Below are 57,446 nucleotides of genomic sequence, written 5' to 3'. Positions count from 1 at the left end.
CCCGCCCGACGGGGTGCTGGCGGCGCGCAGCACCAGCGCCCGCATCTCGTTGACGCCGATGGAGAGCCCTTCCGGCACCACCAGCCGGACGTCGGCGTGGGTGCCGGTCATCGTGGTGTGGCAGCCGGGGCACTCGCCGCAGCCGGTGCCGTACGCGCACTGGAGGGCGGCGGCGAAGGCGCGGGCCGCCACCGACCGGCCCGACCCGGGCGGCCCGGTGAAGATCCAGGCGTGCGTCATGCCCGCCCCGGGATCGACGGCTCCCGCCCCCGCGCCCTCCTCGGCGGTCGCGTCGAACTCGTCCCCGGCGGCTTCGGTCGCGGGCGGGACGGCGGCGGCGCGCAGCACGGCGGCCGCCGAGGCGGCGGCGCGGCGCAGCGTCTCGACCGCCTCGTCCTGCCCGACCAGGTCGGCGAAGACGTCCGGCATCAGGTCCGATGCTCCATCGTCACCAGCTCCGATTCGGATAACTCCGGCTGCACCGAGGTGTCCGGCCCCTGCGCGGGGCGCGGGTGCACGATGCCGCCGGGGGCACCGAGCATGTCCTCGACCCGGCGGGCCACCCGCTCGGCGATCTCCTCGACCGGGCGGGACGCGTCGAGCACCAGGTAGCGCTTCGGGTCGGCGGCGGCGAGGTCGAGGAAGGCGTAGCGAACCCGCTCGTGGAAGGCGACCGACTCGGCCTCGACGTGGTCGGCCGCCTCGGTGCGGGCCGCGACCCGGGACAGGCCGGTGCCCGGCTCGACGTCCAGCAGCACCACCAGGTCGGGCTTGAGCCCACCGGTGGCCCAGGAGGAGAGCCAGGAGACCTCGTCCACGGGGAGCGTCCGCCCCGCCCCCTGGTACGCCAGGGACGAGTCGACGTAGCGGTCACTGATCACCACCGCGCCCCGGACGAGCGCCGGCCGGACGACGGTGGCCACGTGGTGGGCCCGGTCGGCGGCGTAGAGCAGCGCCTCGGCGCGCGGCGACGGCACGTCGGACCCGGGCGCGCCGAGCAGCAGCGACCGGATCCGCTCGCCGATGGCGGTGGCGCCCGGCTCACGGGTGACGATGACGTCGCGCCCCTGCCCGCGCAGCCGCTCGGCGAGCGCGGCGAGCTGGGTGGACTTGCCGGCGCCCTCGCCGCCCTCGAAGACCACGAAGAGGCCGGCGGAGACGAACGGCTCGGCCGGCATCAGCGGACGACCCCGGATCGAGCCCCAGAGGTCGGCCAGGACGGGGACGCCCTTCTTGTCGTCCATCTGCCCGAACGCGCTGATCCCGGCGAAGATGCCGGCGGCGCCGGCGGCGAGCAGCAGCAGCCGGGTGGACGAGATCGAGACGCCGAGGTCGGCGAGTTCCAGCCGGCGCGAGCCGCCGACGCCGGCGAGCAGGCTGCTCAGGCCGATCGCGAGGATCAGCACCAGCCGGGTGCCGATCTGCACCACCGCGAAGACCCGGCCCCGCACCTCGTCGGCGATCTCCCCGCCGAGCAGGGTGGTGCCGGAGAGGAACGCCATGCCGGCGCCCGCGCCGACCAGGATCGCGCCGACCATCGCCATCGACAGGTGGATGGCGAAGGCCAGAGCCATCACCGAGGCGCTGGCCAGCACGATGCTCATGCCGAACCAGCGCCGCCGGGACATGTCCTTGACGATCATCGGCCCGAGCCCGATGCCGAGGGCCAGGCCGATGAAGATGGCGCCGAAGAGCAGGTAGAAGGCCGCGTCGCCGGCGCCCAGCGAGGTGGCGAAGAACTTGGCGGTGCCGATCACGATGCCGCCGCCGGCGAAGGCGCCGAAGATGCCGAGCACCAGGCCGCGGACGAGCGGGGTCTGGCCGATGTAGCGCCAGCCCTCCTTGAACTGGCGCAGCATGCTCTGCTCGGCGCGGTCCCGCTCGGCGGCCTGCCCCTGGCTGATCTCCTTGATTCCGTACGCCACCACCAGCGCGGTGGCCAGCCGGGAGAACGCGTTGAACCAGAGCGCCAGCTGGGCGGGCTCGGCCCAGTCCGGCGTCGAGCCGCCGGTGGCCGCCCGCACGATGCCGTCGAGCGCGGCGAGGATCAGCGCGGCGAGGACCGGCGTGAGGCCGTACGTGGTGATGAGCGTGAGCTGGTTGGCGGCCTCCAGCCGGGCGCGCGGGATCAGGTTGGGGACCGCGGCCTCCTTGGCCGGGATCCACAGCAGCGTGAGCGACTCGATCAGGAAGGTGGCGATCGCCGCCCAGCCGACCACCACTCCGCCCGGGGCGCCGAGCAGCGCGACCAGCGGGATCGAGGCGAAGAGCAGGAACCGCAGCACGTCGCAGATGACCATCGTCCAGCGCCGGTCGAAGCGGTCGGCCAGCACGCCGGCGATCGGGCCGAGCACCAGCGCCGGCAGCAGCCGGATGGCGATGACGCCACCGAAGGCGGCGCCCTTGGCGGTGCTCCCCTCGACCTGGGCGGCGGCGAAGACGGAGGTGGCGAGCAGGCCGAACCAGTCGCCGAACGAGGCCGCGCCGAGCACGATCCAGAGCCGCCGGAACGGGGTGATCCGCAGCACCGAGCGGATGCCCGCGTAGCCGGACGGGTCGGCTCCGGGCTGGTCGGCGCCGCCGGACTTGTTCGAGGACGGCGACACGCCGGGCGACTCGCCGTTGAACTGGCTTTCGATGGCCGTACCTCCACGTGCCGGCCCATCGCTGGGCAGTCCCGGTGGAACACTCTAGACCCGGTGGGGACCAACCCCGCCGCGACATTCTCCTGCTCGCCGAGCCTAGGCCGCCGCGACCACCGCCCGCAGCCCGGACATACGCGAGGGTATTTCGCATTGACTCCCGGACAGTTAGCGTGCAGACGTGGCCACCGAAAGCGACGAACTTCGTGAACGCCTCGACCGGGCGACCGCGCACCTCGATCCGCCGTACGCCGTGGTCGACCTCGCGGCGTTCGACGGCAACGCCGCCGCGCTGGCCGACCGCGCCACCGGCAAGCCGCTCCGCGTCGCCAGCAAGTCGGTCCGCGCCCGGGAGCTGATCGGCCGGGCGCTCGGGCGGCCCGGCTGGCACGGCGTGATGGCGTTCACCCTGGCCGAGGCCGTCTGGCTGGTCCGCGCCGGTGTGACCGACGACGCGCTGGTGGCCTACCCGACCGCCGACCGGGGGGCGCTCGCCGAGCTCGCCGCCGACCCGGCGCTCGCCGCCGCCGTCACGCTGATGGTCGACGGCACCGACCAGCTCGACCTCGTCGACGCGGTGTGCGCGCCCGGGCGACGGCCCGAGCTGCGCATCTGCCTCGACCTGGACGCCTCCTGGCGACCGCTGGGCGGGCGGGTGCACGTCGGGGTGCGCCGCTCACCGGTGCACAGCGCCCGGGCCGCCGGCGCCCTGGCCGCCACCGTCGCCGGCCGCGCCGGCTTCCGGCTCGTCGGGCTGATGTCGTACGAGGCGCAGATCGCCGGCCTCGGCGACGCGCCGCCCGGGCGGGCGGTGCTGGGCTCCGCGATCCGGCTGGCCCAGCGCGGGTCGTACCGCGAGCTGCTGGCCCGCCGGGCCGCGGCGGTGGCCGCCGTGCGCGAGCACGCCGACCTGGAGTTCGTCAACGGCGGCGGCACCGGCAGCGTGGCCGCGACCAGCGCCGATCCCGCGGTCACCGAGGTCACTGCGGGATCGGGCCTGTACGGGCCGACGCTGTTCGACGCGTACCGCGCCTGGCGCCCCACCCCGGCGGCGTTCTTCGCCTGCGCGGTGGTGCGCCGCCCCGCGCCCGGCCTGGCCACCGTGCTCGGCGGCGGCTGGATCGCCTCCGGCCCGGCCGAGGACAGCCGGCTGCCCCGCCCGTGGCTGCCCGGCGGGCTGAAGCTGATCGGCACCGAGGGGGCAGGCGAGGTGCAGACCCCGCTGGCCGGCGCGGCGGCCGCCGGGCTGCGGGTCGGCGACCGGGTCTGGTTCCGGCACGCGAAGGCCGGCGAGCTGTGCGAGCACGTCAACGAGCTACACCTGATCGAGGGGGACGCGGTGGTGGCCACCGTGCCCACCTACCGGGGCGAGGGCTGCGCCTTCCTCTGAACCTGGGGCGCAGAGCTGCCATGGCGTCTCAGCGAAGCGGTCGCCACCATCCTGCCGGTGACCACGGACAGGAGAGCGCCCGCGACAGCGATCTTCAGGCGATGCAACCCGGCACGGGGAAGCCTGTGTGTAGTCGATGAAGGGCTTCCGCCGCCGATGGCAGGGGCCTTCGTTCGACAAGGAGAGCACTGTGCGTCTCAGAATTCTCGCGATCGTCGGGTTGGCAGCCGCCACGACGGCCGCCGTGGCAGCGCCCGCGCTGGCATCGACGCTCGCGCCGCCGGCCGCGCCGCCCGGCCCGATCCCCACCACCATCGCGCCGCCCGGCCCGATCCCCACCACCATCGCACCGCCCGGCCCGATCCCCACCACCATCGCACCGCCCGGCCCGATCCCCACCACCATCGCACCGCCCCGCCCGGTCACCACCACCGCGCCGCCTGCTTCTTCGGATAGCCGCGCTCACCGGTAGCCGCACCGGTGCGGCGGCCGGGCACGGCCGACTCCCTGGCCGCCGCACCGGTACCGCAGAGGTCGCCAAAGCCCTGAGACACCGCGGAGTTCGCCCTTGACGGATACGGCTGTCGACCGTGACGACGCGTTCCGCAACTACGTCGCGGCCCGCGCAGAAGCGGTACGCTTCACCGCCTATTTGATGTGCGGCGACTGGCATGAGGCGGAGGATCTGGCACAAAGTTCCTTCATCAAGCTCTACCTGGCATGGGACCGCATCGACCACAGCGAGTCGATCGACGGGTACGTCCAACGCATCGTCACCCGGACCTTCCTCAACGGACGTCGGCAACTGTGGCGGCGCCGCGAGCGGCTGACGAACGCGCCTCCGGAGACTCTGGCAGCTATGGCACCTGGCCCAGAGCAGCGGATGCTGCTCTGGGCAGCGCTGGCGAAGGTGCCACCGCGGCAGCGAGCCACCCTCGTGCTGCGCTACTGGGAGGACCTGAGCGTGGAGGAGACCGCCCGGATACTTGACTGCTCCGTCGGCAACGTCAAGAGCCAGTGCGCGCGCGGCCTGCGCACGCTGCGGGAGCTCTTGGAGGCGGAGGGTGTCGTGAGGACGACCAGCCCCACGGCAGGAGGTGTCAGACCGTGAACGAGGACGAGCTTCAGGTGGCGTTCGCCCGACTGCGCGACGAGCACGCGCCGCCGCTGCGGCTGACACCCGACGCCGTGCTGTCCGCCGGGCAGCAGGCCCGACGCCGCCGCCGCGCGATGACGGCCGGCATCGTGGTAGCTACCGCGGCCGCAGTCGCGACGCCGGTCCTGCTGAGCATCTCGCTCGGCGCCGGTGACCGGTCGACACCCGCCCCACCCGGCGCCCCACCCACCGTGGTGGATACGGTGCGGCCCCCGCAGCCGAAGATGCCCACCGGCGGGCCGATCCACACTCAGGCGCCGCCAGCGCCGCCGATGACGCAAGCCCCTCCATCACCAGACTCGACCGCCGGGTCTCCTCGGTCCTCTGAAGGATCCCAGCGGCGCTGACGCACCCCGGGTCGTCCCGCACACCTCGTCGCCCGGCGCACCCCGGGTCGTCCCGCGCCCCGCCGCCCGCGAACCGGGCCGGCGAGCCCGGGGGTCAGCCCGGCTGGGCGGCGTCGGCCGGGGCGTCGACCTGGCGGTGCAGGTAGTCCCGGATCAGCGCCTTCGCCTCGGCCAGCACCCGGTCGTCGCCCTCGGGCTGCCGACGGAACGCCAACTTGATCAGCGCGTCGGCCGTCTCCACGGCGATCTCCAGGTGGAACCGCAGGGCGGGGACGTCGGTGAGGCCGAAGCGCTCGGTGAGCACCCGGGCCAACTGGTCCGCGATCACCCCGTTGTTGTCCCGCTGCTCATCGAGCAGGTGCAGGTCGACCACGTCGCCGAAGTGCAGGGTACGAAATCCCGGAACGGTGCGGTGCATCGTAATGTATTCGTCGATGCCCGCGTCGACCCCGTCCCACCAGTGGGTCAGGTCGTCGGAGGCGAACCGCTCGTCGAGCCGCTGGAGGTAGGACTCCATCGTGCGCAGGGTGAGCGCCTGCACGATCGCCCGCTTGTCCGGGAAGAACTGGTAGACCGACCCGATCGCCACCTCGGCACGCTCGGCGAGCAGGGTCGTGGTCAGCCCCTCGTACCCCACCTCGTCGACGAGTTCGGCGCAGGCGTCCAGCATCCGCTGGACCCGCGCGACACTTCGACCCTGCACCGGTACGCGGCGCAGCGGCCCGGCTGTGGCGGCTGGTGTGGACACTCGGCGCCACCCCCCTTCGACGGATGAACATATCTGCACGTCACGTGTTCGTGACTACCGGTACAACGAGCAAACCTCGATTGCGGTATTTACCTGCTACAACGTTCCTGATATGAAGTCAGTTCATATTCATGTCGAGGAGTGTGCATGGTCGGCACCGCACCGTCCACCGCCGCCACCTGGTCCAACTGGGCCGGCAACCAACGCGCCACCGCCACGGCCATCCTGCGCCCCACCTCCCTCGCCGACGTCACCGAGGCCGTACGCACCGCCACTGCGGCCGGTGACCGGATCCGGGTGGTGGGCAGCGGCCACTCCTTCACCGGCGTCGCGGTCACCGACGGACGGCGGATGGAACTGACCGATCTGGACACCGGCGTACGCGTCGACGTCGATCATCGACTGGTCACCGTACCGGCCGGGATCACCCTGCGCGCGCTGAACGACCTGCTCGCCGCGCACGGGCTGGCGCTGCCCAACCTGGGCGACATCGACGCGCAGACCATCGCCGGCGCGATCTCCACCGGCACCCACGGCACCGGCGCCGCGTACGGCTGTCTCTCGACGTTCGTCGAGGCGCTCACCCTCGTCACCGGCACCGGCGAGGTGCTGCGCTGCTCCGCCGACGAGCACCCCGACGTGTTCGCCGCCGCCCGGGTCTCCCTGGGCGCCGTCGGCGTGCTGGTCGAGGTCACCCTGCGCTGCGTGGACGCCTTCGTGCTGCACGCCCACGAGCGGCCGGCGCCGCTGGGCGCGGTGCTGGCCGACGTGCCGGCGCTGGTCGAGGGGCACGACCACGCCGAGTTCTACTGGTTCCCCTACACCGACCGGGTGCAGGTCAAGACCAACGACCGGGTGCCCGCCGACGACCGGCCGCTGCCCCGGTGGCGCGGCTGGCTGGACGACGAATTCCTGTCGAACACCGTCTTCGAGGGCGCCTGCCGGCTCGGCCGCGCCGTGCCGGCGCTCGCGCCGGGGATCAGCGCGCTCTCCGCCCGGGCCCTCACCGAACGCCGCTACACCGGCCGCTCGGACCGGGTGTTCTGCACCCCGCGCCGGGTCCGCTTCGTGGAGATGGAGTACGGGCTGCCGCGCGAGGCGCTCGGCGAGGCGCTCGGCGCGCTCCGGCGGATCGTGGACGGCCTGCCCTTCAAGGTGCTCTTCCCGGTGGAGGTGCGGTTCACCGCCGCCGACGACATCTGGCTCTCGCACGGGTACGGGCGCGAGTCGGCGTACGTGGCGATCCACCAGTACGTCGGCATGCCCCACGAGCCGTACTTCCGGGCGTTCGAGCAGGTCGCCGAGGGCCTCGGGGGCCGCCCGCACTGGGGCAAGCTGCACTGGCGCGACGCCGCGTCGCTGGCCCCCGCGTACCCCCGCTTCCCCGACTTCCTGGCGGTCCGCGACCGCCTCGACCCCGACCGCCTCTTCGCCAACCCCCACCTCACCCGGCTCCTCGGCTGAGGCACCCACCCAGGCGGATCTTGGTGCGAACCGGCCCCTGCGAGGGCTCGTTCGAGTGACGACGCCGACGAGTTGACCTGGTTGCTGTTCCGGAAGGCGTGATCAGCCTCGACCAGGCCCGGCGCCACCTGTCACCGAAGGCGGTCCGGCACCGGGTCGCCACCCACCGCTGGCGCCAGGCGCACCGTGCCGTCTTCGTCGCCCACAACGGTCCGGTCGGTCCCGCCCAGCACCATTGGATCGCGGTGCTCGCCGCCGGACCGGGCCGCGCTGCTCGGCGGGCTCACGGCTATGCAGGCCTGGGGTTTGCGCGGTCACGACAGCCGGATCGTGGACGTGCTCCTGCCGGCCGCGCACCAGGCCCGCGCCCTGCCGCCCGGCGTACGCCGGCATCGGACCACTCTGCTCGGCGAGGAGGACGTGCTGCCCGTCGGGCAGCCGCCTCGCACCATGCCGGCCCGGTCGCTGGTGGACGCGGCGCAGTGGGCGGCGACCGACCAGGAGGCGCGGGCGATCATCGCCGCCGGCTTCCAGCAGCGCCTCGTCGGCGGCGACGACCTGCACCGGGTCCTGGACCGGATGCCCCGGGCACGGCGCCGGGACCTGATCCGGCAGACAGCCGCGGATGCCGCGGGCGGCGCGCACTCCCTGGCCGAACTCGACTTCCTCGGGCTGGTCCGGCGCGCGGGGCTGCCCGAGCCGACCCGGCAGGCCGTACGCCGCGACGCCGCCGGCCGCCGCCGGTACATCGACGTCTGGTTCGGACGGTGGCGGGTGCACGTGGAGGTCGACGGCGGGCAGCACCTCGACCCCAGCACCGCCTGGGCTGACATGCGTCGGCAAAACGACCTGTGGATCGACGGCGACCGGGTGCTCCGCTTCCCCGCCTGGGCGGTACGCCAGGATCCGCAAGCGGTCATCGACCAGCTCCGCACCGCCCTGCGAGCGGCCGGTTGGCCCGGCTGACGTGGCACCTGCCCGAGATCTTGGTACGTACCGGCCCCTCCAGCGGCACGTACGTACCAAGATCCTTCCGTCGCGCGAACAACGGTCGCGGGATCAGTCGGCGGTGGTGGTGGCCTTGCGGGGGGCCGCCTTCTTGGCCGGGGCCTTCTTCGCCGTGGTGGCCTTGGCCGTCGTGGTCTTCTTGGCGGCCGTGGACTTGGTCGCCGCGGCCGTCTTCTTCGTCGCCGTCGCCTTCGTCGCCGTGGCCTTCTTGGCGGGCGCCTTCTTCGCGGCGGCCTTCTTCTTCGGCGCCGGCCCCTTCGCCCGCTTCTCGGCGAGCATCTCGGAGGCCTCCTCGATGCTCAGCGCCTCCGGGGTCTGGCCGCGCCGCAGCGACGCGTTGGTCTCCCCGTCCGTGACGTACGGGCCGAACCGGCCGTCCTTGATGACCAGCGGCTTCTCGGTCAGCGGGTCGACGCCCATCTCCCGCAGCGGCGGCGCGGCGGCCTTGCGCTGGCGCGTCTTCGGGGCCGCCAGCAGGGCCAGCGCCTCGTCCAGCGTGACGGTGAACATCTTCTCTTCGGAGTCCAGCGAGCGGAACTCGTCGCCGCGCTTGACGTACGGACCGTAGCGGCCGTTGTTCGCGAACACCTCGACGCCGTCCGGCGCCACGCCGACCAGCCGGGGCAGGCTGAGCAGCTTCAGCGCCTCGTCGAAGGTGAGCGAGTCCGGCGACTGCGAGCGCAGCAGCGACGACTTGCGCTCGCCGCTGGCCACGTACGGGCCGAAGCGGCCCGACTTGAGCAGGATCGGCTCGCCGGTGGCGGGGTCGTCGCCGAGCTTGCGCTCGCCCCCGCCGCCGAGGAACAGCTCGTGCACCTTCTCCGGGGTCAGCTCGTCCGGCGCCAGCCCCTCGGGGATCGGCGCCCGGTCGCCCTGACCGCCGCCCTCCTCGCCCTCGGCGGTGGGCGCCTGCTGCTCACCCGGCACCGCCCGCTGGAGGTACGGCCCGTAGCGGCCCACCCGCACGACGACCTCGCGGCCCTCGTCGTCGGTGAACAGCGGGATCGAGTTCACGCTGCGCGCGTCGATGTCGCTGAGGTTCTCGGTGACCAGCTTCTTCAGCCCGCCGGAGCGGGCGATGTCCCGGTCGCCGGCGCCGTTGGCGCTGCCGAAGTAGAACGCGGTGAGGAAGTCGACGGCGGCGTGGTCACCGCCGGCGATCTCGTCCAGCTCGTTCTCCATGCTGGCGGTGAAGTCGTAGTCGATAAGGCGCGGGTAGTGCCGCTCCATCAGCCCGATCACGGCGAAGGCGAGGAAGGTCGGGATCATCGCCTGGCCACGCTTGGTCACGTAGCCGCGGTCCTGGATCGTCTGCATGATCGACGCGTACGTCGACGGACGGCCGATGCCCAGCTCTTCGAGGGCCTTGACCAGCGACGCCTCCGTGTAGCGCGACGGCGGCTGGGTGTGGTGGCCCTGCGCGGCCAGCTCGTCGGCGGTGAGGGGCTGGTCCTTGACCAGGGTGGGCAGCCGGCGCTCGGCGTCCTCGGCCTCGGCGTTCTCGTCGTCGCTCGACTCCACGTACGCCCGCAGGAAGCCCGGGTCGGTGATCGTCTTGCCGGTCGCGCCGAAGTCGGCCTCCTCCTGCGCGGCGGAGACCGCGCGGATGCGCACCGAGACGCTGGAACCGACCGCGTCGGTCATCTGCGAGGCGATGGTGCGCCGCCAGATCAGCTCGTAGAGCTTGAACTCCTCGGCCGACAGCTCCTTGGCCACGTCGCCCGGCGTGCGGAAGTTGTCCCCCGCGGGGCGGATCGCCTCGTGCGCCTCCTGCGCGTTCTTCACCTTGCCGGTGTAGCGGCGCGGCTCCGGCGGCACGCTGCGCTCGCCGTAGAGCTCGACGATCTGCCGGCGGGCCGCCGCGATGGCGGTCTCCGACAGGTTCACCGAGTCCGTACGCATGTAGGTGATGTAGCCGTTCTCGTAGAGTCGCTGCGCGGTGCGCATCGTCTGCTGCGACGAGAACCGCAGCTTGCGGGCCGCCTCCTGCTGGAGCGTGGAGGTGATGAACGGCGCGTACGGCCGGCGGCGGTAGGGCTTCTCCTCGACCCGGGTGACGGTGAACGGCCGCCCCTCCAGGCGGGCCGCGAGACCCCGGGCGCCCCCCTCGTCGAGGTGCACCACGCCGGCGCCGGGCTTCACCCGCCCGGTGGTCGGCTCGAAGTCCTTGCCGGTGGCGATCCGGTCGCCGTTCAGCGCGACCAGGGTGGCGTTGAAGCTCCGCGGCCCCTCGCCGGCGTTCGCCACGGCCAGGGTGGCCAGGATGTCCCAGTATTCCGCCGTGCGGAAGGCCATCCGCTGCCGCTCGCGCTCCACCACGATCCGGGTCGCCACGGACTGCACCCGGCCCGCCGAGAGCTTCGGCATGACCTTCTTCCACAGCACCGGGGAGACCTCGTAGCCGTAGAGCCGGTCGAGGATGCGGCGGGCCTCCTGGGCGTCGACCAGGTCCCGGTCGATCTCGCGCGGGTTGGCCACCGCGGCCTGGATCGCCGGCTTGGTGATCTCGTGGAAGACCATCCGCTTGACCGGCACCTTGGGCTTGAGCGTCTCCACCAGGTGCCAGGCGATCGCCTCGCCCTCGCGGTCCTCGTCCGTCGCCAGGAAGATCTCGTCGACCTCCTTGGCCAGCTTCACCAGCTTGCTGATCTGCTGCTTGCGGTCGGCGGAGACCACGTAGAGGGCGTGGAAGCCGTTGTCGACGTCCACCCCGAGCCGGGCCCACGGCTCGCCCTTGTACTTCGCCGGCACGTCGGCGGCGTTGCGCGGGAGGTCCCGGACGTGGCCGAAGCTGGCCTCCACGACGTACCCCGGGCCGAGGTAGCCCGAGATCGTCTTGGCCTTCGCCGGTGACTCGACGATGACCAGACGGGTGGTTCCAGCGTTGCTCGGCACGTCTCTCCCCGACCTCACTCCTGCTCGTAGCCGCCGCGGCGCCCGGTTCGGGCCCTTTTCGGCCCGCCGGCCCCCGGCGGTCCGGATGTCCAACGTAACGCGCCGCCCGCGTTTCGGGTTTCGCGGGCGGCAAACCGCCCCCGGCGGGGCAGCACCTTCTCTCCGGCAGCGCTGGCGGTGCCGGACGGCGCCACCGTACACCGTGCGTGTGCCGCCAGGCGTGGCACTGTGACGATGGCGGACCCTCGGTTGAGCCGACACCCGGCCGTTTTCCTGCGAATTTCCGCGTCCGGCTGTCCCGGATCGGACACCCTGCGCCGGCGGGGCGGGTCAGGCGCGACCGGGCCAGGCCGCCGGCGGGGCGGCGGGCGGCGGGTCACCGACCAGCTCGGCCAGGCGGGCGAGCCGGCGGCGGCCGGTGATCCGGTACGCCGGGCCGCCCTCCGCCGGCCCGAGGAGCGCACCGGAGAGGCCGACCGCGGCGAGCGCCCCGCCGACCGGTTCCCAGCACTCCTCGTCCACCGCGCCGAGCCGGAGCAGGAAGCCGGGCGGCTCGGCGGCCCCCGCCGCGGCCAGCCAGAGTCGCAGCCGCCGGCCGTTCAGGTGGAACCCGGCGGGCGGGCGCTTGGCGGAGCCGCGCAGCCAGGCCGCCGCGAGCGGCTTCAGCGTGCGGGCGTACGAGGTGCGCACCGCGTGTCGCCCGTCGGCGGTCGCCTCCCAGGTGGCCGCCACCCCGCGCAGCGCCAGCTCGGCGACGAGCACGTGCACGCGCCAGGCGGCGTCCACCACCACCGAGAGGCGGGCCGTGCCGCCCATCCGTACCACCTCGCCCGGGCCGGCGAGCAGCCCGGCGAGGTCGGCGAGGGAGGGGTCCGCCGCGTCGGCGGCGAAGAAGGGCAGCTGCCGCGCGGAGTCGTCGGGGTCGGCCGGCGGGGACGGGGCGACCCGGCGGGGCGTGGGCGCCACCCGGTCCGGCTCGGGTGCCGGGAAGAGCGCGGGCGGCGTCAGCCCGTCGGCCGGCTCACCGGTCCCGCTCAGCGACACTCCGGCACCTCGTCGAAGGCCCGTTTCAACTCCTCCGAGTTGAGCCGGCTGGTGTCGAGCGCGCTGGCGTCGTACTCCTTGTTCAGGGTCTCCACCGCGGCCCGGACGCCGTCGTAGAAGGCGGCGGGCTGGCCGGTGCTCAGCCCGTCGATGGTGTCCCGGGCCCTGCCGTACGCGTCGCGCATCTTCGCCAGGGAGGACCGGAAGCCCTCGGAGACCTCCGCGCCGTGCTCGGTCTCCGGGATGCCGGCCTGCTCGACCTTGCGCCGGGCGGTCTCGCTGGCCTGCTCCGCCCCGCCGAAGAGCCGCACCAGGTTCTCCTTCGCCTGCGCCGGGGTGGTCTGGGCGGTCATCTGCTGGTCGGTGCTGCTGGTCAGCTTGCTGATCTCGGCCCGCCAGGGCGTGAGCGCCGAACAGACCGACGCCGCCCACGCCTGCGGGCTGGGACCGCCGCCGCAGCCGGCGGCCACGAGGACGAGCGTGGCCAGGACCACCGTGAGCTTTCCGGCGGCTGTCGCCCGGCACGTGCGCATGCGAAGCAGCGTACGGCCTCTGTCGAGCCGGGGCACCGGTCAGGTTTGCCGGGCGGCACGGACGGTCCCCGACCGACCACGCGGGCCGACCGGGGACCGGATGCCGTACGGATCAGGCGTTCACCGTCTCCGGCCGCTGGTCCGCGCTGCCCGCGCCGGTGCCGCTGCCCGAGTCGGACATCGCCACACCCTTGCGCTTGCTGAACACCACCGCCGCGACGATGATCAGCGTCGCCACCACGGCGATCCCCACCCGCAGGGCCGTGTTCCGCTCGTCGCCCACGCTCCAGGCCACCACGGCCGGCGCGATCAGCAGCGAGACCAGGTTCATCACCTTGATCAGCGGGTTGATCGCCGGGCCGGCGGTGTCCTTGAACGGGTCGCCGACGGTGTCGCCGATGACCGTCGCGGCGTGCGCCTCGGAGCCCTTGCCGCCGTACGCGCCGTCCTCGACGAGCTTCTTGGCGTTGTCCCAGGCGCCGCCGGAGTTGGCCAGGAAGACCGCCATCAGCGTGCCGGCCCCGATCGCGCCGGCCAGGTACGCCGCGAGCGCGCCGGGCCCGAGGCCGAAGCCGACCGCGATCGGCGCGAGGATGGCGAGCAGGCCGGGGGTCATCAGCTCGCGCTGCGCGTCCCGGGTGCAGATGTCGACGACCTTGCCGTACTCGGGGCGCTGGGTGCGGTCCATGATCCCGGGCAGCTCGCGGAACTGCCGGCGGACCTCCATCACGACCGCGCCGGCCGAGCGGGAGACCGCGTTGATGGCCAGCCCGGAGAAGAGGAAGACCACCGCCGCGCCGATGATCAGACCGACCAGGTTGCGCGGGTTCGCCACGTTCAGCGAGTTGAGGATCTCGGCGCCGACGTCGCCCACCCCGGCGTCCGAGTACGCGGTGCGCAGGGTGTCGGTGTAGGAGCCGAAGAGCGCGGTCGCGGCGAGCACCGCCGTGGCGATCGCGATGCCCTTGGTGATCGCCTTGGTGGTGTTGCCGACGGCGTCCAGCTCGGTCAGCGTCCGCGCGCCGTGCTCGTCGATGTCGCCGGACATCTCCGCCACGCCCTGGGCGTTGTCGGAGATCGGGCCGAACGTGTCCATCGCGACGATCACGCCGACGGTGGTGAGCAGGCCGGTGCCGGCCAGCGCCACGGCGAACAGCGAGAGCGTGATGGAGCTGCCGCCGAGCAGGAACGCGCCGAACACGCCGGCGCCGATCAGCAGTGCCGAGTAGACCGCCGACTCCAGGCCGACGCTGATGCCGGCGAGGATGACGGTGGCGGGGCCGGTCTGCGAGCTCTTGCCGATGTCCTGCACCGGGCGCCGGTTCGTCTCGGTGAAGTAGCCGGTCAGCGCCTGGATCGCGGCGGCCAGGACGATGCCGATGACGACCGCGCCGATCGCGACCACCCGCGGGTTCTCGTCGACGTCGGTCAGCCCGCCCTCCAGCTCGCCGAAGGTGGCCGGCAGGTACGCGTACGTGGCGATCGCGACCAGCACCGCGGAGAGCAGCGCGGAGATGTAGAAGGCCCGGTTGATGGCGGTCAGGCCGCTGCGGTCGGAGGCGCGCAGCCGGGTGATGAAGACGCCGATGATCGCGACGAGCACGCCGATGGTGGAGATGATCAGCGGGAAGACCAGGCCCTGCTCGCCGAAGGCGGCGCGGCCGAGGATCAGCGCGGCGACCAGGGTCACGGCGTACGACTCGAAGAGGTCGGCGGCCATGCCGGCGCAGTCGCCGACGTTGTCGCCCACGTTGTCGGCGATGGTGGCGGCGTTGCGCGGGTCGTCCTCGGGGATGCCCTGCTCGACCTTGCCGACCAGGTCGGCACCGACGTCGGCGGCCTTGGTGAAGATGCCGCCGCCGACCCGCATGAACATGGCGAGCAGCGCGGCGCCGAAGCCGAAGCCCTCCAGCACGGTCGGCGCGTCGGCCCGGAAGAACAGCACGACCAGCGCCGCGCCGAAGAGGCCGAGGCCGACAGTGAGGAAGCCGACCACGCCGCCGGTACGGAAGGCGATCTTCATGGCGGCCTCGCGGCCGCCCTGCCGCTCGCGGGCGGCGGCGGCGACCCGCAGGTTGGCGCGGGTGGCCAGCCACATGCCGGCGCCGCCGATGAACGCGCTGAACAGCGCGCCGATGACGAAGAAGGCGGACCGGCCGATCTTCACCGCCGTCTCGTTGCCGTCGGTGTCGTGCACCGGCAGCAGGAAGAGCAGCACCACGGCGACGACGACGAAGATCGCCAGGGTACGGAACTGCCGGAGCAGGTAGGCCGAGGCGCCCTCCTGGACCGCGCCGGAGATCTCCTGCATGTTGGTGGTGCCCTTGCCGGCTGCCAGTACGGCCTTCGTCAGTGCGGCGGCGAAGGCGAGCGCCACCAGCGCGATCACCGCGGCGATGACGACGTACGTGACGTTGTTTCCGGTGAGGGAGATCCCGCCGCCCTCGGCGGCCAAGGTGTCGGACATCTGTGTCCTCCTGTACCGAACGCTCGCGCCGGCCGGTGGAGACGCACCGACCCGGCGCCTGGATGCGGATTTCGCAAGCGCGCGCCAACCCACCCCGGCGGACCAGCGATGAACACCGTTCCCGCTGGTTGCGGGATGCGATCACTTGCTGACAACCCGCGTACTGTAGCCCTCCCCAGTGTCGGAGGTCACACCGAGGGGGCACCGTGTCCCGATGATCTTCGTCGCTGTGTTATGAGCAAAAATCTGATATAGGGGTCCGTCCATGACAAGGAGGCCGCGTCCCCTGTTGGGACGCGGCCTGACGGCGTGCGACGCCCTCACGGGAGGGCGGATGGCGAATCGGTTCGGCCCCGCACGGGGTTGTGGCGGACGCGGTCTCAGCGGCCGACGGGCCAGACCATCCGCACCTCGGTGCCGATGCCCTCGTCGACCGGGCGGACCTGGAGGTCCTCCACGAAACCGGCGAGCAGCGCGAACCCGACGCCGGTGGTGAGGTCGTCCTCGTTGAGCGACTCGTTGGCGAGCTGGTCGGCGTCCAGCGCGGCCAGCCCGAGGCCGGCCTCGATCGGCGCACGGTCGACGACCCGCACCGCGTACGCCCCGGCGTCGGACATCTCCACGAGCACCGGGTCGGACACGCCGTACTGCCGGTGCAGGGCGACCGCGCGCGTGCACGCCTCACCGATGGCCAGCCGCACCTCGTCGAGCAGGTCCTCGCGGACCCCGGCCCGCCGGGCGACCGCCACGCCGACCAGGCGCGCGGTGCGCACGTGCACCGGAGCCGGCGAGAAGGAGAGCCGGACCGTGGCCATCACGCGCCAGCGCCGGCCGGGCCCGCGCCGATCGCCGCGTCGACCGTGGGGTGCAGCGGGAAGACCTGGTCGAGCGCGGTGATCCGGAAGATCTTGAGCAGCGGCTCCTTGTCGCAGACCAGGGCGAACGAACCGCCGGCCGAGCGCAGCCGCTTGAGCGCGCCCACCAGCACGCCCAGGCCGGTGGAGTCGAGGAAGTCCACCCGACCGAGGTCGACCACGACGTGGCGGGCCCCGCCGTCGATCAGTTCGAGGAGCCGTTCCCGCAGCCGGGGGGCGGTGTAGACGTCCACCTCACCGCCGACCTCGAGCACCGTGTGCTCGCCCACGGTGCGGGTCGCCAGCGACAGCTCCATCGGTCCTCCCTCGCAAGAGCCGTAAACTCTCCTGGGCATCTAACCATCCCGCCGGTTACCGGCTCTGCTCACCGGCGAAGGCATCCCTTTACCCCGGGCCCCGGCTTTTCATCTCCGAACACCAGTGCGAGAGTGCAGGACGTGACCTCCGACGACTTCAGTTCGGCGCGTCTGGCGCCGCGCCGCGACCTGAAGCCGTCGTCCGACGACTCCGGTTCGGCGCACCCCACGCCGCGCCACGACCCGAAGCCGTCGTCCGCGGCCACCGTATCCGCGGGCGCCGGCCCCGGTCGATCCCCGGCCGACCTGCTGGGCCGGCTGCGCGCCCGCAGCGGCGCCGATCCGGTCACCCACGTCGAACGGGTGCCGGCCCGCGCCGGTGAGCCCGCCCCGTGGCCGTACTGGACGCCGGACGAGCTGCGCGCGGCATTCGCCCGGCGCGGCGTGGTCGCGCCCTGGCGGCACCAGGCCGAGGCCGCCACCCTGGCGCACGACGGCCGGCACGTGGTGGTGGCCACGGGCACCGCGTCCGGCAAGTCCCTGGCCTACCAGCTCCCGGCGCTGGCCACCCTGCTCGCCGATCCCCGGGCCACCGTGCTCTACCTGGCGCCGACGAAGGCGCTCGCCGCCGACCAGTTGCGCGCCGTCGCCGCGCTGGAGCTGGAGGGGGTACGCCCCGCCTGCTACGACGGGGACACCCCGCGCGCCGAACGCGAGTGGATCCGGCGGCACTCCCGGTTCGTGCTGACCAACCCGGACATGCTGCACCACGGCATCCTGCCCGGGCACGCCCAGTGGTCGGGGTTCCTGCGCCGGCTCGCGTACGTGGTGATCGACGAGTGCCACACCTACCGCGGGGTCTTCGGCTCGCACGTCGCGCACGTGCTGCGCCGGCTGCGGCGGCAGTGCGCCCGGTTCGGGCGTACCCCCGTGTTCGTGCTGGCCTCGGCCACGTCGGGCGACCCGGCGGCGGCGGCCGGGCGGCTCACCGGGCTGCCGGTGGCCGCCGTCACCGAGGACACCTCGCCGCGCGGCGGGGTGACCTTCGCGCTCTGGGAGCCGCCGCTGCTGCCGCCGGACTCCGCCGCGGACCCGGCCGCGGACCTCACCCAGGTCCGCCGGTCCGCGCTGCGGGAGACGGCCGACCTGCTCGCCGACACGGTCGCCGAGGGGGTACGCACGCTGGCGTTCGTGCGGTCCCGGCGCGGCGCGGAGGTGGTCGCGGCGAACGCCCGCCGCGCCCTCGACGAGGCGGTGCCCGGCCTCGGCGACCGGGTGGCCGCCTACCGGGCCGGCTACCTGCGCGAGGAGCGGCGCGAGTTGGAGCGGGCGCTGCTGCACGGCGACCTGCTCGGGCTGGCCTCGACCAACGCGCTGGAGCTGGGCGTCGACCTGATCGGGCTCGACGCGGTGCTGATCTGCGGCTACCCGGGCACCCGCGCCTCGCTCTGGCAGCAGGCCGGCCGGGCAGGGCGTTCCGGGCAGGAGGCGCTCGCCGTGCTGGTCGCCCGGGACGACCCGCTCGACACCTATCTCGTGCACCACCCCGAGGCGCTGTTCGGGCGGCCGGTGGAGGCGACCGTGCTCGACCCGGCCAACCCGTACGTGCTGGCCCCGCAGCTCGCCTGCGCGGCGGTCGAGGCGCCGCTGACCCCGGCCGACCTGGAACTCTTCGGCGACGGGGCCAAGGAGGCGGTGGACCAGCTCGTGGCGGCGGGGGCGCTGCGGCAGCGGCCGACCGGCTGGTACTGGCGGCACCGGGAGCGGCCTGAGGTCGACCTGCGGGGCGAGGGTGGCGCGCCCGTGTGCGTGGTGGAGGCGGCGACCGGGCGGTTGCTCGGCACCGTCGACGGCGGCTCGTCGCACTTCCTGCTCCACCCCGGCGCGGTCTACCTGCACCAGGGCGTCTCGTACGTGGTCGACTCCCTCGACCTGGCCGACGGGTGCGCGCTGGTGCACCCCGAGGAGCCGGACTGGTCGACCCACGCCCGCGACGTGACCTCGCTGTCGGTGGTGTCGGTCCGCTCGTACGTGGACGCCGGGCCGGTCGGCCTCTTCCTCGGCGAGGTCGACGTGACCAGCCAGGTGGTGTCGTACCAGCGGCGGCGGATCGCCACCGGCGAGGTCATCGACACCCGCCCGCTGGACCTGCCGGCCCGGGAGCTGCGCACGGTGGCGGTCTGGTTCACCCTGTCGCCGCAGTCCCTGACGGCCGCCGGCGTGGAACCGGCCGACGTGCCGGGCGCGCTGCACGCCGCCGAGCACGCCGCGATCGGGCTGCTGCCGCTCACCGCCACCTGCGACCGCTGGGACATCGGCGGGCTCTCCACGGCGGCGCACCCGGACACCGAGGCGCCGACGGTCTTCGTCTACGACGGGCACCCGGGCGGGGCGGGCTTCGCGGAGCGCGCGTACGGGACGGCGGCGGCCTGGCTGCGGGCCACCCGGGCCGCGATCGCCGAGTGCGGCTGCGAGGCGGGCTGCCCGTCCTGCGTGCAGTCCCCGAAGTGCGGCAACGGCAACAATCCGCTGTCCAAGCCGGACGCCGTCAAGGTGCTGGACGTGGTGCTGGCCAACCTGCCCGACGGCATACCGGCGCCCCGCCCGGCAGCGGATGCTGCTACCGCCGTCCCGGGCGGCGCCGTCCGGGACTGAGAGCCTGTCGCACGGTTGCTGCCGATCCGGCGGTGCGGCGACCCGTGGCGGCGCTGACGGCACGCACCGCCGCCCTGCCCTGCGGCGACCCGTGGTGGCGCTGGCGGCCCGCGCCGCCGCCCTGCCGTGCTGCGGCTCGCGGTGCCGCTGACGGCCGCCGCCCTGCGGTGCTGCGGCTCGCGGTGGCGCTGGCGGCCCGCGCCGCCGCCCTGCCGTGCTGCGGCTCGCGGTGCCGCTGACGTCCGCCGCGCTGGGGTGCTGCGGCTCGCGGTGGCGCTGGCGGCTCGCGCCACTGCCGCCCTGGCGCGCTGGGCTCGTGGCGGTGCGGTCCGGCGTGGGGTTGCGGCCGGATGGCGGGTCCCGCGCGGCGGGAAGCAGGCATAGAACCACCGGCGGTGGGGCAAGGAAGCTGTGGGAGCGCTTCCATCGGTGCTCGCGGATCCCCTAGCCGTTCGTCCCGCCGAAGGAGGAGTCGTGGCCGACACCATCGCCGAGACCGTCGACCTGCTCTACACGATCGACCAGGAGAAGCTCACCCCCGACCAGCAGATCGCCCTCGGCACCGCGCTCGCCACCCTGGCGCAGGCGGAACGGCTGGAGCAGATCAACGAACGACTGCGCAGCATCCACCAGGTTCTCAACGCCTGGGCGCTCAAGGCGACCGTCGACGGCGGTCGGTGAGGTGGTGCGTGCCGGTGGCGGCCGGCGGTGGCGTGTCTTCGTCGGCTGCGCAGGGGCGCGGCGCGCCGGCGCCGGGCTGCGCGCGACCTGTGGGCGGACGGAACGGTTGAGCCTGTGCGACACTCCGGCGCACCCCCTCGAAGGAGATCCCATGCAGCCCGACACCTTGCAGGCCCAGCAGCAGTTCCATATCCGGCAGCGGCTCCGGATGATGGTCAACCAGTACGAGGTCCACGCCGTCGCACCGGACGGCTCCGAAGGTGGGCTGCTGGCGTTCGCCCAGCAGAAGCGGCTGGCCTTCAAGGAGCAGGTGACGATCTACACCGACGACTCGAAGCAGCAGCCGCTGCTCGGCTTCAAGGCACGCCAGCGCCTCGACATCGGCGCCACGTACGACGTGACCGACCACGCCGGCAACCCGATCGGCCAGTTCCGCAAGGACTTCGCCCAGTCGCTGCTCCGGTCCACGTGGCACGTCGAGCAGGCCGGGCTGCCGCAGATCACGGGTCAGGAGCGCAGCCTCCCGGTGGCGCTGCTGCGGCGGTTCGTCGACTCGCTGTCCTGGTTGCCGTACCACTTCGACTTCGTCGCCGACGGTCAGCCCGTCTTCTCCGTGATCAAGCAGTGGGGCCTGCGCGACCGGTACGTCGTCCAGGTGCAGCACCCGCAGATCGACCGCCGACTGGTGATCGCGATGGCCGTCGCCCTCGACGCCCTCCAGGCGCGCTGACCGCCCGGGCCGGGGGCCGTCCCGTCACCCCGGCCCGGTTCCCCGCCGGTCCGGCCCGCAACTGACCGCGCCACCAGTCAGCCCCGCACCGGGCCGGCCCGGGCGGTAGCGGTCGCGACCCGGGACAGGCCGGGCAGCGGGGTGACGGCCACCTCCGCGGTCACCAGGACGTCAAGGCCGTCGAGCCGACAGGCGAGCGTCGACCCGCCGTTGGCGGCGGCGATCTCGGCGGCCCGGCCGCAGGCCGCCGGCTCGCCCTGGAGGGCCTGCCCGGCGCCGGCGAGCGCGCCGAGGTCCGCCGCGACCCGGGCCTGCTGCCGGGCGGTCCGGGCGGCACCGACGGCCGCCCCGAACAGGCCGACCACGACGAATACCAGCCCGACGGCGAGCAGGCAGACCGTCGCCCCGCCACGCTCCCCGCCGGTTCCCCGCCGGCACGGCGCTGACGGCGCCGCCCCCCGGCCGCCCGGTCCGATCATCGTGGTTGGGGCGCCGCGACGCCGGGCTCCACGGCCGCGACGGCGGTGGCGGTCACGGTGATCCTGGGCAGCCGCGTGCCGAGCGCGCGTACGGGCACCTGCACGGTGGCCGTGACCCGCTGGCCGTCGACCGTGACCGTGACCTCGGCGCCCGCCGGGGCCGCCCGGCTGGCGGCGGCCGCGCCGTCCTCGCCCCGGGCGGCGGCCAGCGCCGCCTCCCGGGCCGCGTGCAGGCAACCCGCCCTCGAGCCGACGGCGTTCACCGCGGTCAGCCCGGCGAGCAGGAGCAGCAGGAGCGCCGGCAGGCCGGCCGCCAGTTCGGCGGTGAAGGAACCCCGGTCGCGGCCGGCCGGCCGGCGCCGGTTCACTTGAGCGCCCGGTCGATGACGGCGGTCAACGCGGACTGCACGTTGCCGGAGGTCAGCACCTTCAGCAGGATCCCGGCGAAGGCGACGGCGGCGAGGGTGCCGACGGCGTACTCCGCCGTGTTCATTCCGGCGTCCCCGCGCAGGCGGGCGAGAAGTTTGCGCACTGGTTGTCCTTTCTCGAGGTGGATCAGAGCACGTCGCCGAGGACGGCGACGACCACCGGCACCAGGCCGGCGAGAATGAAGGCCGGCAGGAAGCAGAGCCCCAGCGGCAGCACGATGAACACGCCGGCCCGGCGGGCGGCCGCCTCGGCGGCCGTGGACCGGTCGGCACGCAGGTCGTCGGCGAGCCGGGTCAGCGCGCCGGCCAGCGCCGCGCCGCTGTTCGAGGAGCGGAGGACGGCCGCCGTGAGTCGCTCGGCGCCCGGCACGGACGCGAGCGGTTCCCACGCCTCCTCGGGTCCACCGCCGAGCCGCAGCAACCGGCCGACCCGGGCGAGCCGCTCGGCGAGCGGCCCGTCGAGCGCCTCCGCCACGGCCAGGACGGATCTGTCCACCGGCGCTCCCGCCCGCATCGTCGCTGCCAGCAGGTCGGCGGCGAGCGGCAGGTCGGCGCTCTCCCGCAGCCGCCGCCTGCGTACGGCCGGCGGCTCGATCCGGCGCAGCAGCCGGTCGAGCAGCAGCGCCGCCGGCACGGCTGCCAGCAGCCCGGGCCAGCCGCCGGGGACGACGGCCACGGCCAGGCCGCCCAGCCCGGCGGCGAGCCGGATCGCATCCGGCCGTCGCCAGGACCGCGCCCTCTCCGGCGCCTCGCCACCGAGCCCGGAACCGGCCGGTCGGCGGGCCGAGCCGGCCGGGCTCACGCCGGGCGGCGCCCCGCCCAGCGCACGCAGTCGCCGCAGGGGCCGCCGGCCGGCGAAGAACGCCACGGCGAGCAGGGCCACCGCCGCCAGGCAACCCGCGACCGGCACCGCCGGGGACATCAGCTCGCCCGCCCCGGTGTCGCGCTCAGCCGCTCGGCCCAGAACAGTCCGGCGATCTGGAGAGCGACGGCCACGACCGCACACGCACCGCCGACCGGGGTGTGCAACAGCACCGCCACGGGGTCGACACCGATGCCGTAGCCGAGCCCGATCCCGCCGACCGGCAGAGCGGCGAGCAGCAACGCGGTGGCCCGCGCCCCGGCCGCCTGGGCGTCCGCCGCGGCCAGTCCCCGGTCGGTCGAGCGGGCGTCCGCCTCGATGCGCTCCAGCAACTCGGCCAACGGCGCGCCCGTCCGGTCGGCGAGGCGTACGGCAGCGCGGGCGAGCCGCTCCAGCCGGTCCGGGCCGATCCGCCCGTCGCCGGCCGCCGCGTCCCGGTCGGTCCCGGCGAGAGGTCCGGGTCGCCCGAGGTGAGCCGCTCGGCGACGACCGGCACCGGCAGGCCGGCCCGGAGATCGGCGGCGAGCCCGCAGAGCTGATCCAGTTGGTGGCGCCGGACCCGGTCCGCCCGCCGGCCCGCCTGCCGACGGAGCAGCGCGCGGACGGCCAGCGTGCCGTAGCCGCCGAGGGCCACCGCCGCGACCGGGCCGGCCACCAGCAGGCCGGCCGTGGCAGCGGCGAGCCCCGTCAGCAGCAGGGTGCGCCTCGGCGATCTTGTCAGTGCCCCGGACCAGTTCCGCCGCCCGCCGCCCGCCGGGCCGGCTCCCGGCACGTCGGGCCGGCGGGACGACGCCGCCGTCGGGGCCGGCGTGCCGGCCGGCCGCCGAGCATCCAGGCGGGCGGGTGGTCGGGCCGGACCCGGCGGCCGGGACGGGCCGGGGCGGCCACCGGCGGGCCAGGACCAGGACGCCCGGCCCGCCACGTCCCGCACCGGCCACGGCGCCCCACCGCCCGCTCCGCGCCCGCTCGCGGACGCTTCGCGGACCGGGGCGGCCCGCACGACGGCCGGCAGGCCCGCGGGCGTGACCGCCTCGAACACGTCACCCGGTTCGGGCTGCCGCCCGGTCGACGCCGGCGCGGCCGCCGGGCCGGGAAGCGTCCCGGCGGGGCGGTCCGCAGCGGTGGGACGGGCCTCCGGGGTGGCCGCTACCAGGGGCGGCCGGCTGGTCCCCGGGCCGGACGCCTGACGCAGCTCGGCTATCCAGTCGACGAGCGGGTCCTCCGCCCCCGCCGGCGCGTTCCGGTGCGCCTCCCCGGCGGGGGCGCGCCGCCGGCCCCGAGCGCCCAGCAGATTGACCACGACAATCGCCGACACGATCGCCAGCAGCGCCACCAGCGCGTACGGGGCGCTCACTTCGGCCCCGCCGATCCGGGCCAGGGCTCGCACAGGACCGGCGGCACCGGCACGCCGCGCTCCCGTAGCAACGTGGCGAGCTCGCGGGCGGCGGGACCGAGGCCGCGCCCGCGTACCCAGGCGGGAACGGCGGCGACGAGGCGGTCCGGCCCCTCGGGCAGGAGCAGACACAGCGACTCCAGCACCCGCCCCTGTTCGCCCCGGCGCACCTGGAGCACCACCTGGAGCGCGGCGGCCAGCTGGGCGTGAAGCGCGGGACGGGGCAGCCCGCCGAGCATCCCGAGCGCCTCCAGCCGGGCCGGCACGTCCGACGGGGCGTTGGCGTGCAGGGTCCCGGCGCCGCCGTCGTGCCCCGTGTTCAGGGCGGCGAGCAGGTCGACCACCTCCCCGCCCCGGCACTCGCCGACCACCAGCCGGTCGGGCCGCATCCGCAGCGCCTGCCGGACCAGGTCGGTCAGCCCGACCGCGCCGGAGCCCTCCACGTTGGCCGTCCTGGCCTGCAACCCGACGACGTGCGGGTGTCGCGGGTGCAACTCGGCCGCGTCCTCCACCAGCACGATCCGCTCGGTCGACGGCACCAGCCCGAGCAGCGTGTTGAGCAGCGTCGTCTTGCCCGAACCGGTGCCGCCGGTCACCAGGTACGCCAACCGGGCCGCCACCACGGCGGAGAGCACCGGCGCCACCGGTCGGGGCACCGTCCCCTGGCGTACCAGCTCGTCGAGGGTGAACGGCCGCTGCCGGAACGTCCGCAGGGACAGGTAGGGCCCGTCGGTCGCCACCGGCGGCAGCACGGCGTGCAGCCGGGTGCCGTCGGGCAGCCGGGCGTCCGCGTACGGGGAGCCGTCGTCGAGTCGCCGGCCGGCGCTGGCGGTGAGGCGCTGGGCGAGCCGGCGCACGTCGTCCACCGTGCCGACCGGCACGGCGACCTGCTGCAGGCCCTGTCCCCGGTCCACCCAGACGCGTACGCCGTTGACCAGCACGTCGGTGACCTCCGGGTCGGCCAGCAGCGGGGCGAGCGGACCGGCTCCCACCAGGTCGTCGCGCACCCGGTCGGCCATCCGCAACAGGGCGGTGTCGCCGAGCACGGCGGCGGTGGGTTCCGCGCGTACGGCGGAGACGATCGCGGCCGGGGTGACCGGGGTGGCCGCCGCCGCGATCCGCTGTCGCACCCGGGACGCGAGCGTGTCGCCCTCGGCCGGCCCGGTCATGCCGCACCCGCCGCGGGCGTGCCGGTCAGCTCGGCGACGATGCGCTGGCAGAGGGCCGCCAGCGGCCCTCTGCCGTGGGCGGCCGGCGCCTCGCCCCGTTCCAGCCCACGGGCCAACGCCGGCTCCGGGCGCAGCGTTCCGGCGAGCGGCAGCCCGAGCGCGCGGGCCACCTCGGCCGCCCCGAGCCGGCCGGGCGCCGGGCCGCGAACGATCACCGACATCGCGGCGCAGTGCGGTGCGGCGGCCGCCACCACCCGGGCGGCCGCGGCGGTGGCCCGCAGTTCGGCCGGCACGACGACGAACACCTGGTCGGCCGCCTGGAGGGCGGTGACGGCCGCGTCGTCCAACTGCCGGGGCAGGTCGACCACCACGAAGTCCCGGCCCCGCCGGGCAGCGTCGACCGTGGCCGCCATCGCCTGGGCGGGCAGGGCGAGCAGGTCGCCCCGGTCCCAGGAGAGCACCACCAGGTCGCCCCGACTCGGCAGGGCTCGCACCAGCGCCGGCGCGTCCACCCGGCCGTCGGCGTCGGTCAGCGCCGGCCAGCGCAGCCCCTCCAGCTGCTCCCAGCCGAGCACGAGGTCGAGCCCACCGCCGAGCGGGTCGGCGTCGACGAGCAGGGTGCGCAGCCGGGCACGGGCGGCGGTGACCGCGAGACCGCCGGCCAGGATGCTCGCCCCCGCGCCGCCCCGCCCGCCCAGCACGGCCGTGATCCGGGCCCCGCCCCGGTCGGCGCCGTCCGGCCCGCACTCGGCGAACCGGTCGACCAGCCACGGCTCGGCGGCCGGCAGGACGGCCACGTGCTCGGCGCCGACCAGCTCGGCGACCTGGAAACCGGGATCGGACTGCCCGGACCGGCCCACCAGCACCAACCGTGGCCGCTGCGGCAGCCGCGCCCGCAGGCACGGCTGGGCCTGGTCGGCGCCGACCAGCACCAGCGGGGCGGGCAGCCAGCGGGTCCGGGCCGCCGCCGGATCGGCGGCGAGTTCCACCTCGACACCGCCGGCCGCGGCGAGCCGGAGCAGGTCGTCGAGCAGGTCGCCGTCCGAGGTGACGAGCAGCGGCAGGCGCCGGTGCGGCGGGACGGAGGTACGGGGTGGCATCGCGGCCTCCAGCGGTCGGGCTCCGGGGTTGCTGACCGAGACCCTGCTCCCGATCCGTCACCGGTCGCCGCCCCGCGACGGCCGCCTGTGGACAACGCCGCCACCTGTGGACAACGCCCACCGGGTGAGTCGATCTGCTATGGCCGTCGGCTCGTCGCCCCTGGCCGCGGGGATGCTGTCGCTCCTCCCCTGGCCTGCTCGATGACGAGGAGGGCCACCCTCCCGCTCCACGCCGTGACCGCCGTCCCGGGTCAGCCGCACCCGCCGCACGCCGTACGGATCGATAGTCTGCGTTGCATGCACCGCAGCCGCGTGTACGCCATCCTGATCGACGCCCCTGCGCCGGAGGCCGCTCGGGCGGCGGCCTTCTGGTCGGCCGCCCTCGGCGTCCCCGCCGAGCCCGTCGCCCGGTATCCGCAGTTCATCGACCTGCACGACGCCCTGCCCGGGCTGGTCACCGCCGTGCAGGCGGTCGACGACGCGCCCCGCTTCCACCTCGATTTCGAGACCGACGACGTCGACGCGGAGACCGCCCGACTGCTCGCCCTCGGTGCCACCCAGGTCGCGCGGTGGCAGGAGTGCCGTGTGCTGCGCGTGCCCGGGGGGCACCTGGTCTGCGTCCTGCCGGTGGAGAGCCCGCCGGAGGTCTTCGACGCCCAGGCCAGGACCTGGCCGTGACGGGCGTGCGCCGGCGCGGTCAGCCAGCCGGCCGGATCACCCGGCTCGCCGCACCGGCGGGCGCGTGAGCCCGCGCCGGCGGGTGACACGCCGGCCGGTCAGTCGACTACCAGCTCGACGGCGGCGATCTGGTCGGGATCGGCGACCACCTCGACGCCGATGATCCGGTCGGTGACCACGAAGCTGATCACGATGCGGGTACGGCCGTCGATCACCACGGCGGCGCCCGGCGCACCGTCGACGAACGCCGGCACGGCGGCCTGGGCCCGGCCGGAAAAGAAGCCGGCCACGGCGGACGAGCCCCGCGCCTCGCCGGCCCCGCCCATCCTGACGGCCGTGGCGTCGGAGCGTAGGACGACGTGCGGGTCGAGCAGGGTGAGCAGATCGTCGAAGCGCCCCTCCCGCGAGGCGGCGAGGAATGCCTCGACGACGCCGCGTTGCCGGGCCCGGTCCGTCTCCGGCGTCGGTGGTCCGCTCTGCACCCGACGGCGGGCCCGGCTGGCGATCTGCCGTACGGCGGCCGGGCTGCGGTCGACGACGGGCGCCAGCTCGTCGAAGGAGACCGCGAACATGTCGTGCAGCACGAAGACCAGCCGCTCGGTGGGGCCGAGGGTCCGCAGCACCACGTCCAGCGCCCGTCCGACCGAGTCGGTGAGCAGCGCCTCCCGCTCCGGATCGACTTCGCCGGCCCCGGAGGTGGTCGGCTCGTCCTCGGTCACGTCGGCGGGCCGTTCGTGCCGGGCGGCGCTGGAACCGAGCCGGTCGAGGCAGACCCGGCCGACGGTGGTGGTGAGCCAGCCCGGCAGGTTGTCGATGCCGTCGACGTCGGCGCGGCTGAGCCGCAGCCAGGTGTCCTGGACCGCGTCGTCGGCCTCGGCCACGGAACCGAGCATCCGCCGGGCCACGGTCCGCAGGCGCGGACGCTGCTCCTCGAAACGCCGGGCCAGCACGTCTGAGTCGCTCATGGCACCGCAATTCTCGCCGACATCCGCCACCCCGTGACCGCCGTCACAACTGTCACGCCGCCTGTCCCGCTGTCGACAACGAGGTGACGGACGAAAACGCGACGGCGAGAAACGCCGGCCAGCGTAACAGGGAGGACAGGACAAGATGACCATGCAGGCCCGCATGCAGAACCCCGCGATGGTGCTCCCCGACGCAATGAAGGCGATCAACCTGCTCTACAAGGCAGCGCACTCCGCCGGCGTCCCCACCAGCACGCTGGAGCTGGTCCACCTGCGGGCCAGCCAGATCAACGGGTGCAGCGCCTGCGTCGACTCCGGCGCGCGCAGCGCCCGCAAGGCAGGAGAGACCGACGAACGGCTCTTCGCGGTGGCCGCCTGGCGGGAAACGCCGTACTTCACCGACGCGGAGCGGGCCGCGCTCGCGCTCGCCGAGGCCGCGACCCGCCTCGCCGACCGGGCCGACGCGGTGCCCGACGAGATCTGGGACGAGGCCGCCCGGCACTTCGACGAGAAGGAACTGGCCACGGTGGTGCTCTGGATCGCCACCACCAACTTCTTCAACCGGCTGAACGCCACGACCCGCCAGCCCGCACCGCAGGTCTGGGGCTGAGCGGAGCACCGACAGCGGCGGGCACCCGTACCGCCCGACGGTGTCGGCCGGCCGGGTTCCGCCCGATGCCGGCGAGTCGTTCCTGACTGCTCGGCCTGGTCGCCTTCCGGTGGCGACCAGGCCGAGCCCAACCGCCAGGGAGCGGTCGATGCCACGACGTCCCAGCCGCGAACGATCTCGGCGCCGTTTTGGACTGTACGTTTCAGAATCTGCTACGATGCCGACATGGGGCGACCGAAGACGTTCGACGAAGACCGGGTGCTCGATGCGGCCATGCGCGCGTTCTGGACCGCGGGCTACGAGGCGACCTCGACGGACGACCTGTGCGAAGCGACCGGGTTGGGCCGCAGCAGCATCTACAACACCTTCAAGAGCAAGCATGACCTGTTCGAGAAGTCGCTGCTCCGCTACATGACGCAGCGGACCGCCGCCGCCGTCGAGTTGCTGGAGAGCGCCATGCCGGTCCGGGAGAAGATTCGGGCCCTCCTGTGGCAGGCCGCCGACACCGAGACCGGAGACCCGACCGGCTGCCTGGTGGTCAACTCCATGATCGAGCTGGCACCGCGCGACGCGGAGATCGCCACTCGGCTGGAACGCGACCAGGACCAGCGCCTGACGGCGCTGCGCCTGGCGATCGAGGCAGGCCAACGGCAGCAGGAGATCGACGCGGAGAAGGATCCGGCCACCCTCGCCCAATTCGTCGTCGCCACGATCAGTGGCATGCGCGTCCTCGCCCGCGGCGGCGCCGACCGGGCCACGTTGCGGGCGGTCGCGAACACCGCACTCGACGCGATCTGACCCTGGCGGCGGACGAGCGCCCTTTTTCATGTGCCAATTTTGGACCATTCAGTTCACAACAAGGAGGTAGTCGATGCCGGCAGCCATCTACATCCTGGGCCTGGCGATATTCGCCCAGGGCACGTCGGAGCTCATGCTCGCCGGTCTGCTGCCCGAGATGGCCGCCGACCTGGGCGTGTCGATCCCGCACACCGGGCTGCTGATCTCCGCATTCGCCGTCGGCATGCTGGTGGGCGCCCCGATTCTCGCGGTGGCGACCCTGCGTTGGTCGCGGCGTACCGCGCTGCTGACCTTTCTCGCGATATTCGCCGCCGCACACGTCGCGGGCGCGCTGACGCCGAACTATGCGGTGCTGCTCACCACCCGGATCGTGGGCGCATTCGTGTACGCCGGCTTCTGGGCGGTCGCCGCCGTCACCGCCGTCGGCCTCGTCGGGCCGACCGCCCGCGGCAAGGCGATGGGAGTCGTGGCCGGCGGCCTCACCGTCGCCACCGTCGTCGGCCTCCCCGCCGGCACGGTCATCGGTCAACATTTCGGCTGGCGGGCTGCCTTCTGGGCGGTGGCGGCGCTCTCCGCCCTCGCGGCGGTCGGGGTGATCGCCACCATCCCCGGTGGACGACCGCACCCGCAGCGCGCCTCCCGGCTCCAGGACGAGTTCCGCGCGCTGGCCAACCCGCAGGTCTGGCTGCTGTACGCCACGACCGCCCTCGCCACGACCGCCCTGATCGTCTCGTTCAGCTACCTGGCCCCGATGCTGACCGAGACGACCGGCCTGTCGCCGGCCTGGGTTCCCGCGGTGCTGGCCCTCTACGGGATCGGCGCTTTCGCCGGCATCACCATCGGCAGCCGGACCGCCGACGCGCACCCCTTCCGCACCCTCCGGGTCGGAGTCCTGGGGCTCGTCGTCGTCTCGACGGTGCTCGCCCTGGCCGCCGACGTGCCCGCGTTGGCCGTACCAGCAATTCTCCTGCTCGGCGCGTTCGGGTTCGCCACCAATCCCGTCCTGAACAGTCGCGCGTTCGCGCTCGCGCCCGAGGCGCCCACGCTCGCCGCCGCGACGAACGTCTCCGCCTTCAACGTCGGGATCACGGCGGGGCCGTGGCTCGGCGGCCTGGCCATCGACGCCGGTTTCGACTATCCCGTGATCGCCTGGATCGGCGCGGCGCTCGGAGTCGTCACGCTCGGCGTGGTGGCGTTGTCCGCCGGCCCGCAAAGCCCCCGGTCCAGGGCCGCGAGGAGCGCCAAGGCCAGTGACCCGGCGGTGCTCCCGGACGGCCCCGCCCCCGTCGGAGCCGCCTGCGACTGAATCGGGAACGCCGGCAGGTCCCGTCCGGGGCCTGCCGCGCCCACCCGGCCAGGCGTCGATGAGGAGACCGTCCGCAGGAAAGGGGCCCACGCACCGCGCAGACCGGCGCGGTGCGTGGGCGACGTCGGCCAGCGATCACCCGTAGAGCGAGCGGCCTCCCGGGCTGTTGCCCTTGAAGCGTTGGCCCGCCGCAACCTCCTCGCCGACCACCGACCAGACCGTCTCGTCGTCCTGCCAGGGGAGCGGGTCGATACGGCTCGTCTCCTGACGGATGCGCTCGACCTCGCGCTCCAGGCGCTCGAAGTCGCCGTCGTCGCCGCCGTTGTCGAAGATGAACTCTTCGAGCAGGCGCTGGAACCGGAGGGTGACCTGGACGAGGGAGGAGACGTCCGTGTGGAGTTGCCGCACGGTCTCCTCGTCGGCGTCGAAGGCGTGCACCTTGCCGGAACCGGGGTCGAGGGCGAGGTGGGCGTTGAGCAGCCAGCCGATGACGGGCCATTCACCCGCGTCCTCCGACGCGCCCTCGAAGTCCTCGACGTCGACGACGTCCCGGACGAGGGGCAGCCGGCCGGAGTCCTCGTCGGGCACATGCAGCCGGAGCGTCCCGGTGGGGACACCGACGGTCTGCAGGAGGCGGGCGCCCTCGGTGTCCGCGGCGGCGGGCGGGAAGGCGGTGGCGGGCAGGGTCGCGAGCCGGTCCTCGCCGAAGATGTCGACGAGTTCGCTGCGGGTGACGTCGAAAAGCACTGCCGGAACTCCGAACTCGGCGGCGGCACGGCCGTCGCGGGACTGTCAGTGGACGGAAGCGGTCTCAACAACAACGTTGCGGATCGAGGCGCTTCCGGCCACTCCGGCTCCGCCTCGCCCACTCATCCGCCGCCGCCCCAAGCACCTGACCCGGGCCGCAGGGATCAGGACGCCGAGGCGGCAACGACGTTGAATCGTTACACGCACACGCCCGAGGACTACACCGACCGGGTGCGGCTGACGCTCGCCGACGATCCGCTGCCTCAGCCCGACACCTCGCCCGGCCGGGCCCAGCGACGTGCCTTCACCTGGGCCGGGAGACGCTCGCGGAAAAGGACGACCCCCGTCGGGGAAAGTGACCTGACGTAGCAGCGAGTGTGATCAACTGCCGTCCCGCGTCAGACGCATCGGTTGCGCCGTCGAGCATGATCGAGTCGAACCACGCGGTACGGCGTTCGCTGACGATTCGCTGACTGGTTGCGCGCCGGCAGCGGCCGGAGGCACTCACGACGTGCGCCGCCTCGACGTCGGAGGTGCGAGAATAGACGACGATTCGAGACGCAGGAGGTGAGCCGTGACGTCGAGTAGCGCTGAGCAGATGCCCGAGTGGCCGACCGCCGAGCACGTACCGGCGGAGGAGCTGGCGCGTCGTCAGGGCATCCGGCCAGTCACCTCCGTCGACGACCTGGCCCGGCCCGACCTCTTCGAGTCGGACGAGGAGTTGGATGACTTCCTCGCCGACCTGTACGCCTCCCGGCGGGCCGGCGCCGCGTGAGCCTAGTCGTCCTGGCCACCGACGTAGCGTCGGCGATCCTCCGGGGGCGGCTGCCTGACCGTCTCCGTGCTCGTCTGGCCGGTAAGACCCTCTGCATCACCTTCGTGACGCTCGGAGAGCTGACCAAGTGGACCGCGCTGCGGAGCTGGGGGCCACGCAAGCTGGCCGACCTCGCCCAGTGGCGTTCCGGGGTCGTGTGAACCCTGCTTCGAGGCGCGCATCCAAGAATCGCACGCTCGGAAACGTGGTCCTTGTCGCCGGCCTCCTGGTCTCGGCCATCACCCTGTCGACCGACGCCGGGGCCACAGAGCCGCACATCCTCGCAGGCTTCCTCGTCGCCACAGGGATCGGGCTACGCATCGAGGCAGCGATCATCGATTCTCGGGCATGACGGTCCGATCCGGCCAGCTGCCCGCCGTGCCGGTCGAACACGAGGGATCGTCTGCGCCGCCGCCGCCGGGGCGGGGCTGCGCTGGGGTGAGTGCGCGGGCCTGCCGTGGGAGGCGGTCGACCTCGATCGGGGGTTTGCTGCACGTCGCCCAGGCGGCGGTGGAGACCCACGGCGGGATCGTGCTGCGGGCGTACCCGAAGACTCGGGCCGGCTTGCGGACGGTGCCGATTGGCGCACGCGGCGGCCTCGGCGTTCGGCGGACTGCGGTTCCACGACTTGAGACGCCTATGTCACCTGGCTGGTCACCGACGGGGTCCCGATCAATCTGGTGCAGCGGGTCATGGGTCACGAGCAGGCGTCGACGACGCTGAATCGTTATCCGCACACCCCAGACGGCTACGCCGCGCGGGTCCTGGCGGCCTTCGACAGCTCTGCTGCCTCCCTGCTGCCTCTGGTCGAGAATCCGCCCTCGGACAGCGGCCTCGACGAGAACAGAGAGGACCTGTGACCTGCGTCGGAGCGCTCCCGCCGGAAAGGGACGACCCCCGTCGGGGGGAGACGGGGGTCGTCGGGAGGTTCGGCTCCGGGGGGGTCGAGCCGAACCCACTCAGCGGTCACGGGGGGTGCAACCGCCGAGGGTCTGCCTGTTGTACGAGATATGAACGCTCGTCGTGTCGACAAGTCTGCCTGAGCGGACCTGTATACGTCGAGTGGTGTCGCCTCCACTCCACGCGAATTAATATTCGCAGAGTGTGATTGACGTCACGGTGAGCGAGGGTGAAGAGGGTCGGCCCGCACGTCCGAGGGGCCCCCGGACCCCGGGCACCCGCCGACCATAGACCATCCGGCTAGACTTTCGCGCCGTGGGCCGAAGTGCCGCTTTCTTCGATCTGGACAAGACCGTCATCGCCAAGTCGAGCGCCCTGGCGTTCGGTCGGCCGTTCTACCGGGACGGGCTGATCACCCGGCGTGACGTGGTCAAGTCGGCGTACGCGCAGCTGATGTTCCGGCTGGGCGGCACCGACGAGCAGACCATGGCCAGGACCCGGGACTATCTCGCCGCGCTCTGCAAGGGCTGGCAGGTGGAACAGGTCCGCCAGATCGTCGCGGAGACGCTGCACGAGCTGATCAACCCCTACGTGTACGCCGAGGCCGCCGCCCTGATCGAGGAGCACCAGGCCGCCGGCCGGGACGTCGTGCTGGTCTCCGCCTCCGGCGAGGAGATGGTCCGGCCGATCGGCGCGCTGCTGGGGGTCACCGACGTGATCGCCACCCGGATGGGCGTGGTGGACGGCCGCTACAGCGGCGAGGTCGAGTTCTACGCGGCCGGCCCGAGCAAGGTCGAGGCGGTCAGCGAGCTGGCCGCCGAGCGCGGGTACGACCTGGCCGACTCGTTCGCCTACTCCGACTCGTACAGCGACCGCCCGCTGCTGGAGTGCGTCGGCCACCCGTCGGTGGTAAACCCCGACCGGCAGTTGCGCAGGCTCGCGGTCGAGAACTCCTGGCCGGTGCTGGAGTTCCGGCACCCGGTCCCGCTGGGCCGGCGGCTGCGCGAGCGCCCGGCCGTCCCGGTCGCCGCGGCGGCGCTGGGCGTCGGCGTCGGCGTGGCCATCGGCATCGCCTGGTACGGCCGTCACCGCCGCACCCGCGCCACCCCCGCGCCCGCCTGAGCGGCCCAGGCGCCGGAGCGCCCGGCCACCCGACCCCCGCGATCCGGGCCGGCACGGGTCAGGCGGCGGCGAGGATATCGTCGCCGATCGCGGTGAGCCGGTCCGCGCCGACCTCCACCGCCGTCATGTAGTGCCGCAGCCAGGAGCGCAGACCGTCCGGGGTGCCGGTGGCGAACGCGCCGGCCGAGCCGACGTACTCGGGCTCGCGTTCGTGGTGGCCGACGTCGACGGCGAGCAGGCCGCGCGGGTCGAGCCCGCTGGACAGCAGCACCAGCCGGGCGGCACCGCGGGCAACCACCCCGGAGGGCCCGGCGAAGGGGCGCAGGTTCAGCAGCTCGCCGTGCACGACGGCGGCCAGCACCAGCGGGGAGACCTTCGTGCCGCCGGCGACGAGCCCGGCCAGGCCGTCCAGCCGCGCGGCGACCACCGGGTCGGCGACGGGCCGGCCCAGCTCGGCCTCGGCCACGACGTCCCGGGCGGCGAGCACGTGCAGCTTCGCCAGCGCCTGCCGGGGTGCCTTCGGCCACAGCTCGGACAGCCCGGGCAGCGCCCCGGCGACCCGCAGCGCGCCCTGGATTACCGGCTCGGTCACGGTGCCGGCGCGGACGGCCTCGCGCTCGTGGGCGTACCCCTCCAGGGCCGCGCTGGCGACCGCGGACCGGAGGCTGACCTCGGCCGCGACCTGGCCGCCGTGCCGGCGCAGCGCGCGGTGCCCGAGTGCCTGGTCGAACCGCTCGCGGGCCCGCTCGACGGCGGCGGCGATGTCGGCGAGCGCGAGCAGCGGGGCGAGCGGGTCAGCGGTCACCCCGTCACGCTATCGACTGCCCACCCCGGCCCGCCGACGAGCCGCCCGGAAGCGACCGCCGCCACCCCGCCGGGTTGTCAGCAGGGCCCTCGCCCGACGAACGGCGTCGACCGGGTGCCCATCCGTGCGCCGGCACCGCCGTCCGGCGCGCGGCGCGGGCCGCTCGGCGCGCGTTGGCCGGACCGGCGGTTCCTCGGCGGGACACCCCGACTAACCTCGTGCGGGAGACGCAGATCACCCCGAGCGACGAGGGAGCACGGCATGAGCGAGGCATTGGCCAATCTGCTGAACGAGACGCGCCAGTTCCCGCCGCCGGCCGAACTCGCCGCGAACGCCAACGTCACCGCCGACGCGTACGCGGAGGCGGACGCCGACCGGCTGGCGTTCTGGGAGCGGCAGGCCGGGCGGCTGACCTGGGCGCGGCAGTGGGACCAGGTGCTCGACTGGTCGAAGCCGCCGTTCGCGAAGTGGTTCGTCGGCGGGCAGCTCAACGTGGCGTACAACTGCCTGGACCGGCACGTCGAGGCGGGCCTGGGCGACAAGGTCGCCATCCACTGGGAGGGCGAGCCGGGCGACACCCGCACCATCACGTACGCGGACCTGCACCGGCTGACCTGCCAGGCGGCGAACGCGCTGACCGACCTGGGCGTCACCGCGGGCGACCGGGTGGCGATCTACCTGCCGATGGTCCCCGAGGCGGCGGTCGCGATGCTGGCCTGCGCCCGCATCGGCGCGACCCACAGCGTGGTCTTCGGCGGCTTCTCCGCCGAGTCGCTGACCAACCGGATCCAGGACGCCAGCGCCAAGGTGGTGATCACCGCCGACGGCGGCTACCGCCGGGGCAAGCCGTCGGCGCTGAAGCCGACCGTGGACGAGGCGGTGGCCAACTGCCCGTCGGTCGAGCACGTGCTGGTGGTGCGCCGCACCGGCGAGGAGGTCGCCTGGTCGGCCAAGGACCGCTGGTGGCACGAGACGGTGGAGACCGCCCCGGCCGCGCACGCCGCGCAGCCGTTCGACGCCGAGCACCCGCTGTTCATCCTCTACACCAGCGGCACCACGGCCCGCCCGAAGGGCATCCTGCACACCACCGGCGGCTACCTCACCCAGACGTCGTACACGACCCACGCGGTCTTCGACCTGAAGCCGGAGACGGACGTCTACTGGTGCACCGCCGACATCGGCTGGGTCACCGGGCACTCCTACATCGTCTACGGCCCGCTCTCCAACGGCGCCACCCAGGTGATGTACGAGGGCACCCCGGACACCCCGCACAAGGGCCGGTTCTGGGAGATCGTCGACAAGTACAAGGTCAGCATCCTCTACACCGCCCCGACGCTGATCCGCACGATGATGAAGTGGGGCGAGGACATCCCCGCCGGCTACGACCTCTCCTCGCTGCGGCTGCTCGGCAGCGTCGGCGAGCCGATCAACCCCGAGGCGTGGATGTGGTACAGGCAGCACGTCGGCCGGGGTGAGCTGCCCGTCGTGGACACCTGGTGGCAGACCGAGACCGGGTCGATCATGGTCTCGCCGCTGCCGGGCGTCACCGAGGCCAAGCCGGGCTCCGCGATGACGCCGCTGCCCGGGATCAGCGCCGACGTGGTGGACGACCAGGGCCAGTCGGTGCCCAACGGCGGCGGCGGTTACCTGGTGCTGCGCGAGCCGTGGCCGTCGATGCTGCGCACCATCTGGGGCGACGACAACCGGTTCATCGAGACGTACTGGTCGCGGTTCGGTGCGGGCGCCGGAGGCGCCGAGTCCGGGCGGGAGGCGGGCGCCGAAGGCCACCGCGGGTGGATGTACTTCGCCGGGGACGGCGCGAAGCGGGACGACGACGGGCACATCTGGCTGCTCGGCCGCGTCGACGACGTGATGCTGGTGTCCGGGCACAACATCTCCACCACCGAGGTGGAGTCGGCGCTGGTCTCGCACCCGTCGGTGGCCGAGGCGGCGGTGGTGGGCGCGACCGACCCGACCACCGGGCAGGCCATCGTCGCGTTCGCCATCCCGCGTGGCAGCATCGACACCTCGGGCGAGGCGGGCGAGAAGCTCATCGCCGACCTGCGCAACCACGTGGCGAAGACCCTCGGCCCGATCGCCAAGCCCCGGCAGATCATGCTGGTGCCGGAGCTGCCGAAGACCCGCTCCGGCAAGATCATGCGCCGGCTGCTGCGGGACGTGGCCGAGAACCGGTCGCTGGGTGACGTCACCACGCTCCAGGACTCGTCCGTGATGGACCTGATCTCGTCCGGCATGGGCGGTGGGAAGTCCGACGAGGACTGACGGTAGGCGTACGGCCCGATGGGTGGCGGTCCCGCGCGGACCGTCACCCATCGTCATTTCTTACGGATGAGCGACGGACCGCGTGCGTCCTGTCACATCGGTCGGTCGGGGGAACCGGGAGAAGCTGAACGGACACAGGCTGGCGTCGACCCCTGTCATTCGCCTGTTTTCTGATTTAGGTTCACGCAGGTCGAGTCGGTTCGATGGACATCACATCGATGAGAGGGCCGGCCGACTCCTTCCCTCCCCATGCCCCGAGAAATGGAGCGGCATGAACAGAAATCCGCAGTCCGGGTCGCGCCGACGCCTACTCGTCGCGCTGCCCGCCATCGCCCTCGCGGCCACGTCACTGACCGTGACTGGCGGCGCGGCGGCGGCAGAGCCCGGCCCCGCCCGAGCCACCATCGGCGCGGACGAGTACTACATCAACTACGCCGAGCCCGCCGTCCAGCCCGACAGCGACGGCCGCGAGGTCAAGGGCAAGGGTGGTGTCTACGCCCCGGCGGTCGAGGAGGCGCGGGCCTACGACCGCAAGTTCGCCCGCGGCAACCCGGTCACCGCGCGGCAGCTCGCGAAGACCGAGGCCGAGGCGATCAAGACGGGCAAGAACCCGCGGCAGATCAAGCAGGCCACGGGCACCCAGACGGCGAAGCTGCTCACCCTGCTGGTCGAGTTCAACGAGCAGGCCAACGACGACTTCACCGACGTCATGGTCCCCAAGACGGTCTTCGAGGACCGGAGCTGTGTCCTCGGCACCGTGCAGAACGGCCCGCTGCACAACAAGATCCCCAACCCGGCGAGCCTGCCGCACGAGGACAACAACTCGATGTGGGTGCCGGACTTCTCGCCGGCGCACTACGACAAGATGCTCTACACCAAGGAGGGCATCACCGAGCGGGTCCGCCCGGACCTGACCGGGCCGGACGGCAAGCCGGGCATCAGCCTGGCCGGCCGGACCATGCACAACATGTACCTGGAGATGTCCAAGGGCGCGTACACGGTCGACGGGCAGGCCAGCCCGTGGATCAAGGTGCCGCACTCCGAGGGCTGGTACGCGGCCTCGCGCTGCTTCCAGGACGAGAACGGCAACTGGGTCGCCGGCCGTCAGCAGTCGATGAACGGGCACCCGGACAACCCGCAGGGCGCGGGCCGGCTGGCCACCGACGCGATCGACACCCTCGCCAAGATGGACCCGAACTTCCCGTGGGCCGACTACGACATCGAGGACCAGGGCGACCGCGACGGTGACGGCAACGTCTTCGAGCCGGACGGCGTGATCGACCACCTGGTGCTGGTGCACGCCGGCCAGGGCAAGTCCCGCGGCGGCGGCGCCGAGGGCACGTACGCCATCTGGGCGCACTCGTCGTCGATCGCCGGCGGCTACACCGTCCCCGGCACCAACATCCAGGTTTCGAACTACATCGTGCAGCCGGAGGACGCCGGCGTCGGCGTCTTCGCCCACGAGTTCGGCCACGACCTGGGTCTGCCGGACCTCTACGACACCTCGGGCAACGCCGACTCGGACGTCGACTTCTGGGACCTGATGGCCTCGGGCTCGCACTCCGGTGAGATCTTCCAGGCGCTGCCGACGCACATGGGCCTGTGGGACAAGTGGGTGCTCGGCTGGGCCGACCCGCTGAACCTCGCACCCGGTGCGGACCCGCGCGACGTTCAGCTGGGCCAGACCTCGCGCACCCCGCGCGGCACCGCGGACGGCATCAAGATCAACCTGCCGAACAAGGTGATCACCCTGGCCACGCCGCACAGCGGCACGAAGATGTGGTACACCGGCGCCGACCAGGACTGGGCGGACGTCAAGATCACCCGGCAGGTGGCCGTGCCGGCGGCGGCCGACGCGAAGTTCTGGATGTGGAACAACTTCGTCATCGAGGCCGACTGGGACTACGGCTTCGTCGAGGTCTCGACCGACGGCGGCGCCACCTGGGCCGAGCAGAAGGTCTACGACTCGACCGGCAAGCTCGTCACCACCAACGACGGCTACGCCGACCCGAACGGCCGGATGGTCGACTTCGGCAACAAGAAGTACGGCCTGACCGGTGACACCCACGGCTGGCGGCACGACTACGTCGACCTGTCGGCGTTCGCCGGGCAGACGGTGCAGGTCCGGCTCCGCTACGCCACGGACGAGGCGTTCGTGGAGCGCGGCTGGTTCGCCGACGACTTCTCGGTGACCGGCGGCGGCGCCACCACCTGGAGCGACGACGTCGAGAGCGGCGCCAACGGCTGGACCGCGACCGGCGGCACGTTCGTCGACACCACCGGCCCGGGCTGGCGGATCGACGGCGGCACCTCGACCCAGGCGCACTACTACCTGGCCGAGTGGCGCAACTTCGACGGCTTCGACAACGGCCTGAAGTACGCCTACGACACGGTCTACTCGCACGACGCGTGGAAGGTCGACAAGCTGTCGTACAACGCCCCGGGCATGCTGGTCTGGTACCGGGACACCGCGCTCGGCGACGTCAACCACACCACGGCGCAGCTCACCTCGCTGCCGAGCTACGGCGCCAAGGGCGGTCTGCTGATCGTGGACTCGCACTTCGACCCGTACCGCCGCAAGGGCGAGGCGGCCGTCAAGGACCCCTCGGTGCTGGACAACCTGCCCAGCCGCCCGCAGTCCGCGAACGCGGCCTTCTCGCTCAACCCCACGTACCCCTTCCGGGAGTGCCTGGAGGCGGCGGACGAGCCGTACAGCGAGTACTGCACCGAGTTCGGCGCCCAGCCGGCGGTGCCGGGCTTCACGGACGCCAAGGGCTGGTACCCGGGCATCGAGATCCGCGACGGCGCGGCGTACGCCCGGGACAGCGACGCCTCGGTCGTCATCCCGTCGAAGGGCAACGAGCGGTACACCACCCGGGTCACCAACCCGGACGGTACGCCGGCACCGGCCTTCTACGGGGTCACCCTGGGCGGCGGCGCGATCGTGCTGGGCACCGGCAACCCCGGTGACCAGGGCGTGGCGTACGGCGTCACCATCACCATCAAGCGGGCCGCGAAGGACAACTCGTACGCCACGGTGCACGTCACCCCGGCAACGAACTGACCTCGGATCGGTCCCACGGGGCACACGGCGGGGCCCGTCTGGAGCACACTGCTCCGGGCGGGCCCCGCTCGTCTTACGCGGCGCGGGCTGCGCCCGCCGATCGCTGTGACATTTTCGATGGCTCGGGCGCTCCCCGTAGGGGACCTCATAACCCCGGCCACGCAACGTGATCGTGGCCAAAACGTAACGTGAATCAACGTCGCCTCAACGCGCCTTTTGGTTGTCATTTATGCGCATATGAAGGCCGCGCGCCTCCCATCCGCCCGGTATTTGACCCGTGACAAGTGCACGTCGTCTCTGCCAGGGTGAGTGACGCATCACATGACAGTCGCGGCCTCGGCTGCGCCCGTCATGTAACAGATCCACAAAGGAGGAGGACCTTTGAGGAGACGAGTCACAGCCGGTCTGGCCTCAGCCGCGGCCGCGCTGCTGGCGGCGGGAGTCGTGTCGGCGCCGGCCTCCGGCGCACCGGCCGCGGACCCGGCCCCCGGTTCCGACAAGGCGAAGCATGGCAGGGACAACCTCCCCGATCCGAAGTCGGATCAGCAGCGGGAGCTCCGGAAGAAGGCCATCGCCGACCTGCTCTCGGGCAAGGCCAAGCTTCAGACGCGCAACGGCTCGAAGGTCATCCAGGTCAAGGACGACCTGTTCGTGGAGTACCAGCAGGCGCCGAAGACCGACCCGATCTTCACGATGCTGGTCGAGTTCGGCGACCAGACCGACCCCCGGACCGGCGGAGCTGCCGGTCCGGTGCACAACCAGATCGCCGAGCCGGACCGCAACTGGGACGGCAGCCCGACCGACGACAACAGCACCCTGTGGCGGTCGGACTTCAACCGGGCGCACTACCAGGACATGATGTTCGGTCCGGGTGAGTCGATGCGGGACTTCTACTACAAGCAGTCCGGCGGGCGCTACACGGTCAACGGCGACGTCAGCGAGTGGGTCAAGGTTCCGTACAACGAGGCCCGGTACGGCAGCAACCAGATCCCCGAGTCCGACGGGTACTGGAACTTCGTCAAGGACAGCGCCACCGCCTGGTACCAGTCGCAGGTCGCGGCCGGCAAGACGCCGGAGCAGATCAAGCAGTACCTGGCCCAGTTCGACATCTGGGACCGGTACGACTTCGACGGTGACGGCGACTTCAACGAGCCCGACGGCTACGTGGACCACTTCCAGGCGGTGCACGCGGGCGAGGGCGAGGAGGCCGGCGGCGGCGCCCAGGGCGAGGACGCCATCTGGTCGCACCGCTGGGCGGCGTTCCCGAACCTGGCCGGCAGCGCCGGTCCGGGGGCGAACAAGGCCGGTGGTGTCCAGATCGGTGACACCGGCATCTGGATCCGTGACTACACCACGGAGCCGGAGAACGGCGGCCTGGGCGTCTTCGCCCACGAGTACGGCCACGACCTCGGTCTGCCGGACTACTACGACACCGCCGGCGGCGACAACGGCGTGGGCTTCTGGAGCCTCATGGCGTCCGGCTCGTGGCTCGGCCACGGCAAGGACGACATCGGTTCCACGCCGGGCTACATGGACCCGTACTCGAAGCTGTTCCTGGGCTGGCTGAACTACTCGGTGGTCGAGGAGAACAGCGGCACCACCAAGGTCACGCTCGGCCCGGCCGGCGACAGCGACGGGCCGAAGGCCCAGGCGGTCGTCGTCAACCTGCCGGCGCAGACCCAGACCACCAGCTACAACACGCCGTTCGGCGGGTCGTACGAGTGGTGGGGTGGCAGCGCGGACGACCTGAACACCACGCTGACCCGGCAGCTCGACCTGACCGGTACGACGTCCGCGTCGATCACCGCGAAGGCCTGGTACGACATCGAAGAGGACTACGACTACCTCTACGCCGAGGTGTCGACCAACGGCGGCGCCACCTGGACCCCGCTGGCCAACTCCTCGATCGACGCGGGTGAGACCGGGGTCGACGGCTCGACCAGCGGCGCCTGGGTGGACCTGGCCTACGACCTGTCCGCGTACGCCGGGCAGACCGTGCAGTTCCGCTACCGCTACCAGACCGACGGCGGCGTACACCTCGCCGGCGCGTTCCTGGACAACGTGTCGCTGGTCAAGGGCGGCGCCGTCGCCTGGACCGACGACGCCGAGACGCTGGCCGCCGAGTGGACCGCCAAGGGCTTCACCCGGATGACCGGCTCGGTGACCGACTCGTACCCCCGCTTCTACATCGCGGAGAACCGGTCCTACGTCGGCTACGACGACACCCTGCGGACCGGCGGGTACAACTACGGGTTCAACAACACCCGCCCGAACTGGGTGGAGCGGTTCTCGAACCACCCCGGCATGCTGGTGTGGTACGTGAACTACGCGTACGGCGACAACAACACCTCGGAGCACCCGGGCTACGGCCTGAACCTCCCGGTGGACGTCCGGCCGAACAAGATCACCGTCGACGGCCAGGGCAACGTCACCAACCGCCGTAACGGCTTCGACGCCACGTTCAGCCTGTACGCCAAGCCGGCGCAGACCTTCCACCTCAACGGTGTCCCGGTCACGCTCCCGGCGCTCGCCCCGCAGCCGGTCTTCTCCGACACCGGGGCGAACAAGTACTGGACGTCCGGCAACCCGTGGAACTCGGTGAAGGTGGCCGGTTCCGGCACCCGGATCGAGATCCTTCAGCAGGGCACCAATCCGACCGACGACATGGTCGTCAAGGTCAGCAACTGACAACCGAGTTACCCGTGGGGCCGGTGGCGGTGACGCCACCGGCCCCACTTTTTCGCGTAACTGATCAGTCCTATCGAAAACCGCCTCTTCCGCCCCATCGACGACCGTAATACCTGCTCAGGGCGGTTGATGAACGGCGGGGATGTGACGGTGAAAAGCATTCTCAACAAAACTTTGCAACAAATCGACGCACGCATCTTCCCAGGGGTCACAGGAGTGTCTATGTTCACCATTGGTCCCCCTGGTGGGACCGATCTCCACCGGCCCGTACCCCCGTTGGGCCGGTTCCCTCACACCGGAGGTACCACGTGCGCAAAGTCGCAGTGGGTCTGCTCGGGCTTTCGCTGACGGCAACAGGACTGGCGGTCGGCACGTCCGCCAGCGCCGCGCCGCAGCCCAAGTTGCCGACGGCCGCTCCGTCGGTCGCCGAGCCAGCCCATGTCGACCACGACCTGCCGAACCCGCTCGAGGACAAGCGTCGCGCCCTGCGCCAGGAGGGCCTGAGCGACGTCCTCTCCGGCCGGGCCAAGGCGCAGAAGATCAACGGCAGCACGGTCGTCAAGGTCGGCAAGACCCAGGCCGAGGGGGCCACCGCCCGCTCGACCCGGGCCGGCGCCGCCAGCCAGATGGAGGACCAGTACGTCGAGCTCGCTCGCGAGCAGACCGACCGGATCTTCGTCATCCTCGCCGAGTTCGGCAACGAGCGGCACCCGAGCTACCCGGACCAGGACACCGACCCGACCACTCCGGGTCCGACCCGGTTCGACGGGCCGCTGCACAACGAGATCCCCGCGCCCAACCGGGCGGTGGACAACTCGACGGTGTGGCAGGCGGACTACAACGCCGAGCACTACCGCAAGCTCTACTTCGGCACCAACCCCGGTGACGAGTCGCTGAAGCAGTACTACGAGGCGCAGTCCTCGGGCCGCTACAGCGTCGACGGCACGGTCACCGACTGGGTGAAGGTCAAGTACAACGAGGCCCGCTACGGCCGCTCCGGCGGCTACCCGTGCGCCGACAACGTCTGCACCAACACGTGGGCGCTGGTCCGCGACGCCGCCAACCAGTGGGTCGCCGACCAGAAGGCCGCCGGCCGCACCGACGCGCAGATCGCCGCGGACGTCAAGGCGATGGACCAGTGGGACCGGTACGACCACGACTCGGACGGCAACTTCAACGAGTCGGACGGCTACATCGACCACTTCCAGATCGTCCACTCCGGCGGCGACGAGGCCGACGGTGACCCGTACCAGGGCGAGGACGCCATCTGGAGCCACCGCTGGTACGCCTTCGCGTCCGACCAGGGCTCGACCGGCCCGGCCGACTTCCCGGCCGGCGGCACCCAGATCGGCAACACCGGCATCTGGATCGGTGACTACACCATCCAGCCGGAGAACGGCGGCCGGAGCGTCTTCTACCACGAGTACGGCCACGACCTCGGTCTGCCGGACGACTACAACGTCGTCAGTGGTGGGGACAACAACAACGAGCACTGGACCCTGATGGCCCAGAGCCGGCTCGGCGCCAAGAACGACGCCGGCATCGGCGACCGCGGCGGTGACCTGGGCGCGTGGAACAAGCTCCAGCTCGGCTGGCTCGACTACGAGGTGGTCGTCGCGGGGCAGCAGCGCACCCTGAAGCTCGGCCCGCAGGAATACAACACCAACGAGGCCCAGGGCGTCGTCGTGGTGCTCCCGAAGCGGGAGTACACCTTCGACAACGGCAAGCCGTTCGAGGGCACCAAGCAGTTCTTCTCGGGCAACGAGGACGACCTGAACAGCACGATGACCCGGACCCTGGACTTCACCGGGAAGTCGTCGGCGTCGCTGTCGATGAAGGGCCGCTACGACATCGAGGCCGGGTACGACTACCTGTTCTTCGAGGCGTCGCTCGACGGTGGCCAGACCTGGACGGCGCTGCCGGGCACGGTCAACGGCCAGCCTCTTCCGGAGATCTCGCCCGGACGGCCGGCCCTGGACGGCAGCAGCAACGGCCAGTGGGTCGACATCAACATCCCGATGGACGTGGCGGCGGGCAAGGTCGCGCAGTTCCGGCTGCGCTACCAGACCGACGGTGGTGTCTCCGCGGGCGGCTTCTACGGTGACGCCGTCACCGTGACCGCCGACGGTCAGAACGTCCTCTCCGACGGTGCCGAGTCCGGCGCCGCGGGCTGGACGCTCGCCGGCGGCTTCGAGATCGCCGAGGAGAGCTACACCCGCGAGTTCGACAACTACTACATCGCGGGCACCCGGCAGTACATCTCGTACGACAAGTACCTGAAGACCGGCCCGTACTTCTTCGGCTACGCGAACACCCGCCCGGACTACGTGGACCACTACGCGTACCAGGAGGGTCTGCTGATCTCCTACTGGAACACCCGCTGGGCGGACAACGACACGTTCGCGCACCCGGGTGAGGGTCGCAACCTGATCATCGACGCGCACCCGCGGCCGATCTACAACCTGACCGGGCAGCCCTGGCGGGCCCGCGTCCAGGTCTACGACGCGCCGTTCAGCCTGAAGAAGGCCGACTCGTTCACGCTGCACCTCAACAGCCAGCCGCAGTACATCCGTGGCCAGGCCGCGCAGCCACTGTTCGACGACACCAAGCAGTACTGGTACCCGGAGCTGCCGAACCACGGCGTCAAGCTCCCGGCCACCGGCACCAAGATCCGGGTCCTGGAGAAGGACGGCGTCTACACCAAGATCCGCATCTCCTGATCCGCTGATCCCGCACCACCCGCACCACGCGATGCCCGGGCAGGCCACCTGCCCGGGCATCGCCCTTTCCGCCGGCCGCGCCGGCGACGAACGGGCGCGCCGGGTCCGGTGCCGCCGGCGGCGCTCCGGCGTGCCGGCCAGCATCGCGAGGATCAGCGCGATGCGCTGAGCGCCGACCCCGCCCGGCATCCCCGGCCCACCCAACGCCGCGCGAGCCGGGGCCCGCCGAGCAATCCCGGCCACCCGGCCGGGTCGGCGACGGAGCCGGCCGGCACCGGGGTCCTAGGCTGTTCGGCATGACCGAGCAGCGCGGCGGGCCCGTCGACGAGTCCTGTGTCCTCACCGAAGGGCCGTGGACACACCGGTTCGTCGGCGCCAACGGCAGCCGGTTCCACGTCGTCGAGGCGGGCACCGGCCCGATGGTGCTCTTCCTGCACGGCTTCCCGGAGCACTGGTGGGCCTGGCACGAGATGCTGCCGGCGGTCGCCGACGCCGGGTTCCGCGCCGTGGCGGTCGACCTGCGCGGCTACGGCGCCAGCGACAAGCCGCCCCGGGGGTACGACGGCTACACCCTCGCCGCCGACATCGCCGGCCTGATCCGGGCCCTCGGCGAGCGCTCCGCGACCCTGGTCGGCGCCGGCGCCGGCGGCCTGATCGCCTGGACCGTGGCGTCGTTCCACCCGTCCCTGGTCCGCCGGCTGGTGGTGCTCGGCGCCCCGCACCCGCTCCGGCTCCGGGCCGCCATCTTCGCCGACCCACGGGGGCAGTTCGCCGCCTCCACGCCCGCCCTGAAGTTCCAGTTGCCCCGCTACGAGCACGTGCTCACCCGGGACGACGCGGCGGCGGTCGAGGAGATGCTGCGCCGCTGGGGCGGGCCACGCTGGGTCCACGGGCCGGACTTCGAGGCGTACGCCCGGCGGTGCCGGGAGGCGATGCGGATCCCGCAGGCGGCGTTCTGCGCGCTGGAGGGCTACCGCTGGGCGTTCCGCTCCGTGCTCCGCCTGCACGGCTACCGCTTCGTCCGGCTGATGCAGAAGCCGCTGATCACGCCGACCCTCCAGCTGCACGGCGCGCTCGACCAGGTGTCCCTGCCGCGCACCGCACAGGGCTCCGGCCGGTACGTGGTGGCCCCCTACGAGTGGCGGCTCCTGGACGGCGTGGGGCACTTCCCGCACCTGGAGGCCCGCGAGGTGGTGCTCGGCGAGATCCTGCGCTGGGCGAAGTCCTGACTCAGACCCGCTGCTCGCGCAGGTCGGCGACCTCGGCGGCCGGCGCCCAGCCCTGGTAGACGCCGAAGTCGAAGACCTCCAGCCCCATCGCCCGGGCGACGGGCCAGCGCCCGCCGGTGTACTCCACCCGCAGCCAGCCGTCGTGTTCGCCGAGGACGATGAACGGCTGCCCCTGCCAGGTGCAGGTCGTCCGCACGTACGCCAGGTCGTCGACCTCGGTGGCCGGCACCACCCGCACGTGCCGGCCGGGGCGTACCTCCTCGAAGCCCTCGCCCGGCTCGGGCTGGTAGAGCCGGACGTCGTCACCGTCCGGGCTCGCCTGGTACTCCCGTCCGCGCCAGCGGGCCACGTAGCCGTCCCGGATCACCGCTCACCGACCTGTCGCCACAGCAGCGCGTCGGTGTCGAGGATGGCGACCACCCGCTCGGTGCCGTCCGCGCCGATCCGCCACAACTGCGCGCCGTGCGGCAGCCGGGCGCTGTCCACCTTGAACTCCGCCACCACGTCGCTGCTCTCCCCCGGGGCGAAGCCGTTGCCCCGGAACGGCGGACGCTCGATGACCCAGCCCTCCATGGCCCGCATGGCCGCCTCGTTCTGCCCGCCGTACGGGATCCGGTAGAGGCTGGGCCGGTGCGCCGGCCAGCGCAGCACGTAGATCTCCTCGGCGTCCCGGGCGAACGGCGACTCGGGGTGCCCGAGGCCGAGCGCGTCGTACAGCTGGGCCGGGGTGTTCAGGTGGGCCAGCTCGTTCGCCCGGTGCACGAAGCCGGAGACCCGGTCGTAGCCCCGATCCAGGTAGTACGCGAGCTGGCTGGGGGCGACCGCCTTCTGCATCACGATCGGCCGGGCCGGGTCGGGCGCGGCGTAGCGGGGACGGCTGACCGGCTCCTCGACGGGGGGCGGCGGCTCGCTCTCGGCCCCGACGTCGTCGCCGAGCCCCACCTCCGCCGCCCAGTTGGCCAGCGCGACGATCTGCTCGCCGGGCAGCTTCGCCCCGACGGGGCTGCCCGGGTTGACCGCGAACGACCAGGACTCGTCCGGCCAGCGACGGATCAGCTGGACGAACTTGACCTCGATGGTCTCGACCGTCGCGTCGGTGTGCTCCGCGAGCCGCTCCGGCGAGGTGTGCACCACGACGAACGTCTCGCCGTCCAGTTCCTCCGTACGCCAGACGAAGCCGGGCTCACCGGGTCGGCTTCCCGGCGTGGACCCGGCCGCCACCGGCAGCAGCACGCGGGCCAGTAGCAGCGTGGACAGGAACGTGTCGGTGCTGCCGGTCCCGGCGGCGTCGAGCAGGTTCTCCTCGACCTCGTTGGCCGGCTGGAAGTCGACCGGAACCTCGGTCCGGGACGCCGCCCCGCCGTCGGGGTCGGGCCGATGGTCCTCCACCGAGGGCACGCCGGACCCGCCCGCAGCGGTGTCGGCCCGCCCGCCCCACGCCGGCGCCGCGTCCTCCCCCGGCGTCGGTCCGGCCGGGGCTCCGCCGCCGTCGGTCGGCGGCTGCGGCCCGCCGGCCGTTTCCGGCCCGGGCGCGCCGTCGACCTGCCCGGCGGGTGCGAAGTCGACCGGACCGGCGGGCGCCGTGCCGACCGGGTGGACGGACGCGGGATCGACCGGAGTGGCGGGTGCGGGGCCGACCGGGCCGGGTGCCGCGTCGAAGTCGGCGGCGGCGGGACCGGGTGCGGCGGCGGCCGGGCCGGCGGGTGCCGTCTCGGCCGGGCCGAAGGCGGCGGCGGCCGGACCGGGTGCGGCGGCGGCCGGGCCGGCGGGTGCCGTGTCGGGTGTGGTGTCGACCGGGCCCGTGGGGGCCGGGGCCGCCCGGTCGCCGCGCCGCACCGGCTCGAACAGCGACACGGGTTCGGCGGCGGTGCCGTCGGGAGGCCCGGTCAGGTCCCGCGACTCGATGACGGTGCCCTCGATGACGATCGGCGTGAACCCGCGCCGGGGGGCGGGCGGCCCGGAGACCGGCTCCGCGACCGACACCGGCTCCTCCCCCGGGTCGGGCTCGGGCGTGGGCCGGGGGCGCGGGAGGGCCTGGGTGGCGTCCCCGTCCGGCTCCGGCCGGCGCGGGGCGTACGCCGGCATGGCGTCGGGGCCCGGGACGCGCAGGTCCCGGGTGACGTCCTCGGCGGCCACGTCGGGCCGGCGCGACGGCAGCACCTGGGTGCTCTCCCCGACCGGCACCGCGAACGCCCGGGTCGGTTCCCCGTCGGCCGGGGCGACCGGGATCGGCTGGGTCGGGCCCTCCGGCACCGGCTCGGCGAGCGGCCGGCGCCGGGGGAACGGCTGGCCGCCGCGCGCGAGGCGGGAGGGCGGGACGGCCCGTTCGCCGGAGCGCAGCGCCTCCTGCCGCTGCGCCGACGCACGGCCGGACGCCGGCTCGAAGAAGGACCGGTGGTTGGGCCGCTCCGGGGGCTCGCCGGCGGGGCGGCCGTTCGTCGGGACGGGCTGGGCGGGGGGCGTGGGCGGGCGGCCCTCCGCGCGGTCGCCGAGGGACGCGAACCGGGAGTGCGCCGGCCGCTCGACGGCCCCCACGGCGTCGCCGCGCACGGCCTCGCCGGCGGTGGGCTCGCCGTACTGCGGGCCCGGCCGGGTCGACGGGTGCGGGGGTGGGGCGGTCGTGCGGGGCGGCTCCGGCGGCCGGGCCGGCGCCGGCACCCTGCCGGTGGTCGGCGCCGCCATGGGCTCCGGCCGGGCCGGGGCGCCGTTGGCCGGCGCCGCACCGGCCAGGGCGGCGCGTCCCCGGCGGTCGACGGCCGGCCGGGCGCCCGGCCCGTCGGGGGTGTCGTGACCGGTGGCCTGGGCCCGCGCCCGGGCGACCGTCTCCGCCCGTTCCAGCCGCGCCCGCGCGCCCAGGGTGCGGCCGGGCAGCCGGACGTCGCCGCGGGAGAGCTGGGCGACGAACCAGGCCGGCAGGTAGCCCTCGACGGGCAGGCCGGGGTTCACCGCCAGCCACCACTCGTGGTTGGGCCAGCCGGCGGCGAGGTCGGCGTACGTGGTGCGGCGGCTGGAGCCGGCGTTCTCCCCGAGGCACGCCCGCATGGCCGCGGCGGAGGTGAACGCCAGCACGTGGGTGCGACCGCCGGTGGTCCAGGTGCCCCAGCCCATCGGCGCCTTCCCGGCCAGCGCCTCGGCGGAGACCGGCAGCAGCAGCTCCGTCTGGGCCAGGATGCGGAAGTAGAGCTGCTGGTCGTTGGCGCGCAACGCGTCCCGCATCGCCGCCTCGGCGTCGGTGGCCGGCTCCCATTCGGTCACGGCCACCCCTCCTCCCGCGAACAGGCCATAGGCATCGCGTACAACCTACAAGGTAGTAACAAGATCACAATGGCTGGCCGGGCGACGGTCCGCGCCGTCGCGCCGGAGGCGCTAACATCCCGTCCCGGAGTCGACACGATACGGAGGCGGTCGATGTCCCGGTCCCCCGCGCGCCCGCTCCTGGCTGCCCTGACGGCGACTCTGCTGACCGCCGCTCCCGTCGCCCCGGGGGCCGCCGGGGGGTCGGCCCGGGCCGCCGCGGAACCGGTCGCCGCCGGCCGGTCCGGTCCCGCCGCGCTCACCGCGCGGGCGGCCCCCGGCTGCCCGTCACCGCTGGCCCCGGTCCGGCCGGTGCCCGCACCCCCCTGGCCCCAGCAGCGGTACGCGCCGGAGCGGCTGGCGCCGCTGGCCACCGGGGCCGGGGTGACGGTCGCGGTGATCGACTCCGGGGTGGACCGCCGGCACCCGCAACTGGCCGGCCGGGTCCTCGACGGCACCGACCTGCTCGACCCGGGCGGCGACGGCAGCCGGGACTGCGCCGGTCACGGCACCGGCGTGGCGAGCATCATCGCCGCCGGCCCCCGCGACGGCGTGGCGTTCCACGGGCTCGCCCCGGGGGCCCGGATCCTGCCGGTGCGGGTCAGCGAGCAGCAGGTCGTCGAGGGGCGGGAGTCGGGGCGCACGGTCAGCGCCGAGGACTTCGCCCGCGCCATCCGCTGGGCCGTCGACCACGATGCCGACGTGCTCAACCTCTCCGTCGTGCTCTACGCGGACAACCCGGCGGTGCGGGCCGCGATCGGCCACGCGGTCGAGCAGGACGTGGTCGTGGTGGCTGCCGCCGGCAACCTGCACGACAGCGGCGACCCCCGGCCCTACCCGGCCGCGTACGACGGGGTGCTCGGGGTGGGCGCGATCGGGGCGGACGGGGTGCGCGCCACGTTCTCCCAGACCGGCTCGTACGTCGACCTGGTCGCCCCGGGCAGCGACGTGCTGATGGCCGCCCCCGGCCAGGGCCACCACCGGGCCGAGGGGACCAGCTACGCGGCGCCCTTCGTGGCGGCGACGGCCGCGTTGCTGCGGCAGTACCGGCCGGAGCTGACCGCGGCGCAGGTGGCGCAGCGGATCGTGGCCACCGCCGACCCCGCCCCGGGCGGCGGGCGGGGCGGCGGGTACGGCGCGGGGGTGCTGAACCCGTACCGGGCGGTCACCGAGACCGGCGGCGGGGCACCGGAGCGCCCGCGCCCGGCCACCGCGCTCGCCGACGACCGGGCCGATCCGGCGCTGGTCGCGCAGCAGGCCCGCCGCGCGACGGCCCGGGACCGGGCGCTGCTGGTGGCCGGGGTCACCGGGGCGGTCGTGGCGGTGGCGGCGCTCCTGGCGCTGGTCGTGCCGCGCGGCACCCGCCGTCGCTGGCAGCCCGCCGGCCCGCTCTGAGGCGGAGCGCCCCGGACGGACCCGTCGAACGACGATGGTGGCGTCGACCGGTCAGGGTCGGCGCCACCATCGGGCGGGGCTCACTGGAACAGGCCGACGTTCTTCTTCTCCGTGTCGAGATAGTCGGCCGCGGAGTCGTCGACCGCGAGCTTGATGTCGCGCAGCATGGCCTGCAGGTCCTGCGAGGCGGAGCGCCAGCGGGTCTGCCGCTGCTCGTACGCCTGCCGGGCCTCGCCGGACCAGCTCGCGACGAGCGGGGCAGCGTCGCGTTCGAGCTGGCCGAGCTGCGAGTCGAGCGTGTTCAGCGCCCTCTGGATGTCGGCGCTCGCCTGCTGCAACGCGGCGAAGTTGACGACCAGCACACCGTGGTCCATCAGATGTCTCCTCCCCCGAGACCGGGTCAGAGCGGCAGCTGGATGCCGCCGCGGTTGGTGGTGGACACGCGGCTGGCGGCCTCGCTGTCCGAGACGTCGTACTGCTGGCCCGCCGTGCGGATGGCGCCGGCGGTCTCCCGCAGCGCCCGCTGAAGCGTCGCCTGGTCCTGCCCCCACTGCTGCTTGACCTGCTCGAAGGAGCGCCCACCGGCGCCTCGCCAGGCCTGCTGCAACACCTCCAGCTGGGCCATCAGACTGCTCAGCATGGACTGCAGGGACTGGTCGACCTGCTCGAACTTCCCGGCGGTCTGCTGCATCACCGCTGCTTCTGCCTGGGTCTGGGACACCCCGGACGTCACCTCGTCTCCTCGGTCGTGGCTGGCCGTCGGCACGCCCGCTCACCGGGCGCCCCGCTCGCGCCGCCCGGATGTCGAGCACGGCGGGCGCGGGGTCAGCAAAACTCGTCGCTGACGGTAGCCGCCCGGTCGCGGTTCTGCTACCCCGTCGGCATCCCCTGTGGACAACCGCGCTCCCCGTTCGCCCGCGCCCGCCCTTACGATGGGCGGCGTCGATGTCGCACGGAGTGACCGGTCGAGGAGGCGCGGTGACGGTGACGACCACCACGGGCCCGGCCGTGCCCGCGACGCCAGCGGTCGCCGCCGCCGGGCCGGTTCCGCCCGCCCCGGCCGGTCCCGGAACGGGCGCTCCGGGGCCTCGCGCCGCCCCGCCACCACAGTGGATCCCGGCCACCCGGCGGCGGACGGCCGGCGTCCGGGCCGGTCAGGTCGTCGCCGCGCAGGTCGCCGTGGCCGCCCTGGTCGCGGCCGTCGGCCGGGGCGCGCTCGCGACCCTGGCCGCCGTGGCGGTGGCCGCGCTGCTGCTGCCCGCGGCATGGGTGCGGCTGCGGGGGCGCTGGCTCTTCGAGTGGCTGACCACCGGCCTGGGCTACGCGACCCGCCGCCGCGCGCTGCCCCCGGCCACCGGCCCGGCGGCCCTGCTGGACCTGGTCGACCCGGGCGCGGTCGTCCGCCCCGCCGAGCTGGCCGGCACGCCGGCCGCCGTGCTCGACGACGCCGCCGGCGTGGTCGCCCTGTTGGAGGTCGGCGACCCGGCCGACCTGCTCGGCGACGGCCCCCGCGCGCTGCCCTTCCCGGCGTCCCTGCTGTCGGCGGCCGCACCGGACGGGCCGCCGGTGCGGCTCCAGCTCCTGCTGACGGGCGCGCCGGCACCGACGGTCGGCGCGGGCGGCGGCACGGTCGCCACGTCCTACCGGCAGCTCACCGACGGGCGGCTCGCCGGCCTGGAACGGGCCGTTCTCGCCGTGCGGGTGCTCCGTGCCGAGGGCTGGACCGGCGAGGAGCTGCGGCGGGCGCTCTCCGGCGCGGTACGCCGGATCGTGCGCCGCCTCGGCGCGGTGACCGCCCGCCCGCTGGGCGAGCACGCGGCGCTGCGCGTGCTGGCGGAGCTGGCCCACCACGACGACCACCCGGCGCGGGAGTCCTGGCAGGCGGTGCGGGCCGGCGATCTGCTCCAGACCACGTTCCGCCTGCTCCGCTGGCCCGACACAGGCACCGACGCCGGCCGGCGGCTGGCGCCCCGGCTGCTCGCGCTGCCCGCGACGGCGACCACGGTGTCGCTCTGCGCGGGGCCGTGGGCGGGCGCCGACCCCGCGGCGGCGCCGACCGAGTTGGCCGTACGGCTGGCCGCCGCCACCCCGGCGGAGCTCTCGGTCGCCGCCCAGGCCCTGCGCCGGCTGGTCGGCGAGGCGGGCGGCGAGGTGCACCGGCTCGACGGCGCGCAGCTCGTCGGGTTGGCCGCCACGCTGCCGCTCGCGGCGGCGGACGCGCCGGGGCCGGGGCCGGCGCCGGACGGGTTGGAGCTGACCGTCGGCGAGGCGGGCCTGATGGTCGGCACGAACCGGCACGGCGGCGCGGTGACCGTCCGGCTGTTCCGGCCGGAGAGCACGAGGGTGATGCTCGTCGGCGGGGTACGCGCGGCGCAGCTCGTGGCGCTGCGGGCCATGGCGCTCGGCGCCCGGGTGGTGGTGCAGACGGCGCGCCCCCTCAGTTGGGAGCCGTTCGTGCGGGGCGTCGGCACCCCGGGCGCGATGATCCCGCTGCTTCCGCCGGGCCGGCCGGTGGACGGCGGGCCGGGCTCGCCGCTGTGCCCGCTGCTGGTGGTCGTCGACGCCGGCCCGACGCCGGCCGACCCGGAACCGGGTCCCCCGTGGCGGGCCACGCTGCTGGTACGCGACGAGCTGACCCCGGCGGACGCCGACGCGCTGGGGCGGGCCGACCTGGCGGTGCTGCAACCGCTCGACCCGGCCGAGGCCGCCCTGGCCGGCGCCGCGCTGGGCCTCGGCGGCTCGGCGGAGTGGCTGACCCGCATCCGGGACGACATGGTCGCGGTGGTCAACCGGCGGGCGTTGCGCTGGGCGCTGCTCTCGCCCACCCCGATCGAGTCGCAGCTGGTCGGCCGTCCCTCCCGCCGCTGACCGCGCCCTCGGCACGCCCGGCCGCGCCGGCCGGATCAGCCCGTGCCGGCCGGATCAGCCCGCGCCGGCCGGGCCGGTCCCGGGCCCGCCGGGCCAGCCCACGCCGGCCGCGGTCCGCCCGTCTCGCGGGTTCCGCGGGTGGCGGGTCCGTGGCACGATCCCGGCCATGGGTTTCCTCAAGGGGCTGCTGATCCGGCTGGGCAGCACGGCGCTGGCCTTCTGGCTGGCCACGCTGCTCATCCCGGGCATCACGCTGGACTCGGAATCCGCCGTAGAGGCGGTCACCACGCTGCTCCTCGTCGCGGTGATCTTCGGCGTGGTCAACGCGGTGCTCCAACCGATCATCAAGACCGTCGGCTGCGGCTTCTACCTGCTGACCCTCGGGCTGATCGCGCTGGTGGTCAACGGGCTGCTGTTCCTGCTCACGAGCTGGATCGCCGACCAGGCCGGGCTGCCGTTCCACGTCGACAGCTTCTGGCCGGAGGCGGTGCTCGGCGCGCTCTTCGTCGGCATCGTCACCTGGATCCTCGGCGCCGTCCTCGACCGGGACTGACCCGCCGCGCCGTCCGCGGCCGACCAGATTCCGGGAATTGGCTGCCGAGCGGCGCGGGTCGCCGGGCTAGCGTCACCGGGGTGACGACCCTGACCCGCGACGACGGCTCCCTGCTCAGCACCGATCCGGACCGGATCGACCTGGACCGCGTGCACCACTGGCTCTCCACCGACGCGTACTGGGCGATCGGGCGGGACCGGGAGACGGTGGCGCGCGCGTTCGCCGGATCGCTGCCGTTCGGGGTCTACCGCCCCGGTGACGGGCGGCAGGTCGCGGTCGCCCGGGCGGTCACCGACGGGGCCACCTTCGCCTGGCTCTGCGACGTCTACGTCGACCCCGCCGAGCGGGGCCGGGGGCTGGGCACCTGGCTGGCCGGCGCGGTCCGCGACCACCTCGCCGGCCTCGGCGTACGCCGGATCCTGCTGGCCACCTTCGACGCCCACGAGGTGTACGCGAAGGTCGGCTTCGCCCCGATGACGGATCCGCACCGCTGGATGCAACTCGACCAGCGGGACCAGCCCGTGAGCCCGGTCACCGGCAAGGATCAGAGCGGCCAGCCGCCCCTTACGGTGGAGGCGTGACGCCACTCCGCCTCGGCTACCTCTACGGCTTCGGTGCGTACCTGCTCTGGGGCTTCTTCCCGCTCTACCTGAAGCTGCTGCGCCCGGCCGGGCCGATGGAGATCCTGGCCCACCGGATCGTCTGGTCGGTGGCGTTCGTCGCCCTGCTGCTGGCCACGATGCGCAACGTGGGCTTCCTGCGGGCGCTGCTGCGCCGGCCCCGCGCGCTGGCCGGCATCGGCGCGGCCGCCGCGCTCATCGCGGTCAACTGGGGCACCTACATCTACGGCGTCAACTCGGACCGGGTGGTGGAGACGGCCCTCGGCTACTTCATCAACCCGCTGGTGGTGGTGCTGCTGGGCGTCACCGTGCTGCGCGAGCGGCTGCGCCCCGCGCAGTGGGCGGCGCTGGGCATCGGCGGGCTGGCCGTGGCCGTGCTGACCGTCGACTACGGCCGGTTGCCCTACCTGGCGCTGGTGCTGGCGCTCAGCTTCGCCGGTTACGGCCTGGTCAAGAAGCGGCTCGGCCTGCCGGCCGCGGAGGGACTCTTCGTCGAGTCGGCGGTGCTGGCGCTGCCCGCGCTGGCGTACCTGGGTTGGTTGGCCGCCGACGGCGGCGCCACCTTCGGGCACGTCTCGGTCGGGCACACCGCGCTGCTGGTGTCGGCCGGCGCGGCGACCGCGATCCCGCTGTTGCTCTTCGCCGGGGCGGCGAACCGGCTCCCGCTCACCGGGCTCGGCATGCTCCAGTACCTCGCCCCGATCCTCCAACTCGGCTGCGGCGTGCTGATCTTCCACGAGCCGATGCCGCCGGCCCGGCTGGCCGGCTTCGCCCTGGTCTGGGCCGCGCTGATCGTCTTCACCGTCGACGCCGTCCGCAACTCCCGCCGCGCCCGCGCCCGCGCCCGCGCCGCGGTCCCGGCGCCCGCCCCGGCGTAGCGCCGGGCGGCGCGACCGGCGCGCCGGGGCACGGGTGTGCGCGACCCCGGCGAGCCGGGCCGGCCCGACGGCGCGGGTCAGCCGCGCTGGCCGAGCGAGTGCGCGTCCGGGGGCGTCACGGGATCGGGTAGGTGAGCAGCGGGGGCCCGTCGGCTCGGTGCAGGGTGATGCGGACCAGTTCGGCGTCGGTGAAGCGGGTCGCGCCGGTGATCCGCAGGTCGTCGCCGGGAGCGGCGAGCCAGGAGGCGACCTGCTCCGTCGCGCCGTCCCAGCCGTGGGCCACCAGCCGGAAGGCGTACGCCTTGGCGTACCCCGCCCTGGCGTCGTACCCGCAGCGCATCCGCACCTCGGTGCCCCAGTCGGTGCCGGTCAGGGCGATCTCGGCGTGCACCGGCACGGTGCCGGCCACCGGCTCCATGGCGACCATCCGCACCTCCCCCGTGGGCGGGGTGACCGCCTCGCGGGGCAGCAGGGCGGCCGTGCCGACGCCGACGACCAGGGCCAACGCGGCGGCGGCGAGGGCGGTGAGGGCGTACCGGCGACGGACGGCCGACCGCTCGCGGCGGCGGCGCTCGCGGGCGGCGGTGAGCAGCTCGGGCACCCGGGGGTTCTCCGGCGGCGGCACGAACTGCTCCAGGCCCGCCGGGTCGAGCCGGCCGAGCAGGCCGGGCAGGACGGCGATCTCGGCGACCGCCTGGCGGCAGGCGGCGCAGCCGGCGAGGTGCCGTTCGTACGCCGCCCGCTCGG

Annotated in this window: 51 protein-coding genes (2 of these 51 cut by a window edge); 27 read left to right on the top strand and 24 right to left on the bottom strand. The window is 73.7% G+C overall.

Annotation, left to right across the window (positions count from 1 at the left end; genetic code table 11):
* Both ACGF7U_RS01410 and tmk read right to left on the bottom strand, forming a co-directional pair.
* Positions 1–429 carry the 5' portion of a DNA polymerase III subunit delta' gene (locus ACGF7U_RS01410; RefSeq protein ID WP_393102099.1) on the bottom strand. Its footprint begins 837 nt before the window's first position, so 429 of the gene's 1,266 nt are visible here — the first part of the coding sequence; its start codon is at positions 427–429; its stop codon lies off the left edge, out of view.
* Positions 429–2,528: a dTMP kinase gene (gene tmk / locus ACGF7U_RS01405; RefSeq protein ID WP_393102897.1), complete on the bottom strand. Its 2,100-nt coding sequence runs from the start codon at positions 2,526–2,528 to the stop codon at positions 429–431. Before tmk ends, ACGF7U_RS01410 begins: the two co-directional genes overlap by 1 nt.
* 295 nt (positions 2,529–2,823) lie before the next feature.
* Between tmk and ACGF7U_RS01400 the strand changes: the two genes are divergently transcribed.
* The 4 genes from ACGF7U_RS01400 (at position 2,824) to ACGF7U_RS01385 (ending at position 5,535) form a co-directional block, all read left to right on the top strand.
* Positions 2,824–4,032, top strand: coding sequence for an alanine racemase (locus ACGF7U_RS01400; protein WP_393102098.1), 1,209 nt, complete (start codon positions 2,824–2,826; stop codon positions 4,030–4,032).
* A 136-nt stretch (positions 4,033–4,168) separates the two neighbouring features.
* Positions 4,169–4,504, top strand: coding sequence for a hypothetical protein (locus tag ACGF7U_RS01395; RefSeq protein WP_393102097.1), 336 nt, complete (start codon positions 4,169–4,171; stop codon positions 4,502–4,504).
* 96 nt (positions 4,505–4,600) lie between these two features.
* Complete coding sequence (locus ACGF7U_RS01390; protein ID WP_393102096.1) at positions 4,601–5,143, top strand: SigE family RNA polymerase sigma factor; 543 nt, start codon at positions 4,601–4,603, stop codon at positions 5,141–5,143.
* The gene (locus ACGF7U_RS01385; RefSeq protein ID WP_393102095.1) at positions 5,140–5,535 is read left to right on the top strand and encodes a hypothetical protein; all 396 of its coding nucleotides are present in this window, start codon (positions 5,140–5,142) and stop codon (positions 5,533–5,535) included. Before ACGF7U_RS01390 ends, ACGF7U_RS01385 begins: the two co-directional genes overlap by 4 nt.
* Positions 5,536–5,629: 94 nt before the next feature.
* Here ACGF7U_RS01385 and ACGF7U_RS01380 read toward each other — a convergent pair whose 3' ends face one another.
* On the bottom strand, positions 5,630–6,205 hold the full coding sequence (locus tag ACGF7U_RS01380) for a TetR family transcriptional regulator (protein WP_393102895.1): 576 nt from the start codon (positions 6,203–6,205) through the stop codon (positions 5,630–5,632).
* Positions 6,206–6,430: 225 nt separating this feature from the next.
* Between ACGF7U_RS01380 and ACGF7U_RS01375 the strand changes: the two genes are divergently transcribed.
* Positions 6,431–7,747 carry a D-arabinono-1,4-lactone oxidase gene (locus ACGF7U_RS01375; RefSeq protein ID WP_393102094.1) on the top strand — a complete coding sequence of 439 codons (1,317 nt, stop codon included), beginning with the start codon at positions 6,431–6,433 and terminating at the stop codon, positions 7,745–7,747.
* 291 nt (positions 7,748–8,038) lie between these two features.
* Complete coding sequence (locus ACGF7U_RS01370; RefSeq protein ID WP_393102093.1) at positions 8,039–8,713, top strand: DUF559 domain-containing protein; 675 nt, start codon at positions 8,039–8,041, stop codon at positions 8,711–8,713.
* Between the two features lie 93 nt (positions 8,714–8,806).
* Here ACGF7U_RS01370 and topA read toward each other — a convergent pair whose 3' ends face one another.
* The 6 genes from topA to ACGF7U_RS01340 form a co-directional block, all read right to left on the bottom strand.
* Positions 8,807–11,650 (bottom strand): type I DNA topoisomerase, encoded by a 2,844-nt coding sequence (gene topA / locus ACGF7U_RS01365; protein WP_393102092.1) that lies wholly within the window; start codon positions 11,648–11,650, stop codon positions 8,807–8,809.
* A 330-nt stretch (positions 11,651–11,980) separates the two neighbouring features.
* A complete protein-coding gene (locus ACGF7U_RS01360) occupies positions 11,981–12,694 on the bottom strand; it encodes a hypothetical protein (RefSeq protein ID WP_393102091.1) in 714 nt (237 codons plus the stop codon).
* Positions 12,685–13,227, bottom strand: a complete 543-nt coding sequence (locus tag ACGF7U_RS01355) for a hypothetical protein (protein ID WP_393102090.1) — start codon at positions 13,225–13,227, stop codon at positions 12,685–12,687. The genes ACGF7U_RS01360 and ACGF7U_RS01355 overlap by 10 nt, the downstream gene beginning before the upstream one ends.
* A gap of 112 nt (positions 13,228–13,339) precedes the next feature.
* On the bottom strand, positions 13,340–15,694 hold the full coding sequence (locus tag ACGF7U_RS01350) for a sodium-translocating pyrophosphatase (RefSeq protein ID WP_393102089.1): 2,355 nt from the start codon (positions 15,692–15,694) through the stop codon (positions 13,340–13,342).
* Positions 15,695–16,074: 380 nt separating this feature from the next.
* Complete coding sequence (locus tag ACGF7U_RS01345; protein ID WP_393102088.1) at positions 16,075–16,509, bottom strand: ATP-binding protein; 435 nt, start codon at positions 16,507–16,509, stop codon at positions 16,075–16,077.
* On the bottom strand, positions 16,509–16,865 hold the full coding sequence (locus ACGF7U_RS01340; protein ID WP_091099109.1) for an STAS domain-containing protein: 357 nt from the start codon (positions 16,863–16,865) through the stop codon (positions 16,509–16,511). Before ACGF7U_RS01340 ends, ACGF7U_RS01345 begins: the two co-directional genes overlap by 1 nt.
* Positions 16,866–17,054: 189 nt before the next feature.
* Between ACGF7U_RS01340 and ACGF7U_RS01335 the strand changes: the two genes are divergently transcribed.
* The 3 genes from ACGF7U_RS01335 to ACGF7U_RS01325 all read left to right on the top strand — a co-directional run bounded on the left by ACGF7U_RS01335 (position 17,055) and on the right by ACGF7U_RS01325 (position 20,931).
* Positions 17,055–19,520, top strand: a complete 2,466-nt coding sequence (locus tag ACGF7U_RS01335; protein WP_393102893.1) for a DEAD/DEAH box helicase — start codon at positions 17,055–17,057, stop codon at positions 19,518–19,520.
* A gap of 474 nt (positions 19,521–19,994) precedes the next feature.
* Positions 19,995–20,201: a hypothetical protein gene (locus ACGF7U_RS01330; protein WP_393102087.1), complete on the top strand. Its 207-nt coding sequence runs from the start codon at positions 19,995–19,997 to the stop codon at positions 20,199–20,201.
* Between the two features lie 151 nt (positions 20,202–20,352).
* Positions 20,353–20,931 carry a hypothetical protein gene (locus tag ACGF7U_RS01325; protein WP_393102086.1) on the top strand — a complete coding sequence of 193 codons (579 nt, stop codon included), beginning with the start codon at positions 20,353–20,355 and terminating at the stop codon, positions 20,929–20,931.
* A 77-nt stretch (positions 20,932–21,008) separates the two neighbouring features.
* On the opposite strand, the gene ACGF7U_RS01320 is transcribed toward ACGF7U_RS01325, so the two are convergent.
* The 7 genes from ACGF7U_RS01320 to ssd form a co-directional block, all read right to left on the bottom strand.
* Positions 21,009–21,410: an Rv3654c family TadE-like protein gene (locus ACGF7U_RS01320; protein WP_393102085.1), complete on the bottom strand. Its 402-nt coding sequence runs from the start codon at positions 21,408–21,410 to the stop codon at positions 21,009–21,011.
* A complete protein-coding gene (locus ACGF7U_RS01315; protein WP_393102084.1) occupies positions 21,407–21,778 on the bottom strand; it encodes a TadE family type IV pilus minor pilin in 372 nt (123 codons plus the stop codon). Before ACGF7U_RS01315 ends, ACGF7U_RS01320 begins: the two co-directional genes overlap by 4 nt.
* Complete coding sequence (locus ACGF7U_RS01310; RefSeq protein WP_208418639.1) at positions 21,775–21,903, bottom strand: DUF4244 domain-containing protein; 129 nt, start codon at positions 21,901–21,903, stop codon at positions 21,775–21,777. Before ACGF7U_RS01310 ends, ACGF7U_RS01315 begins: the two co-directional genes overlap by 4 nt.
* A 62-nt stretch (positions 21,904–21,965) precedes the next feature.
* On the bottom strand, positions 21,966–22,760 hold the full coding sequence (locus ACGF7U_RS01305) for a type II secretion system F family protein (RefSeq protein ID WP_393102083.1): 795 nt from the start codon (positions 22,758–22,760) through the stop codon (positions 21,966–21,968).
* Positions 22,760–23,041 carry a hypothetical protein gene (locus ACGF7U_RS01300; RefSeq protein WP_393102082.1) on the bottom strand — a complete coding sequence of 94 codons (282 nt, stop codon included), beginning with the start codon at positions 23,039–23,041 and terminating at the stop codon, positions 22,760–22,762. Before ACGF7U_RS01300 ends, ACGF7U_RS01305 begins: the two co-directional genes overlap by 1 nt.
* 1,009 nt (positions 23,042–24,050) lie before the next feature.
* Positions 24,051–25,262, bottom strand: a complete 1,212-nt coding sequence (locus tag ACGF7U_RS01295) for a TadA family conjugal transfer-associated ATPase (protein WP_393102081.1) — start codon at positions 25,260–25,262, stop codon at positions 24,051–24,053.
* Positions 25,259–26,362: a septum site-determining protein Ssd gene (gene ssd, locus ACGF7U_RS01290; protein WP_393102080.1), complete on the bottom strand. Its 1,104-nt coding sequence runs from the start codon at positions 26,360–26,362 to the stop codon at positions 25,259–25,261. Before ssd ends, ACGF7U_RS01295 begins: the two co-directional genes overlap by 4 nt.
* 297 nt (positions 26,363–26,659) lie before the next feature.
* Between ssd and ACGF7U_RS01285 the strand changes: the two genes are divergently transcribed.
* Entirely contained in the window at positions 26,660–27,040 is a 381-nt protein-coding gene (locus tag ACGF7U_RS01285; protein WP_393102079.1) for a VOC family protein, read from the top strand.
* A gap of 98 nt (positions 27,041–27,138) precedes the next feature.
* Here the strand turns inward: ACGF7U_RS01285 and ACGF7U_RS01280 are convergent, their stop codons facing one another.
* Positions 27,139–28,005 carry a sigma-70 family RNA polymerase sigma factor gene (locus tag ACGF7U_RS01280; protein ID WP_393102078.1) on the bottom strand — a complete coding sequence of 289 codons (867 nt, stop codon included), beginning with the start codon at positions 28,003–28,005 and terminating at the stop codon, positions 27,139–27,141.
* Positions 28,006–28,156: 151 nt separating this feature from the next.
* Between ACGF7U_RS01280 and ACGF7U_RS01275 the strand changes: the two genes are divergently transcribed.
* The 3 genes from ACGF7U_RS01275 (at position 28,157) to ACGF7U_RS01265 (ending at position 30,719) form a co-directional block, all read left to right on the top strand.
* On the top strand, positions 28,157–28,615 hold the full coding sequence (locus ACGF7U_RS01275; protein WP_393102891.1) for a carboxymuconolactone decarboxylase family protein: 459 nt from the start codon (positions 28,157–28,159) through the stop codon (positions 28,613–28,615).
* Between the two features lie 225 nt (positions 28,616–28,840).
* Positions 28,841–29,413 carry a TetR/AcrR family transcriptional regulator gene (locus ACGF7U_RS01270; RefSeq protein ID WP_393102077.1) on the top strand — a complete coding sequence of 191 codons (573 nt, stop codon included), beginning with the start codon at positions 28,841–28,843 and terminating at the stop codon, positions 29,411–29,413.
* Between the two features lie 73 nt (positions 29,414–29,486).
* A complete protein-coding gene (locus ACGF7U_RS01265) occupies positions 29,487–30,719 on the top strand; it encodes a Cmx/CmrA family chloramphenicol efflux MFS transporter (RefSeq protein WP_393102076.1) in 1,233 nt (410 codons plus the stop codon).
* 135 nt (positions 30,720–30,854) lie between these two features.
* Here the strand turns inward: ACGF7U_RS01265 and ACGF7U_RS01260 are convergent, their stop codons facing one another.
* A complete protein-coding gene (locus ACGF7U_RS01260; protein WP_393102075.1) occupies positions 30,855–31,466 on the bottom strand; it encodes an SUKH-4 family immunity protein in 612 nt (203 codons plus the stop codon).
* Positions 31,467–32,040: 574 nt separating this feature from the next.
* Between ACGF7U_RS01260 and ACGF7U_RS01255 the strand changes: the two genes are divergently transcribed.
* The 4 genes from ACGF7U_RS01255 to ACGF7U_RS01240 all read left to right on the top strand — a co-directional run bounded on the left by ACGF7U_RS01255 (position 32,041) and on the right by ACGF7U_RS01240 (position 34,302).
* A complete protein-coding gene (locus ACGF7U_RS01255) occupies positions 32,041–32,241 on the top strand; it encodes a hypothetical protein (protein ID WP_170286310.1) in 201 nt (66 codons plus the stop codon).
* 244 nt (positions 32,242–32,485) lie between these two features.
* Positions 32,486–32,632: a hypothetical protein gene (locus ACGF7U_RS01250; protein ID WP_393102074.1), complete on the top strand. Its 147-nt coding sequence runs from the start codon at positions 32,486–32,488 to the stop codon at positions 32,630–32,632.
* Between the two features lie 340 nt (positions 32,633–32,972).
* Positions 32,973–33,140, top strand: a complete 168-nt coding sequence (locus ACGF7U_RS01245) for a hypothetical protein (protein ID WP_393102073.1) — start codon at positions 32,973–32,975, stop codon at positions 33,138–33,140.
* A gap of 355 nt (positions 33,141–33,495) precedes the next feature.
* Positions 33,496–34,302: an HAD family hydrolase gene (locus tag ACGF7U_RS01240; protein ID WP_393102072.1), complete on the top strand. Its 807-nt coding sequence runs from the start codon at positions 33,496–33,498 to the stop codon at positions 34,300–34,302.
* Positions 34,303–34,360: 58 nt separating this feature from the next.
* Here the strand turns inward: ACGF7U_RS01240 and ACGF7U_RS01235 are convergent, their stop codons facing one another.
* Complete coding sequence (locus ACGF7U_RS01235) at positions 34,361–35,107, bottom strand: oxidoreductase (RefSeq protein WP_393102071.1); 747 nt, start codon at positions 35,105–35,107, stop codon at positions 34,361–34,363.
* Positions 35,108–35,368: 261 nt separating this feature from the next.
* Between ACGF7U_RS01235 and acs the strand changes: the two genes are divergently transcribed.
* The 5 genes from acs to ACGF7U_RS01210 all read left to right on the top strand — a co-directional run bounded on the left by acs (position 35,369) and on the right by ACGF7U_RS01210 (position 47,091).
* Positions 35,369–37,390: an acetate--CoA ligase gene (gene acs, locus ACGF7U_RS01230; RefSeq protein ID WP_393102070.1), complete on the top strand. Its 2,022-nt coding sequence runs from the start codon at positions 35,369–35,371 to the stop codon at positions 37,388–37,390.
* 271 nt (positions 37,391–37,661) lie between these two features.
* A complete protein-coding gene (locus ACGF7U_RS01225; protein ID WP_393102069.1) occupies positions 37,662–40,454 on the top strand; it encodes an immune inhibitor A domain-containing protein in 2,793 nt (930 codons plus the stop codon).
* 381 nt (positions 40,455–40,835) lie between these two features.
* On the top strand, positions 40,836–43,142 hold the full coding sequence (locus ACGF7U_RS01220) for an immune inhibitor A domain-containing protein (protein ID WP_393102068.1): 2,307 nt from the start codon (positions 40,836–40,838) through the stop codon (positions 43,140–43,142).
* A 323-nt stretch (positions 43,143–43,465) separates the two neighbouring features.
* Positions 43,466–45,862 carry an immune inhibitor A domain-containing protein gene (locus ACGF7U_RS01215; protein ID WP_393102889.1) on the top strand — a complete coding sequence of 799 codons (2,397 nt, stop codon included), beginning with the start codon at positions 43,466–43,468 and terminating at the stop codon, positions 45,860–45,862.
* 296 nt (positions 45,863–46,158) lie between these two features.
* Entirely contained in the window at positions 46,159–47,091 is a 933-nt protein-coding gene (locus ACGF7U_RS01210) for an alpha/beta fold hydrolase (RefSeq protein ID WP_393102067.1), read from the top strand.
* 1 nt (position 47,092) lies between these two features.
* Here the strand turns inward: ACGF7U_RS01210 and ACGF7U_RS01205 are convergent, their stop codons facing one another.
* Positions 47,093–47,458: a hypothetical protein gene (locus ACGF7U_RS01205; RefSeq protein ID WP_393102066.1), complete on the bottom strand. Its 366-nt coding sequence runs from the start codon at positions 47,456–47,458 to the stop codon at positions 47,093–47,095.
* Positions 47,455–50,346 carry an SseB family protein gene (locus ACGF7U_RS01200; protein WP_393102065.1) on the bottom strand — a complete coding sequence of 964 codons (2,892 nt, stop codon included), beginning with the start codon at positions 50,344–50,346 and terminating at the stop codon, positions 47,455–47,457. The genes ACGF7U_RS01205 and ACGF7U_RS01200 overlap by 4 nt, the downstream gene beginning before the upstream one ends.
* Positions 50,347–50,499: 153 nt before the next feature.
* Here ACGF7U_RS01200 and mycP point away from each other — a divergent pair, with 153 nt between their 5' ends.
* Positions 50,500–51,780 carry a type VII secretion-associated serine protease mycosin gene (gene mycP, locus ACGF7U_RS01195; RefSeq protein WP_393102064.1) on the top strand — a complete coding sequence of 427 codons (1,281 nt, stop codon included), beginning with the start codon at positions 50,500–50,502 and terminating at the stop codon, positions 51,778–51,780.
* A gap of 80 nt (positions 51,781–51,860) precedes the next feature.
* Here mycP and ACGF7U_RS01190 read toward each other — a convergent pair whose 3' ends face one another.
* Positions 51,861–52,154, bottom strand: a complete 294-nt coding sequence (locus ACGF7U_RS01190) for a WXG100 family type VII secretion target (RefSeq protein WP_393102063.1) — start codon at positions 52,152–52,154, stop codon at positions 51,861–51,863.
* A gap of 26 nt (positions 52,155–52,180) precedes the next feature.
* Positions 52,181–52,501, bottom strand: a complete 321-nt coding sequence (locus tag ACGF7U_RS01185; RefSeq protein WP_393102062.1) for a WXG100 family type VII secretion target — start codon at positions 52,499–52,501, stop codon at positions 52,181–52,183.
* 287 nt (positions 52,502–52,788) lie between these two features.
* On the opposite strand from ACGF7U_RS01185, the gene eccE reads away from it, so the two are divergent.
* From eccE to rarD, 4 genes are all read left to right on the top strand, one after another.
* Positions 52,789–54,648, top strand: coding sequence for a type VII secretion protein EccE (eccE, locus tag ACGF7U_RS01180; RefSeq protein ID WP_393102887.1), 1,860 nt, complete (start codon positions 52,789–52,791; stop codon positions 54,646–54,648).
* A 166-nt stretch (positions 54,649–54,814) separates the two neighbouring features.
* The gene (locus ACGF7U_RS01175; protein ID WP_393102061.1) at positions 54,815–55,201 is read left to right on the top strand and encodes a phage holin family protein; all 387 of its coding nucleotides are present in this window, start codon (positions 54,815–54,817) and stop codon (positions 55,199–55,201) included.
* An 80-nt stretch (positions 55,202–55,281) separates the two neighbouring features.
* A complete protein-coding gene (locus ACGF7U_RS01170; protein WP_393102060.1) occupies positions 55,282–55,782 on the top strand; it encodes a GNAT family N-acetyltransferase in 501 nt (166 codons plus the stop codon).
* Positions 55,779–56,699: an EamA family transporter RarD gene (gene rarD, locus ACGF7U_RS01165; protein WP_393102059.1), complete on the top strand. Its 921-nt coding sequence runs from the start codon at positions 55,779–55,781 to the stop codon at positions 56,697–56,699. Before ACGF7U_RS01170 ends, rarD begins: the two co-directional genes overlap by 4 nt.
* Before the next feature lie 115 nt (positions 56,700–56,814).
* Here rarD and ACGF7U_RS01160 read toward each other — a convergent pair whose 3' ends face one another.
* A protein-coding gene (locus ACGF7U_RS01160) for an anti-sigma factor family protein (protein ID WP_393102058.1) crosses the window boundary here: on the bottom strand, positions 56,815–57,446 show its 3' portion. The gene runs 61 nt beyond the window's last position; only the last 632 of its 693 coding nucleotides appear in the window; its start codon lies off the right edge, out of view; it ends in the stop codon at positions 56,815–56,817.

The sequence above is a fragment of the Micromonospora sp. NPDC047670 genome (assembly GCF_043204915.1).
GTDB lineage: Bacteria > Actinomycetota > Actinomycetes > Mycobacteriales > Micromonosporaceae > Micromonospora.
This window is presented reverse-complemented; position numbering and strand designations above follow the sequence as displayed.

Coding starts and splice junctions, on each gene's coding strand:
- ACGF7U_RS01175 (WP_393102061.1), top strand. CDS start 54,815: ATGGGTTTCCTCAAGGGGCTGCTGATCCGGCTGGGCAGCACGGCGCTG.
- ssd (WP_393102080.1), bottom strand. CDS start 26,362: ATGCCACCCCGTACCTCCGTCCCGCCGCACCGGCGCCTGCCGCTGCTC.
- mycP (WP_393102064.1), top strand. CDS start 50,500: ATGTCCCGGTCCCCCGCGCGCCCGCTCCTGGCTGCCCTGACGGCGACT.
- ACGF7U_RS01355 (WP_393102090.1), bottom strand. CDS start 13,227: ATGCGCACGTGCCGGGCGACAGCCGCCGGAAAGCTCACGGTGGTCCTG.
- ACGF7U_RS01275 (WP_393102891.1), top strand. CDS start 28,157: ATGCAGGCCCGCATGCAGAACCCCGCGATGGTGCTCCCCGACGCAATG.
- ACGF7U_RS01280 (WP_393102078.1), bottom strand. CDS start 28,005: ATGAGCGACTCAGACGTGCTGGCCCGGCGTTTCGAGGAGCAGCGTCCG.
- ACGF7U_RS01320 (WP_393102085.1), bottom strand. CDS start 21,410: ATGATCGGACCGGGCGGCCGGGGGGCGGCGCCGTCAGCGCCGTGCCGG.
- ACGF7U_RS01285 (WP_393102079.1), top strand. CDS start 26,660: ATGCACCGCAGCCGCGTGTACGCCATCCTGATCGACGCCCCTGCGCCG.
- ACGF7U_RS01305 (WP_393102083.1), bottom strand. CDS start 22,760: ATGTCCCCGGCGGTGCCGGTCGCGGGTTGCCTGGCGGCGGTGGCCCTG.
- ACGF7U_RS01245 (WP_393102073.1), top strand. CDS start 32,973: ATGGGTCACGAGCAGGCGTCGACGACGCTGAATCGTTATCCGCACACC.
- ACGF7U_RS01370 (WP_393102093.1), top strand. CDS start 8,039: ATGCAGGCCTGGGGTTTGCGCGGTCACGACAGCCGGATCGTGGACGTG.
- ACGF7U_RS01225 (WP_393102069.1), top strand. CDS start 37,662: ATGAACAGAAATCCGCAGTCCGGGTCGCGCCGACGCCTACTCGTCGCG.
- ACGF7U_RS01210 (WP_393102067.1), top strand. CDS start 46,159: ATGACCGAGCAGCGCGGCGGGCCCGTCGACGAGTCCTGTGTCCTCACC.
- ACGF7U_RS01295 (WP_393102081.1), bottom strand. CDS start 25,262: ATGACCGGGCCGGCCGAGGGCGACACGCTCGCGTCCCGGGTGCGACAG.
- ACGF7U_RS01375 (WP_393102094.1), top strand. CDS start 6,431: ATGGTCGGCACCGCACCGTCCACCGCCGCCACCTGGTCCAACTGGGCC.
- ACGF7U_RS01345 (WP_393102088.1), bottom strand. CDS start 16,509: ATGGCCACGGTCCGGCTCTCCTTCTCGCCGGCTCCGGTGCACGTGCGC.
- ACGF7U_RS01380 (WP_393102895.1), bottom strand. CDS start 6,205: ATGCTGGACGCCTGCGCCGAACTCGTCGACGAGGTGGGGTACGAGGGG.
- ACGF7U_RS01395 (WP_393102097.1), top strand. CDS start 4,169: ATGAAGGGCTTCCGCCGCCGATGGCAGGGGCCTTCGTTCGACAAGGAG.
- ACGF7U_RS01350 (WP_393102089.1), bottom strand. CDS start 15,694: ATGTCCGACACCTTGGCCGCCGAGGGCGGCGGGATCTCCCTCACCGGA.
- ACGF7U_RS01310 (WP_208418639.1), bottom strand. CDS start 21,903: ATGAACACGGCGGAGTACGCCGTCGGCACCCTCGCCGCCGTCGCCTTC.
- ACGF7U_RS01190 (WP_393102063.1), bottom strand. CDS start 52,154: ATGGACCACGGTGTGCTGGTCGTCAACTTCGCCGCGTTGCAGCAGGCG.
- ACGF7U_RS01270 (WP_393102077.1), top strand. CDS start 28,841: ATGGGGCGACCGAAGACGTTCGACGAAGACCGGGTGCTCGATGCGGCC.
- acs (WP_393102070.1), top strand. CDS start 35,369: ATGAGCGAGGCATTGGCCAATCTGCTGAACGAGACGCGCCAGTTCCCG.
- ACGF7U_RS01265 (WP_393102076.1), top strand. CDS start 29,487: ATGCCGGCAGCCATCTACATCCTGGGCCTGGCGATATTCGCCCAGGGC.
- ACGF7U_RS01340 (WP_091099109.1), bottom strand. CDS start 16,865: ATGGAGCTGTCGCTGGCGACCCGCACCGTGGGCGAGCACACGGTGCTC.
- ACGF7U_RS01325 (WP_393102086.1), top strand. CDS start 20,353: ATGCAGCCCGACACCTTGCAGGCCCAGCAGCAGTTCCATATCCGGCAG.